57 protein-coding genes and 1 riboswitch (2 of these 58 running past the window's edge) are annotated in these 57,671 nt (G+C 39.2%); of the genes, 32 read left to right on the top strand and 25 right to left on the bottom strand.

Annotated elements, in window-relative coordinates:
- The 3 genes from EHW67_RS13235 to EHW67_RS13225 form a co-directional block, all read left to right on the top strand.
- Nucleotides 1-742: the 3' portion of a carboxypeptidase-like regulatory domain-containing protein gene (locus tag EHW67_RS13235; RefSeq protein WP_126162868.1), read on the top strand. It extends 38 nt beyond the left edge of the window; the window shows 742 of its 780 coding nt (coding positions 39-780); the start codon falls outside the window, past its left edge; the stop codon is at nucleotides 740-742.
- 137 nt (nucleotides 743-879) lie between these two features.
- Complete coding sequence (locus tag EHW67_RS13230; RefSeq protein WP_126162867.1) at nucleotides 880-2,571, top strand: alpha-amylase family glycosyl hydrolase; 1,692 nt, start codon at nucleotides 880-882, stop codon at nucleotides 2,569-2,571.
- A gap of 138 nt (nucleotides 2,572-2,709) precedes the next feature.
- Nucleotides 2,710-3,525 (top strand): metallophosphoesterase, encoded by an 816-nt coding sequence (locus tag EHW67_RS13225; protein ID WP_126162866.1) that lies wholly within the window; start codon nucleotides 2,710-2,712, stop codon nucleotides 3,523-3,525.
- Nucleotides 3,526-3,528: 3 nt separating this feature from the next.
- Here the strand turns inward: EHW67_RS13225 and EHW67_RS13220 are convergent, their stop codons facing one another.
- The 3 genes from EHW67_RS13220 to EHW67_RS13210 are packed head-to-tail and all read right to left on the bottom strand — an operon-like array spanning nucleotide 3,529 to nucleotide 5,145.
- Nucleotides 3,529-3,912, bottom strand: a complete 384-nt coding sequence (locus EHW67_RS13220) for a VOC family protein (protein ID WP_126162865.1) — start codon at nucleotides 3,910-3,912, stop codon at nucleotides 3,529-3,531.
- A gap of 6 nt (nucleotides 3,913-3,918) precedes the next feature.
- Nucleotides 3,919-4,446 carry an SRPBCC family protein gene (locus EHW67_RS13215; RefSeq protein ID WP_126162864.1) on the bottom strand — a complete coding sequence of 176 codons (528 nt, stop codon included), beginning with the start codon at nucleotides 4,444-4,446 and terminating at the stop codon, nucleotides 3,919-3,921.
- Between the two features lie 42 nt (nucleotides 4,447-4,488).
- Nucleotides 4,489-5,145: a TrmH family RNA methyltransferase gene (locus EHW67_RS13210; protein ID WP_126162863.1), complete on the bottom strand. Its 657-nt coding sequence runs from the start codon at nucleotides 5,143-5,145 to the stop codon at nucleotides 4,489-4,491.
- A 61-nt stretch (nucleotides 5,146-5,206) separates the two neighbouring features.
- Here EHW67_RS13210 and EHW67_RS13205 point away from each other — a divergent pair, with 61 nt between their 5' ends.
- The 3 genes from EHW67_RS13205 to purB all read left to right on the top strand — a co-directional run bounded on the left by EHW67_RS13205 (nucleotide 5,207) and on the right by purB (nucleotide 8,069).
- Nucleotides 5,207-5,899 (top strand): SIR2 family NAD-dependent protein deacylase, encoded by a 693-nt coding sequence (locus EHW67_RS13205; RefSeq protein ID WP_126162862.1) that lies wholly within the window; start codon nucleotides 5,207-5,209, stop codon nucleotides 5,897-5,899.
- Between the two features lie 158 nt (nucleotides 5,900-6,057).
- Entirely contained in the window at nucleotides 6,058-6,621 is a 564-nt protein-coding gene (locus EHW67_RS13200; RefSeq protein ID WP_126162861.1) for an adenylosuccinate lyase, read from the top strand.
- Between the two features lie 104 nt (nucleotides 6,622-6,725).
- Entirely contained in the window at nucleotides 6,726-8,069 is a 1,344-nt protein-coding gene (gene purB / locus EHW67_RS13195) for an adenylosuccinate lyase (RefSeq protein ID WP_126162860.1), read from the top strand.
- A gap of 133 nt (nucleotides 8,070-8,202) precedes the next feature.
- On the opposite strand, the gene EHW67_RS13190 is transcribed toward purB, so the two are convergent.
- Complete coding sequence (locus EHW67_RS13190) at nucleotides 8,203-9,018, bottom strand: mechanosensitive ion channel family protein (protein WP_126162859.1); 816 nt, start codon at nucleotides 9,016-9,018, stop codon at nucleotides 8,203-8,205.
- 310 nt (nucleotides 9,019-9,328) lie between these two features.
- Here EHW67_RS13190 and EHW67_RS13185 point away from each other — a divergent pair, with 310 nt between their 5' ends.
- Nucleotides 9,329-9,877 (top strand): hypothetical protein, encoded by a 549-nt coding sequence (locus tag EHW67_RS13185; protein WP_126162858.1) that lies wholly within the window; start codon nucleotides 9,329-9,331, stop codon nucleotides 9,875-9,877.
- Here the strand turns inward: EHW67_RS13185 and EHW67_RS13180 are convergent.
- Complete coding sequence (locus EHW67_RS13180; protein ID WP_126162857.1) at nucleotides 9,874-11,415, bottom strand: GH3 family domain-containing protein; 1,542 nt, start codon at nucleotides 11,413-11,415, stop codon at nucleotides 9,874-9,876. The two genes, EHW67_RS13185 and EHW67_RS13180, sit on opposite strands and share 4 nt — an antisense overlap.
- A 446-nt stretch (nucleotides 11,416-11,861) precedes the next feature.
- Here EHW67_RS13180 and EHW67_RS13175 point away from each other — a divergent pair, with 446 nt between their 5' ends.
- Nucleotides 11,862-12,761, top strand: a complete 900-nt coding sequence (locus EHW67_RS13175) for a mechanosensitive ion channel family protein (RefSeq protein WP_126162856.1) — start codon at nucleotides 11,862-11,864, stop codon at nucleotides 12,759-12,761.
- 97 nt (nucleotides 12,762-12,858) lie between these two features.
- On the opposite strand, the gene EHW67_RS13170 is transcribed toward EHW67_RS13175, so the two are convergent.
- The 4 genes from EHW67_RS13170 to EHW67_RS13155 all read right to left on the bottom strand — a co-directional run bounded on the left by EHW67_RS13170 (nucleotide 12,859) and on the right by EHW67_RS13155 (nucleotide 14,950).
- Nucleotides 12,859-13,401: a DUF4252 domain-containing protein gene (locus tag EHW67_RS13170; RefSeq protein ID WP_126162855.1), complete on the bottom strand. Its 543-nt coding sequence runs from the start codon at nucleotides 13,399-13,401 to the stop codon at nucleotides 12,859-12,861.
- Between the two features lie 71 nt (nucleotides 13,402-13,472).
- Nucleotides 13,473-14,021, bottom strand: a complete 549-nt coding sequence (locus tag EHW67_RS13165; protein ID WP_126162903.1) for a DUF4252 domain-containing protein — start codon at nucleotides 14,019-14,021, stop codon at nucleotides 13,473-13,475.
- Between the two features lie 10 nt (nucleotides 14,022-14,031).
- Nucleotides 14,032-14,454, bottom strand: coding sequence for a hypothetical protein (locus tag EHW67_RS13160; protein ID WP_126162854.1), 423 nt, complete (start codon nucleotides 14,452-14,454; stop codon nucleotides 14,032-14,034).
- Nucleotides 14,441-14,950, bottom strand: coding sequence for an RNA polymerase sigma factor (locus EHW67_RS13155; protein ID WP_126162853.1), 510 nt, complete (start codon nucleotides 14,948-14,950; stop codon nucleotides 14,441-14,443). Before EHW67_RS13155 ends, EHW67_RS13160 begins: the two co-directional genes overlap by 14 nt.
- A 235-nt stretch (nucleotides 14,951-15,185) precedes the next feature.
- On the opposite strand from EHW67_RS13155, the gene EHW67_RS13150 reads away from it, so the two are divergent.
- Nucleotides 15,186-16,691: a S41 family peptidase gene (locus EHW67_RS13150; protein WP_126162852.1), complete on the top strand. Its 1,506-nt coding sequence runs from the start codon at nucleotides 15,186-15,188 to the stop codon at nucleotides 16,689-16,691.
- Nucleotides 16,692-16,817: 126 nt separating this feature from the next.
- Nucleotides 16,818-18,293: a S41 family peptidase gene (locus tag EHW67_RS13145; RefSeq protein ID WP_126162851.1), complete on the top strand. Its 1,476-nt coding sequence runs from the start codon at nucleotides 16,818-16,820 to the stop codon at nucleotides 18,291-18,293.
- A 134-nt stretch (nucleotides 18,294-18,427) separates the two neighbouring features.
- Here the strand turns inward: EHW67_RS13145 and EHW67_RS13140 are convergent, their stop codons facing one another.
- Entirely contained in the window at nucleotides 18,428-19,483 is a 1,056-nt protein-coding gene (locus EHW67_RS13140; protein WP_126162850.1) for a YncE family protein, read from the bottom strand.
- A gap of 13 nt (nucleotides 19,484-19,496) precedes the next feature.
- Entirely contained in the window at nucleotides 19,497-21,341 is a 1,845-nt protein-coding gene (locus EHW67_RS13135) for a TonB-dependent receptor plug domain-containing protein (RefSeq protein WP_126162849.1), read from the bottom strand.
- A gap of 33 nt (nucleotides 21,342-21,374) precedes the next feature.
- A riboswitch (cobalamin riboswitch) is annotated at nucleotides 21,375-21,592 on the bottom strand.
- Nucleotides 21,593-21,850: 258 nt separating this feature from the next.
- On the opposite strand from EHW67_RS13135, the gene EHW67_RS13130 reads away from it, so the two are divergent.
- The 6 genes from EHW67_RS13130 to EHW67_RS13105 all read left to right on the top strand — a co-directional run bounded on the left by EHW67_RS13130 (nucleotide 21,851) and on the right by EHW67_RS13105 (nucleotide 27,293).
- Nucleotides 21,851-22,993 (top strand): ABC transporter substrate-binding protein, encoded by a 1,143-nt coding sequence (locus EHW67_RS13130; protein ID WP_126162848.1) that lies wholly within the window; start codon nucleotides 21,851-21,853, stop codon nucleotides 22,991-22,993.
- The gene (locus EHW67_RS13125; protein WP_238389926.1) at nucleotides 22,994-24,025 is read left to right on the top strand and encodes a FecCD family ABC transporter permease; all 1,032 of its coding nucleotides are present in this window, start codon (nucleotides 22,994-22,996) and stop codon (nucleotides 24,023-24,025) included.
- A gap of 116 nt (nucleotides 24,026-24,141) precedes the next feature.
- On the top strand, nucleotides 24,142-24,939 hold the full coding sequence (locus EHW67_RS13120; RefSeq protein WP_126162847.1) for an ABC transporter ATP-binding protein: 798 nt from the start codon (nucleotides 24,142-24,144) through the stop codon (nucleotides 24,937-24,939).
- Between the two features lie 62 nt (nucleotides 24,940-25,001).
- Entirely contained in the window at nucleotides 25,002-26,354 is a 1,353-nt protein-coding gene (gene rmuC, locus EHW67_RS13115) for a DNA recombination protein RmuC (protein ID WP_126162846.1), read from the top strand.
- 17 nt (nucleotides 26,355-26,371) lie between these two features.
- A complete protein-coding gene (locus EHW67_RS13110) occupies nucleotides 26,372-26,728 on the top strand; it encodes a 6-phosphogluconate dehydrogenase (protein WP_126162845.1) in 357 nt (118 codons plus the stop codon).
- 10 nt (nucleotides 26,729-26,738) lie between these two features.
- Entirely contained in the window at nucleotides 26,739-27,293 is a 555-nt protein-coding gene (locus EHW67_RS13105) for an acyl-CoA thioesterase (RefSeq protein ID WP_126162844.1), read from the top strand.
- Here EHW67_RS13105 and pgl read toward each other — a convergent pair.
- Both pgl and zwf read right to left on the bottom strand, forming a co-directional pair.
- Entirely contained in the window at nucleotides 27,283-27,996 is a 714-nt protein-coding gene (pgl, locus tag EHW67_RS13100; RefSeq protein ID WP_126162843.1) for a 6-phosphogluconolactonase, read from the bottom strand. The genes EHW67_RS13105 and pgl overlap by 11 nt on opposite strands.
- Nucleotides 27,997-28,165: 169 nt before the next feature.
- On the bottom strand, nucleotides 28,166-29,698 hold the full coding sequence (gene zwf / locus EHW67_RS13095) for a glucose-6-phosphate dehydrogenase (RefSeq protein ID WP_126162842.1): 1,533 nt from the start codon (nucleotides 29,696-29,698) through the stop codon (nucleotides 28,166-28,168).
- Between the two features lie 188 nt (nucleotides 29,699-29,886).
- Here zwf and gndA point away from each other — a divergent pair, with 188 nt between their 5' ends.
- The 3 genes from gndA (at nucleotide 29,887) to EHW67_RS13080 (ending at nucleotide 32,948) form a co-directional block, all read left to right on the top strand.
- Nucleotides 29,887-31,293 (top strand): NADP-dependent phosphogluconate dehydrogenase, encoded by a 1,407-nt coding sequence (gndA, locus tag EHW67_RS13090; RefSeq protein WP_126162841.1) that lies wholly within the window; start codon nucleotides 29,887-29,889, stop codon nucleotides 31,291-31,293.
- Nucleotides 31,294-31,372: 79 nt separating this feature from the next.
- Nucleotides 31,373-31,657 (top strand): hypothetical protein, encoded by a 285-nt coding sequence (locus tag EHW67_RS13085; protein ID WP_126162840.1) that lies wholly within the window; start codon nucleotides 31,373-31,375, stop codon nucleotides 31,655-31,657.
- Between the two features lie 103 nt (nucleotides 31,658-31,760).
- Nucleotides 31,761-32,948 (top strand): LETM1-related biofilm-associated protein, encoded by a 1,188-nt coding sequence (locus EHW67_RS13080; protein WP_126162839.1) that lies wholly within the window; start codon nucleotides 31,761-31,763, stop codon nucleotides 32,946-32,948.
- A 91-nt stretch (nucleotides 32,949-33,039) separates the two neighbouring features.
- Here the strand turns inward: EHW67_RS13080 and EHW67_RS13075 are convergent, their stop codons facing one another.
- From EHW67_RS13075 to EHW67_RS13035, 9 genes are all read right to left on the bottom strand, one after another.
- Nucleotides 33,040-33,795: a LytR/AlgR family response regulator transcription factor gene (locus tag EHW67_RS13075; RefSeq protein ID WP_126162838.1), complete on the bottom strand. Its 756-nt coding sequence runs from the start codon at nucleotides 33,793-33,795 to the stop codon at nucleotides 33,040-33,042.
- A gap of 52 nt (nucleotides 33,796-33,847) precedes the next feature.
- Nucleotides 33,848-34,171: a 2TM domain-containing protein gene (locus tag EHW67_RS13070; protein WP_126162837.1), complete on the bottom strand. Its 324-nt coding sequence runs from the start codon at nucleotides 34,169-34,171 to the stop codon at nucleotides 33,848-33,850.
- Nucleotides 34,171-34,509: a 2TM domain-containing protein gene (locus EHW67_RS13065; protein ID WP_126162836.1), complete on the bottom strand. Its 339-nt coding sequence runs from the start codon at nucleotides 34,507-34,509 to the stop codon at nucleotides 34,171-34,173. Before EHW67_RS13065 ends, EHW67_RS13070 begins: the two co-directional genes overlap by 1 nt.
- Nucleotides 34,500-34,802: a 2TM domain-containing protein gene (locus tag EHW67_RS13060; protein WP_126162835.1), complete on the bottom strand. Its 303-nt coding sequence runs from the start codon at nucleotides 34,800-34,802 to the stop codon at nucleotides 34,500-34,502. Before EHW67_RS13060 ends, EHW67_RS13065 begins: the two co-directional genes overlap by 10 nt.
- Before the next feature lie 92 nt (nucleotides 34,803-34,894).
- Nucleotides 34,895-36,232 carry a 2TM domain-containing protein gene (locus tag EHW67_RS13055; RefSeq protein ID WP_126162834.1) on the bottom strand — a complete coding sequence of 446 codons (1,338 nt, stop codon included), beginning with the start codon at nucleotides 36,230-36,232 and terminating at the stop codon, nucleotides 34,895-34,897.
- 28 nt (nucleotides 36,233-36,260) lie between these two features.
- Nucleotides 36,261-36,503 (bottom strand): hypothetical protein, encoded by a 243-nt coding sequence (locus EHW67_RS13050; RefSeq protein ID WP_126162833.1) that lies wholly within the window; start codon nucleotides 36,501-36,503, stop codon nucleotides 36,261-36,263.
- A 607-nt stretch (nucleotides 36,504-37,110) separates the two neighbouring features.
- Complete coding sequence (locus tag EHW67_RS13045; RefSeq protein ID WP_126162832.1) at nucleotides 37,111-38,235, bottom strand: Gfo/Idh/MocA family protein; 1,125 nt, start codon at nucleotides 38,233-38,235, stop codon at nucleotides 37,111-37,113.
- A 21-nt stretch (nucleotides 38,236-38,256) separates the two neighbouring features.
- On the bottom strand, nucleotides 38,257-39,114 hold the full coding sequence (locus EHW67_RS13040; protein WP_126162831.1) for a sugar phosphate isomerase/epimerase family protein: 858 nt from the start codon (nucleotides 39,112-39,114) through the stop codon (nucleotides 38,257-38,259).
- A gap of 48 nt (nucleotides 39,115-39,162) precedes the next feature.
- The gene (locus tag EHW67_RS13035; protein WP_126162830.1) at nucleotides 39,163-42,669 is read right to left on the bottom strand and encodes a PVC-type heme-binding CxxCH protein; all 3,507 of its coding nucleotides are present in this window, start codon (nucleotides 42,667-42,669) and stop codon (nucleotides 39,163-39,165) included.
- Nucleotides 42,670-42,865: 196 nt separating this feature from the next.
- Between EHW67_RS13035 and EHW67_RS13030 the strand changes: the two genes are divergently transcribed.
- The 6 genes from EHW67_RS13030 to rpiA all read left to right on the top strand — a co-directional run bounded on the left by EHW67_RS13030 (nucleotide 42,866) and on the right by rpiA (nucleotide 49,000).
- A complete protein-coding gene (locus EHW67_RS13030; protein WP_126162829.1) occupies nucleotides 42,866-43,732 on the top strand; it encodes an AraC family transcriptional regulator in 867 nt (288 codons plus the stop codon).
- 73 nt (nucleotides 43,733-43,805) lie between these two features.
- Nucleotides 43,806-45,362, top strand: coding sequence for an NAD(P)/FAD-dependent oxidoreductase (locus tag EHW67_RS13025; RefSeq protein ID WP_126162828.1), 1,557 nt, complete (start codon nucleotides 43,806-43,808; stop codon nucleotides 45,360-45,362).
- Between the two features lie 70 nt (nucleotides 45,363-45,432).
- Entirely contained in the window at nucleotides 45,433-46,713 is a 1,281-nt protein-coding gene (locus tag EHW67_RS13020; RefSeq protein ID WP_126162827.1) for a DEAD/DEAH box helicase, read from the top strand.
- A gap of 110 nt (nucleotides 46,714-46,823) precedes the next feature.
- Nucleotides 46,824-47,666 (top strand): endonuclease/exonuclease/phosphatase family protein, encoded by an 843-nt coding sequence (locus tag EHW67_RS13015; RefSeq protein ID WP_126162826.1) that lies wholly within the window; start codon nucleotides 46,824-46,826, stop codon nucleotides 47,664-47,666.
- Between the two features lie 9 nt (nucleotides 47,667-47,675).
- Nucleotides 47,676-48,287: an FMN-binding negative transcriptional regulator gene (locus EHW67_RS13010; protein ID WP_126162825.1), complete on the top strand. Its 612-nt coding sequence runs from the start codon at nucleotides 47,676-47,678 to the stop codon at nucleotides 48,285-48,287.
- 38 nt (nucleotides 48,288-48,325) lie between these two features.
- Nucleotides 48,326-49,000 carry a ribose-5-phosphate isomerase RpiA gene (gene rpiA, locus EHW67_RS13005; RefSeq protein WP_126162824.1) on the top strand — a complete coding sequence of 225 codons (675 nt, stop codon included), beginning with the start codon at nucleotides 48,326-48,328 and terminating at the stop codon, nucleotides 48,998-49,000.
- Between the two features lie 75 nt (nucleotides 49,001-49,075).
- On the opposite strand, the gene EHW67_RS13000 is transcribed toward rpiA, so the two are convergent.
- The 3 genes from EHW67_RS13000 to EHW67_RS12990 all read right to left on the bottom strand — a co-directional run bounded on the left by EHW67_RS13000 (nucleotide 49,076) and on the right by EHW67_RS12990 (nucleotide 52,812).
- Nucleotides 49,076-49,864 carry a hypothetical protein gene (locus EHW67_RS13000; RefSeq protein ID WP_126162823.1) on the bottom strand — a complete coding sequence of 263 codons (789 nt, stop codon included), beginning with the start codon at nucleotides 49,862-49,864 and terminating at the stop codon, nucleotides 49,076-49,078.
- Nucleotides 49,865-50,062: 198 nt separating this feature from the next.
- On the bottom strand, nucleotides 50,063-50,797 hold the full coding sequence (locus EHW67_RS12995; RefSeq protein ID WP_126162822.1) for a LytR/AlgR family response regulator transcription factor: 735 nt from the start codon (nucleotides 50,795-50,797) through the stop codon (nucleotides 50,063-50,065).
- Between the two features lie 2 nt (nucleotides 50,798-50,799).
- Nucleotides 50,800-52,812 (bottom strand): tetratricopeptide repeat-containing sensor histidine kinase, encoded by a 2,013-nt coding sequence (locus EHW67_RS12990; RefSeq protein ID WP_238389924.1) that lies wholly within the window; start codon nucleotides 52,810-52,812, stop codon nucleotides 50,800-50,802.
- Between the two features lie 109 nt (nucleotides 52,813-52,921).
- Between EHW67_RS12990 and EHW67_RS12985 the strand changes: the two genes are divergently transcribed.
- The 7 genes from EHW67_RS12985 to EHW67_RS12955 all read left to right on the top strand — a co-directional run.
- Nucleotides 52,922-53,479 (top strand): ester cyclase, encoded by a 558-nt coding sequence (locus EHW67_RS12985; RefSeq protein WP_126162821.1) that lies wholly within the window; start codon nucleotides 52,922-52,924, stop codon nucleotides 53,477-53,479.
- Nucleotides 53,480-53,539: 60 nt separating this feature from the next.
- Nucleotides 53,540-54,307, top strand: a complete 768-nt coding sequence (locus EHW67_RS12980; RefSeq protein ID WP_126162820.1) for a hypothetical protein — start codon at nucleotides 53,540-53,542, stop codon at nucleotides 54,305-54,307.
- Nucleotides 54,308-54,482: 175 nt separating this feature from the next.
- Nucleotides 54,483-54,917: a hypothetical protein gene (locus EHW67_RS12975; protein ID WP_126162819.1), complete on the top strand. Its 435-nt coding sequence runs from the start codon at nucleotides 54,483-54,485 to the stop codon at nucleotides 54,915-54,917.
- A 60-nt stretch (nucleotides 54,918-54,977) separates the two neighbouring features.
- Nucleotides 54,978-55,898, top strand: a complete 921-nt coding sequence (locus EHW67_RS12970) for an ester cyclase (RefSeq protein ID WP_126162818.1) — start codon at nucleotides 54,978-54,980, stop codon at nucleotides 55,896-55,898.
- A 25-nt stretch (nucleotides 55,899-55,923) separates the two neighbouring features.
- Complete coding sequence (locus tag EHW67_RS12965; RefSeq protein WP_126162817.1) at nucleotides 55,924-56,433, top strand: RidA family protein; 510 nt, start codon at nucleotides 55,924-55,926, stop codon at nucleotides 56,431-56,433.
- A 410-nt stretch (nucleotides 56,434-56,843) separates the two neighbouring features.
- Nucleotides 56,844-57,113 carry a hypothetical protein gene (locus EHW67_RS12960; protein ID WP_126162816.1) on the top strand — a complete coding sequence of 90 codons (270 nt, stop codon included), beginning with the start codon at nucleotides 56,844-56,846 and terminating at the stop codon, nucleotides 57,111-57,113.
- Nucleotides 57,114-57,251: 138 nt separating this feature from the next.
- Nucleotides 57,252-57,671: the 5' portion of an acyl-CoA thioesterase gene (locus tag EHW67_RS12955; protein ID WP_126162815.1), read on the top strand. The gene runs 120 nt beyond the window's last position; only the first 420 of its 540 coding nucleotides appear in the window; it begins with the start codon at nucleotides 57,252-57,254; the stop codon falls past the right edge of the window.

The raw sequence follows: 57,671 nt of genomic DNA, 5'->3' as shown, positions 1-57,671 counted from the left end.
TTCCTTGGGATATTCCCAAAATGAAAAAAATGAAACGGGATTACAACAGCTAAAAGCCGTGGTCGCCAATGCACAAACCGACCAACCATTGGAAAGCGTTCATGTGGTAAACCTGAATCAAGTTGTAGGAACCATTACCAATGAACAAGGTGAGTTTCAAATTTCTGCCAAGGTAAACGACACCCTTTTCTTTTCCTTTTTAGGATTTAAATCACAAAAAGTGAGGGTCACCAATGATATGTTTAAATTTAAGGATACAAAAATCTCCCTAACCGAATTGGCATATGCGTTGGAAGAGGTCATAGTAAGACCTTATGCTCTTACCGGATATTTAGAGATAGATGTTAAAAACCTACCCCTAAACAACGCCTTTCAGTATAGCATCTCTGGCCTATCGGTTGGTTACGAGGCTGGTAGCAAAAACCCCAGTGCCGTTACCAAGGTCCTGGGAGCAATCCTTAATCCTGCTGATTTATTGCGTAATTTATTTGGAAAAAAACCAAACCAAATGCGCAAACTCAGACAAATGAAAGAAGATGATCAAATTAGAGACCTGTTAGCCTCTAAATTTGACAGGGAAACCCTTACAGAACTCCTGCAAATGGAAAAGGTAGATATAGAGGACATCCTAAATAATTGCAATTACTCAAAATCCTTTATTACCACTGCCAACGACCTTCAAATTCTGGATGCCATCAGCAGCTGCTATGAAGAATTTAAAGTTTTGAACCGAAAAAAATAGGGCAAGCCCTGGCCTTCCATAATATCATTGACATTTTAGACTGCTTGTCCAATGTAGTTTTAAAACTTTTACCAATTAATTGAAATAAATTTTCAATTTCCCTTTGCATTTAATAGCTTTAAGAAAAACAGCTTAAAATGTCAAGGTACCTTCCTATAATGGTATTCATTATATTCTTTTTGTCCTGCAAAAGGAATAAAGAAACTGTAAAAGAAGTGACCAACTTGCCTATAGTTACTACACATCCCAAGGAATCCCCTCCCTTTGTCTGGGATGCCGCCAATATTTATTTCCTACTTACCGATCGTTTTTACAATGGGGATACCCTAAACGACAATACGCTAAACCGAAATAATAAAACTGCACCTCTAAGGGGGTTTATGGGAGGAGACCTTAAGGGAATCACCAAAAAAATAGAAGAAGGCTATTTTACGGATTTGGGGGTAAATGCTATTTGGTTAACCCCTGTTGTGGAGCAGATACACGGGAATGTAGATGAAGGAACAGGAAGTACCTATGGCTATCACGGGTATTGGACCAAGGATTGGACCAATCTAGACCCCAATTTTGGCTCTAACAAGGATTTGGAGGTTTTAGTGGATACAGCTCATGACAGAGGTATTAGAATAATAATGGACGTAGTGCTCAACCATACAGGTCCAGTCACAAATTTAGACCCGGTATGGCCAAGGGATTGGGTGCGGACAGGGCCAGTTTGCAAATACACCAATTATGAAACCACAACGGCCTGTACCTTAGTAGAAAACTTGCCCGATATCCTTACTAGAACCGAGGTCCCAGTAGAACTCCCCGATGCCCTATTGGCCAAATGGAAGTCTGAAAACCGACTCAGCAATGAACTGGACGAGTTACAGCTATTTTTTGATCGTACTAAATACCCCAGGACACCACAGTCTTATATCATTAAATGGCTGACCGATTATGTAAACGATTTTGGAATAGACGGGTTTAGGGTGGATACCGCTAAACACGTAGATGAACAGGTATGGTCCGCACTACAAGAACAAGCTTCCATTGCCTTTAATACCTGGAAAAAAAAGCACCCCAAGAAGGTCCTGGACAGCACTTCCTTTTTTATGTTCGGCGAAGTTTACGGCTATGGGATATCGGGCGGAAGAACATATGATTTTGGCGACAAAAAAGTGGATTATTTTAATTATGGCTTCCAAAGTCTTATCAATTTTGAGTTAAAGAATGATGCCAAGCGAAATTATGACTCTATCTTTAGTAAATACAGCAACATACTGCACACCTCTTTAGCCGGTAAAAGTGTAGTAAACTACCTTAGTTCACATGACGATAGCAACCCTTATGACCAAGACAGGAAGCAGCCGTATCGCAGAGCAAACGTACTTCTGCTAAGCCCGGGAATATCCCAAATTTATTATGGGGACGAGAGCAATAGAGGTTTAAATATTAATGAGGCCATAGGGGATGCCAAGCTACGCTCTTTTATGAACTGGAAAGAACAAGATAGCATTGCACAAATTAAAACCGTATTGGCCTACTGGCAAAAACTTGGAAGATTTAGGAACACCCATCCGGCCATAGGGGCGGGGAAACACCATAAACTGTCCCAGAACCCTTATGTTTTTGGCCGAAACTATAAAAATGGGGCGTATAAGGACAAAGTAGTGGTAGGCCTTGATCTTCCCGAAGGCAAAAAAATTCTTTCTGTAAAAGGGTTCTTTGGAGACGGCACACAACTTTATGACACCTTTTCCGAAACCTATACTACCGTAGAAAACGGCAGCATAGTCCTAGAAAACGATAACCCTATAGCACTGCTGGAATTGGCCAAAAAATAATGGATTAACAGGCTAACAGAAACGTATTTAGCCTTCCTTTTCATCTATTTAACTTTTTACTTGTATAGATTTTAAAAATGTTCCCTAATTTCGTACCCTTCCGCTTAAGCGCTAAATAACTATAGCAATAGACATTATATGAAATTGAAAAGAAGACAATTTATCCTAAAACTATTTTTAGGCTCCATTAGTTTTCTAGTTCTTGATGCCTTCTGGTTGGAAACCTATTTTGTAGAATGGACAGAGCATGATATTTCGGATTCGCCATCAAACAAAATAAAGGCGATTCACTTAACAGATCTTCATTTACGAAGTATAAAATCTGTCCATAAATCCATTGCAGATCGGATTAATAAGGAACGTCCGGATGTTATTTTTTTTACCGGGGATTCATTGGAACGAAACAAATACTTTCCGATACTACAAGATTTCTTAAATCTAATTGATCATAAACTACCCAAAATAGCTATTCTGGGGAATAAGGAATATTCTGGGCGTATAGATAAGGATCGTCTAAAGGACGTTTATAAAAGTTACAATGGCACTCTACTGGTAAACGAATCGCATATTTTTGAATCAAAGAATAGAAAAATCAATATTCTGGGAATTGATGATTATGTTTGTGGTTACCCTGATTTTAAAAAAGCTGCCAACAACTTAGACCCCTCTTTGGCCACTGTTATCCTTAATCATTGTCCAGCCTACAGAGAAGAAATAGACCGTTTGAGCCAACCCCTAAATTTAAGACCCTACTTAATTTTATCCGGACATACCCATGGCGGACAAATTACTTTTTTTGGAAAGCCTTTTTTTACGCCATTTGGCAGTGGAAATTATGTAAAAGGATGGTATAGAAACAAGACCTCTAATATGTATGTATCCAAAGGAGTAGGGACCACTGTTTTTCCAATACGCTTTGGCGCCAGGGCAGAGGCCAGTATTTTTTATATTTAAGTTCTAATTTTGGGAATGTAGGGCTATCCTATTGCCTTCTGTATCTTTTAATAAGGCCATAAAACCATGTCCCCCGCCAATTTCCTTTTTAGGCTGTAGAATAGCTCCTCCCGCTTCCTCTACCCTAGATAATTCATCGCTAAGATCTTTACAGGAAAAATATAATACAGCCCCTTTGGTATCACTTGGAATATACGTTGGGTGTTTCACCAAAGAGCCCATGGCGCCCGACTTACCAGGTGCACTGGGAAACCACCCCATGAGGAGACCGTCCAAATCATTAATGGAAATCTTGATCTCAAATACAGACTCATAGAACGTTTTTGCCCTATCCATATCGTTCACGGGAATCTCGAACCAACCAACCATATTGCTCTGCCTATCCATTCTTGACTAATTTTCCATTATGGTCTTTAAACTTTGTAAGCCCTCTTCAAAATCCTTTCCAACAGCCTTGTCCATATTCATAAAAAGCATCATAATAGACATAGGGAATTTATTCTTGCCTTTAAATCCCCAAATTACCTTGGTCTTGTTTGGGCCTGCTTCATAAACCTCCAAATAAGAATCGGAAGTTGACTTAAAGGGTTTTAAAAAGCGTAATTCCCCTTCTATTCTTTTTCCTTCTATTATTTGGGTAATCTCCTGCTCCCCTTCTCCTACCTCTTTATTGCCTTTCCAATAATTTATGGCGCCTACCTCGCCGTCGACACCTGTGAACTTGCTAATCATATCTGGATCCCTCTTGGCCCAAGGGGACCATTCTTGTTGCTTCTTTAAGTATTTTAAGTGCTCAAAAACCTCCGCTTTGGGTCTTGCGATCTCAATGGATCGGGAAACATTATAATCTTTAGGAGCTACAAGGGCCAGAATTGCAATTAAAACAATTAATCCCAGAATTATATAAAGTAATATTGTCATGATTGGTTTGTTTGTTGGTTTACCTACAATATACTAAAAAAATCATTTTGTTCCATAGTATCTGCCCAAAACGTCCTCCAGACTCCGGACCGATTTCTTGGTCCAATCCATCCTTATTTCCAATTTTTCTTTTTCAGAGAGCTTCCAATCCACATTCTCTTTTCTCATTTGACCACTAAGCGTATGCAAGATAATGGCTGCAGATACGGATATGTTCAAACTCTCAGTAAAACCCACCATAGGTATTTTTAAAAGTGCATCTGCCTGGTCCAACACCTCTTTGCTCAAACCTTCTTTTTCCGTGCCGAAAAACAGGGCGGTCTTGCCTTCAAATTTAAAATTGGAAAGAGAGGCATTTTCTCCATGTGGGGTTGTGGCCACTATATTATACCCCTTATTCCTTAATGTTTCAATACAGTCTGTTGTACTATTATACCTATTAAGGTCCACCCATTGCTGTGCCCCCATAGCTATGTGTTTATCCAATCGCTTTCCAAACTTACCTTCAATTAAATGAGCCTGCTGAATACCAAAAACATCACAACTCCTAATAACGGCACTGGTGTTGTGCATTTGGTAAACGTCCTCTATGGCTACGGTAATATAATTTGTTCTATCCTCCAAAATTTTAAGAAAGCGTGCCTTTCTTTGAGGGGTGATAAAACCTTCCAAGTATTCCAGCAATTCATAATCGATCATAGTTCCAAGATAGTAAAAAAGAAAAATTATATTTTTACAAAGATTACCATATTCGCACAAAATGAAAAAAATTGTGGTTTTGACCGGCGCTGGAGTAAGTGCCGAAAGTGGGATTAAGACCTTTAGGGATGCCGATGGGCTGTGGGAAGGTCATGATGTATTGGAAGTGGCCACACCGGAGGGATTTGCCAAAAATCCAGAGTTGGTACTCAACTTCTACAATGAGCGGAGAAGGCAACTGCAGTCCGTTTCCCCCAATGAGGCCCACAAAGCCCTGGTTGGACTGGAAGATTATTTTGACGTAAGCATCATAACCCAAAATGTAGATGACCTGCACGAACGCGCAGGAAGTTCCAACGTTATCCATTTACACGGTGAGCTTTTAAAGGCCAGAAGCATAAAAGACCCACATTCCGTATTGGATTGGAAAACCGATTTGCGGATAGGTGACACGGACAGGGAAGGTCATCAACTACGCCCCCATATAGTTTGGTTTGGCGAGGAAGTGCCCTTATTGGAAAAAGCGGCAACCATAACCCAAGCAGCCAATATTTTAATCATTATAGGCACCTCCATGCAGGTATATCCCGCCGCTAGTTTAATACATTATGTATCACAGAACACACCCATTTATTTTGTGGACCCCAAACCCAACATAAATCCCAATGCTCTTGACAGGCTCACAATTATGGAAACCAGTGCAGCTAAAGGCGTCCCAGACTTGGTAACCCAGCTTATTAAAAGTGAGACCTAATCTTACTTTGGCCTAGGCCAAAATTAAACTTATATTAAGTCCCAACGGCATAGGGGACTTGCTTATTTTTAATACTTTTATATCATTATCAATAATGACTTAAAAGTCGAAAATTTAGATTGGTAGGTCTTCCGTCCCATAATTAATCTTGGTATCCCGTGACAACAAAAGAACTTTACAAATCCCTGAATTACGTTGATCATTCCAGGTTAAAGAGAAAGCAAATGTCCTCCTTGGTAATGAACAACCCTCAATATATGGGCTCCCTAATGCAAATCGCATTTCTGGTAGACGATCCTATTTCCTGCAAGGCCTGTTGGATTATGGAGTTCACGGCCAAAGAACGCCTATACATTCTATTTCCACACATGGATACCTTTACAGAACATATTGGTTTGGTACGCTTGGATCCAGCCGTAAGGCCTATTGCCAAAATATGTGAGTATTTGATAAAATCCTATTTCTCCTCCCATGATAGTGAAACCTGCGAAGCGTTGAATGATAACCATTTGGAACGCATTGCAACCTCTTGCTTTGATTGGCTCATAGGCGAGCATAAGGTAGCGGCCAAAGCGTACTCTATGACCAGCCTATTACTCTTGGGAAGAAAATTTGAATGGATACACCCGGAATTACGTTTGGTTCTAGAACAGGGATACCAACATGGCAGTGCTGCCTATAAGGCTAGGGCAAGGATGACCTTGGCCAAATTAAAGGGCTAAGTATCACCGCTGCATATTTAAATCAACAATCTTTCAGTTAGCTTTTAAACTCATGAACTTATAGCTATCTTTGCCCTTTTCCAAAATCAATCAAATTTTATAAAATGTCATTAAACACCTTAAACGCCATCTCCCCCATAGATGGTAGATACCGCAATAAAGTTGATTCCTTGGCGCCATATTTTTCTGAGGAGGCACTAATAAAATATAGGGTACGGGTAGAAGTTGAATATTTCATAGCTCTTTGCGAAATCCCCTTACCTCAGCTGTCGGGTTTTGACACTTCAAAATTCGGTGACCTAAGAAAAATCTACACCGATTTTAATGAGGAGGATGCTCTGGCCATTAAGGATATAGAAAAGGTGACCAACCACGATGTAAAGGCTGTTGAGTATTTTATAAAAAAAGCCTTTGATAAATTAGGCCTGGAAGCCTATAAAGAATTTATCCATTTTGGTCTAACTTCCCAAGATATCAACAATACCGCTATCCCGTTATCTATCAAAGAAGCCATGAACGAGGTTTATGTACCTCTGTATTTAGAGGTTATAAACAAACTCAATGCTTTGGTAAAAGAGTGGGAAGCAGTACCTATGTTGGCCAGAACCCATGGACAACCGGCCTCCCCTACCCGATTGGGTAAGGAAGTAGAGGTATTTACCGTTCGTTTGGAAGAGCAGTTTAATCTCCTGAACGATATACCAAGTGCAGCCAAATTTGGTGGAGCTACAGGTAATTACAATGCACACAAGGTGGCATACCCCAATATAGATTGGAAGTCTTTTGGTAATAAATTTGTTCAGGGAAAATTGGGACTTCACCATTCTTTTCCCACTACGCAAATTGAGCACTATGACCATATGGCCGCATTATTTGATTGCCTGAAACGTATCAACACCATCATAATTGATTTGGATCGCGATTTCTGGACCTATGTTTCCATGGACTATTTTAAACAAAAAATAAAGGCAGGGGAAGTAGGATCGTCCGCTATGCCGCACAAAGTAAACCCTATCGATTTTGAAAACTCTGAGGGCAACTTGGGAATTGCCAATGCCATATTTGAACATTTATCTGCCAAACTCCCAGTTTCTAGACTACAACGCGATTTAACGGACAGTACCGTACTGCGAAACATAGGCGTTCCATTTGGCCATACTCTCATTGCTTTTCAATCTACCTTAAAAGGATTGAACAAATTACTGCTGAACAAAGAGAAATTTGATCAGGATTTGGATAATAACTGGGCAGTAGTAGCCGAAGCCATTCAGACCATTTTAAGGCGTGAAGCTTATCCCAATCCTTATGAAGCTTTAAAAGGGCTGACCCGTACCAATGAAAAAATCACTCAACAATCTATTGCCAATTTTATTGATACCTTGGAGACCAGCGATGCCATTAAAGCAGAATTAAAACACATTACACCAAGTAATTACACAGGGATCTAAAAGAACAGAACCACCACAATTTGTTGGTGAGGTAGAGTTTTACCCCTTTATACATAAAAAAGCAATCTAGAATGTAAAAACATACGCTAGATTGCTTTTTTTATACAAGGATCTTTCCCTATAGTAAGTCCTACTATCCTTCTTTGTGTATTTCTACTTGATGCGGATATGGAATTTCGATGCCCGCCTTATCAAGTGCCAATTTACAACCCTCCAAAGTACCAAAATACACGGACCAATAATCTTCCGGCAAACAGTAGGGGCGTACCGCAAAATTTACCGAACTATCGGCCAATTCAGATACATTGACGGATGGCGTAGGCTCACTTAGAACTTTGGGATTAGATGTTAAAACCCCCAAAAGAACTTCTTTTGCCTTTTTTATGTCTTCATTATACCCTATTCCTACTGTTACATCAACCCTCATTTTGCCTTCTGTGGTATAATTAATTATATTTCCATTGGCCATAGCCCCATTTGGTACAATAGCCAGTTTGTTTTGTGGCGTAATCAATTTTGTGGTAAAAATTTCTATTTCCTTCACCGCTCCCAGAACGCCTTGTGCCTCTATTAAATCGCCAATTCTATACGGTTTAAAAATCATGATCAAGACCCCACCAGCAAAATTTGACAAGGAACCCTGAAGAGCCAAACCAACAGCCAAACCAGCGGCCGCAATCACGGCGGCAAAGGTGGTGACATCTATCCCTAATTGATCTATAACTACCAATATTAGGAATATTTTTAATACCCAAGATACCAGACTTAGTAAAAACCGTTGTAGCGAAGCGTCATATTTACTGCTTGCCATCACTTTACCGGCTCCACCTATTATACGCCTAATTACCCAAGAACCGAAAATAAAAATAACTAAGGCCGCCAATACTTTGGGACCAAATTCCTTAGCAATTTCAATACCGTATTTAAACCATTCTTCTGCTTTTTCCATAATGTTATATAGTTGGTGTTTAGTACAGCTAATATAAGATTTGTTTTACAATAAATTTCATGTCCCAATTAACCCTCTTATTAACCATATTGCTATCTGCCACAATGGAACCATTCTCTATTTGGCAGGTTAAAAGAACTTTTTAGGACTCGATAATCAATTACCTATTATCACTGAGAATCATATCATTAAAGCGCATTATTTTTTTAAATGAACTACGGATTGTTGCTTTTTATTTTTACTATTAGACATGAACTACTTTAACACTAAAACCCTAATTTACACCTTAGCTTTTGCTACAGCATTATTTATGAACGCACAACAAAACATACCCAAAACCATAAGCTACGAAGCACAAAAAGCCCTTTCTTTTTATCCGGAACTATCTGAAAGTCAAATAGAATTTAGGTTTAAGAAAAACATTAAGAAATCTACCATGCAAGCGCGCCCTTCTTTTGGTAGTTTCTTTAAAAATAGGCGCAATAGAAGTTATGTAATATTGATAAGTGAGACTTTTAAAATTTCAGATAAAGAATTTACTACTAAGGATATTCCATCCAATATATTGATAGGGTGGATTGGTCATGAGTTGGGCCATGTTATGGACTACCAGAATAGGAGTAAAACCAATTTAATTTGGTTTGGATTAAAATACCTTATATCCGAGCGTTTCATTGTGGAAGCGGAACGTGCTGCAGACACTTATGCTGTTGCCCATGGAATGGAAAAATATATTCTTGCTACCAAAGAGTTTATATTGAACCATGCAGACATTGCCGTTTCATATAAAGACAGAATTAAAAAATACTATCTCTCCCCCGAAGAAATTATGGTAATGGTTGAAGAACGTGATCGCTAATGGGAAGAGGTGACTTTTGATGCCACAAAACTTTCCCATTCGGCAAATTTCTCCTCGTTCATAACCCTTTCCATTTTTACTTGCCCACCTTTCTTTTTGTTCTTTGCGTTCCAATCGTAAAAGGAGTCTGTAGGAACCACCTTTACCTTTACTCCCTTTAAGGATTTACTCCTTGCTACCTTATAGTTTTTATTGGCCTCCATCAAAAAATTATCCAAGTCCTTTGACAGTTGTTCATGATTGGAGTTTTTTAAATCCGAACCAAGATACCAGCAATGATAAAATTCGCCATCTTCACACCGTTTGGCACAAATGGTATATTCGGGAATTTTTGTAGCATAAGCATCTTCCAGGTACCTCATGGCGTCATCCATTTTGTTTACAGAGAGTTGGGAGCCCACCGTATTTAAGAAAAATTTTGTACGGCCCGTAATCTGTATTTCGGCTTTCTCTAAATTGGTAAACTTAATAGTATCACCAATTAAATAGCGCCAAGCTCCGCTTACCGTACTAATAATAAGTACATAATCGGTATCCAATTCCACATCCTTCAAAGGAATGGATGGGGCATTTGGAACCAATGAACCATCTTGCTGTATGTATTCCGGATTAAAGGGTACAAACTCAAAGTAAATCCCATTATCCGTTATCAATTGCATAGCCTTGGTTTCCGGCCTTGTCTGGCAGGCAATAAACCCTTCTGAAGCCAGGTATGTATCTATCACTGTGATAGGATGTCCCATTAAGGAATTAAAACTTTTTTCATAAGGTCCAAAAGCCACCCCTCCGGAGGTATATACTCTTAAATTGGGCCAAATTTCATGAATATGGTTCAACTGATGGTGATCTATAACTTTTTGAAGCATTAGTTCTATCCAAGAAGGGATGCCGCTCAAGGCTCCAATATCCCAATCTGCCGCTCGTTCCGCTATACGGGCAACCCTTTTGTCCCAGTCCTCAATTTTGGAAATCTCCTCCCCTGGCTTGTAGTAACTTCTAAACCAAATGGGAATATTACCCGCACTTATACCGCTTATTTCTCCTTCCAAATGCTCATTGCGCTCCTCCAAATTGGTTGAGCTCCCCAACATCATAATTTCTTTTTCAAAAAACTCTGGTGGCAGATCAAAATTGTGCAATGCAAAAACTTGTTTGATCCCAGCTGCCCTGATTGCCTCTAACATGTCATCTGTAACGGGGATACGTTTACTACTTTTACCTGTGGTACCAGAACTAAGAGCAAAATAGCTAGGATGTCCCGGCCAGGTAACATTGTCTTGGCCTTCATGCAATTTTCGCCACCAATCACTATGCATTTTATCATAATCAAAATATGGGATGCTTTGGGAAAAGGTCTTAGGTATATCCTTAGAATTCAAAATAGATTCCAATTCATAATATTCACCAAATTTGGTGTCCTTGGCAGTCTCCAAAAGATGTACAAGTACATCCTGTTGTTCCTGCCAATGATCCCTTTCTGTAGCGAAGGTTTCTTTTAGGTGAATAGCTCCTTTGATTATATTTCCGAGGATTGCCATAATACTGGTATTTACTTTTGTGTTAAGTTACAATTGTCCAATCATGTTTAGGGGCTTCCCCATAATATACAAAATGATGGACATTACCCTACTAATATCTGCCAATCCATTTGGCAAGCTTACTACAAATCAAAATATTATTGACACATCCCAACGCCCATCATCGTTAATAAACCAACACTCAACAATCCAAGTCGTACAACAAGATTTTTTGGGTTAAAAATTCTCTTAATAGAAAACACCTCTGACCACCCTTTTTTATATATTTTGACCACAATCTTACAACCTTGTCCAATCCCTTATATTCCGTCAAGGAAGATATAAGTAAACCATTGATTTTCGCACTGCGCTCATCAATAGACGGCCTTTGTCTTAAATGCAATCTGATTTTTTGGGATAGGACAGATTGACTGGAATAATAACAGAATAACCTAAATAAGTATATAATGGAAAATGAATTCTCAATAGAAGACGCAATTGGCAAACTTTGGAACAAACTAGATGGATGGCTGGATGCCATCATTCTAAAACTCCCTAACTTTATTATGGCCGTGATTGTAATGATATTGTTCTATATCCTAGCTAGGATAATTAGAAAAGTATTAAAGAATCTACTGGCCAAAAGCATCAATCAAAAATCAGTACAGGAGATTATAAGTAAGATGGCATTTGTAATTATAATGCTTCTAGGTTTTTTTGTGGCTCTAGGAGTATTGGAACTTAACAAAGTGCTCACTAGTATTCTTGCCGGTGCGGGTGTTTTAGGTTTGGCCATTGGACTTGCCCTTCAAGGTACATTGAACAATACCTTTGGCGGTCTCATCCTTTCCTTTATGCCCAAATTAAGAATCGATGATTTTATAGAATCAGATGGTTATACCGGTTTTGTATCCGAAATCAATCTCAGGAACATCGTACTACGTCAGCCCGATAATAATTACGTTATTATACCCAATTCCAATTTCATAGATGGCTCATTCACCAATTATTCCATTTCCGAAAGAAGTAGAATAGCAGTTTCCTGTGGTGTAGGGTATGAAAGTAACCTACAAGAGGTGGAAGATCTTGTTGTTAAGCTGATCTCCGAGAATTTCCCGCAGCAGGAAGGTGAAGGGGTTGAGTTCTTTTTCACTGAATTTGGTGACAGTTCCATTAATTTTATTGTGCGGTTCTGGATAGAAATGGCCAGCAACAAACATAAATTGACCGCAACACATAAAGCCGTAAAAATTATTAAAGAAAACTTCGACAATCAGAATATCAATATTCCATTCCCAATCCGCACCTTGGATTTTAATAAAAATAATCTGGAGGTTGTGGTAAACAATAATTCGGATAAAGGCTAAAATCCCGTGTTTTGTGGATGTATTGGAAAGGACTCTTTAAAAAAAGACCTGTGTAAAAGTATTTTACACAGGTCTTTAATGCTTCTAAATCTGGGCGCTACCCTTTTATAAATTCCTGAATTTGCCCCAGTCCTTCCCCCTGATAATCCGATTTTTGAAGGGCCTGTATAAATTGGACCAACTTGGCGGGATTCATATCTTTCCCCAGCACCCGAACCAGCATAAAACCTTTATCATCACTGTCCCCATAAATAACAACCTCATCAATGGCATCATCTTCTCCCATATAGTTTACCGTAGCATTACCATAGCTGGTCCTCATTTTCATTAGTTCGGTAAGTCCACTATGCTTCAATATTTCCCTTACGGTTGATTTCTCTTTTTGAAAGTCGACCTTATTATTGCCAGTAATCCTAAAGGCCAATATATTGAGTTTCCTAAGTGATTTGAGAGCTTCCCGTTGGTCGCTGCTCAACTCCACCTTGTCCATATTCAACAGACTCACAGGAAGGTCTACAGACAAAAAATTTGGATTCTCGGCATTATCCACGTAATACTGTTGTAGGCTTGGTTTATTATTACAGCCCAAAACGGCCAAGGCCAGTATAAGATATATTGATTTATGGACTTTTATTTTCATTTCCCAAGTTTTAATGTTGTTAGCGTACATTGGCAATGGAGCATTAAATAACCCCATTATCATAAATGGTCTTATTTTTGGTTTTTGCCCGCTTTATTTAGCTCTTGAGGCAAGTTCATCTTTTGGGTAAGGGACCCAATCTTATTTAAATCTATATCCCCGGTCAATGATAATAGGACCGTTTCTATCTTTCTGTCATTAATGGACACATCGGCATTCTTAATACCCGTAACAAACATTAGCAGTTCGCTTACATGGTCCTCATCCTTTCCGCTCTTGACGTAAAATTTCACATTGGCATCCTTGTCCTTTACACGCATTAACTCCTCCAGGGAAGATGATTTTAGATACTTCTCCATTGTCTTCATCATATCGGCTGAAACCGCTTTATCTTCTGTAATAAAAACCTTTAGATTTTTTAGATTTTGGGCTATATCCATGAAGTCCTGTGCCTCCTTGTCATCTACCTCTACATTTATCTTGCTCAATAGTTTAAACATACTTTCGTTCACCACTACGGCACTTACATTGTCCAAATCCTCATATTTATCAAACATGGATTGGGAAAACCCGGCTAAGGGCAAAATGGACACTAATACTATGATAATTCCTTTCTTCATCATTTTAAATTTAATTGTTGTTGTAAATTTTTTGTTTTGTTTCTTCAAACTCCCTTAAATAAGCCACCTTCTCTGTTCCGCGTTCAAGGTTTAATGCCAAGAGACTCAACGCTTTTTTGGTTTCCTGATAGGCATATTCCGCTTTCTTACGTTCTTGGTAGCTTCTTCCAAAATATATGCCAAATACCAAGACCACCACCGCTGCAACAGAAATCCCCTTCCAATAACTTCTGTTTCCAGGCCTTAGTGGAAGACGCTTGGTAAAACGTTCCTCTTTGGCATTGGAAAAGTATTTAAACATAGGAGCGTACCGCTGCAGATGCGCAGGGATATCCTCATTTAAAAAATAATCCCTTATAATTTTCTCCTCTGCCACCGTTGCGCTTGCATCAAAATACTTTTCCAGTAATTTTTCTATCCTATCCAATTCCATAATTCTCCTTTTCCATTAATTTTTCCCTAACTGTTTTTCTTGCCCTGGATAAGGCCACCCTCACCGCAGTTGGACTCATTTCCAACAATTTGGATATTTCGTCATATTCATATTGCTCCACATCCCGCAATTGCAAAATTATTTTTTGTTGTTCCGGCAACTCTTGCATAATCTTTTCTATCCATCCTAAACTATCCCTAACTTCTACTTGCCGCTGCAAGGAAACACTGTCATCACTGTAATTGCTATGCACCAATTTTAGATTTCCCGCCTGTTTGGACTTTAGTCGGTCCAAGCAAAAATTCTTCGTCATCATCATGGCATAAGCCTCAACATTGTTATAGCCAACCATCGCCTTCTTCTTTTCCCACAACTTCAAAATAATTTCCTGGGTGGCATCCTCCGCCTCTTCCCTAGAAACCAATAGACGCATGGCCATCCTAAAAAGTTTATCCTTAAATGGCAAAACCACATTTAAAAACTCTGTTTGTTGCATTTTGGTCTAGTTGTTTTGCAACCCTCGTTGAAAGGCTTACAATGGGAAGACGATATACATCGAAAATTGTTACAATATGTTTTAATTTCTTTACAATGTAAGTAATTTAGTACTGCGGAAACCAAATCTAAACTAATTCCGTATATAAGTAAAATTGTTCCTAATACTATTCATTTTTTTAGTGGAATGATATTTGTGTATCACATTTGGTGATAAAATGCGTTATAAAAAAACAATGAAGAAGTATTTGCTAAGTTTACTGGGATTAAGTTTATTTTTTATTAGTTGTAGCAAGACCGATGATAGTCTTGCCACCCAAGAAATTGAAGAAGTAGTTGGCTCCCCCGAGCCAGAAATAGATGTTACAGTCCAAAATTTTATGTGGCAGACCATGAACACCTATTATTTTTGGCAAAGTGATGTTCCTGACTTACTGGATTCACGTTTCAGTACAGAAACAGAATACAGGACCTTTTTGGAATCTGAAGAAGACCCAAGCAAGTTCTTTGATGAAAAATTGCTTTTTTCAGAGGATCGTTTCAGTTTTTATTCAGAAGACTATAAAGAACTTACCCAAAGTTTTGCTGGCATATCCAAAAGCAATGGAGTTGAATTTGGATTGGGGTTGTTTTCAGGCAGCAATGATGTTTATGGTTATGTGCGCTATATTGTTCCCAATTCCGACGCTTCTACAAAAGATATTAAGAGAGGCGACATATTTACCGGTGTCAATGGCACTACCCTCAACATTGATAATTATATAGACCTATTATTTGGCGACAGCGACACCTATACCTTAAACATGGCCGAAATTGCCAATAATACTGTTAGTGATACTGATAGGGAGGTAACATTGACCAAAGAGGCCAATCTAATTGAAAATCCGATACATCTAACCACAGTATTGGAAGTTAGTGGTAAAAAAATTGGCTACATAATGTACAATGGCTTTACCAACGAATTTGACGAGGAACTCAATGAGGCCTTTGGCGAATTCAAGTCGGCCGGAGTTACAGATTTGGTGTTGGACCTACGTTATAACCCTGGTGGCTCCGTAAATTCGGCCCTTTTACTATCCAGTATGATTTATGGGACCCACACGGATCAGGTATTCCTCAAAGCCCGTTACAATGAGAAATTGCAGTCAGAATTTAACGATGCGGAACTTATTAGCTATTTTGCCGATAAAACGGACAATAATACTCCATTGAATACTTTAGGCCTTAATAAAGTCTATATACTTGCCACTTCAAGTAGTGCCTCGGCAAGTGAATTGGTCATAAATGGTCTTGACCCCTATTTGGATGTGGTTCATATAGGAGAAACTACAACCGGTAAAAACGAATTTTCCGTTACCTTCGTAGACGATTTTGATAACGGTAACGTATATAGCCCCAATAGAGAGGATAAAATTAATCCAGATAACCAATGGGCCATACAGCCTTTAATTGGGAGAAATGAAAATGCCAATGGATTTTCAGACTACACTTCCGGATTGGTACCGGATATCTTTTTGGAAGAGGATTTATCCAATTTAGGAGTTTTGGGAAATAGCAACGAACCCCTATTGGCCAAGGCCATTGCAGAAATAACTGGGACAACAGCGAAAATGGATTTTAATGTAGACCTACCTGTAAAATTAATAAGTAGCTCTAAAATGTTTACCAAAACCAAGGACAATATGTTTATGGATATCAAAAATCCATTGCCCATAAAGACAAAAACTGTGCTGCAACCCTAAAAGGGCCTTAATTTCTTAGCGTAGCTAAGACTACTAATAAGGGTTGCATGCTTTAACTATTGAAATTTAAATTGCCATTCACTTTGTATGGCGGTACTACCATAATAACCATTGAATAAAAAATAGATGAAAAAAATTTTTGGTATTCTTTTATGCACTCTAATACTCTCCTGTTCGGATAAGGACGATAATGCTTTTCTCTACCCAAAAGAGACCACGGTTCAGAATTTTATGTGGCAGGGTCTAAACCAATGGTACTTTTGGCAGGCAGACGCTCCCAATCTGGGCGATGATAGATTTACAACCAATGATGAGTATGTGGAATATTTGGAAACATATCCTGATCCTGAGGAATTCTTTTACCAAACCTGTTACAATCATAGCAATATAGTTGGGTCTGGCAGCGCCGTAGATAGGTTTAGCTTTGTTGAAGAGGATTACAAAACCTTGGTCAACGCCCTGGAAGGGGTCTCCAAAAGTAATGGAATGGAATTTGGGTTAGTACGTTTTGAGGGAAGTTCTGACATATTTGGATATGTCAGATATATTATCCCTAATTCCAATGCCGCCACCAAGGATATTGCCAGAGGTGATATATTTACTAGAGTCAACGGAATAAAACTTACGAACGATACCTATGTAAACCTATTATTTGGGGCCGATTCTGACACCTACACCTTGGGTATGGCCGATATATCGGGAACCGTTGTAACAGACAATGACAAGGAGGTAACCTTGACCAAGGAAGAGGGTTTACAGGAAAACCCTATTCTTGTGGCCAAGACCATAGAAAGGAGTGGAATAAAAATTGGCTACCTCATGTATAATGGTTTTACCAGTGGCTACAACGAACAACTGAACGATGTTTTTGGTCAATTTAAATCTGCCGGGGTAACAGAATTAGTACTAGACCTACGCTATAATCCCGGAGGCTCCGTGAACAGTTCCAGGTTATTGGCCAGCATGGTATATGGCACTAATACCGATGAACTATTTATAAGACAAAGATGGAATGATAAAATACAATCACTGCTAAAGAAAGACCAACTGGAAGACTATTTTGGAGATAAGACCGATCAAGGCAGCAGTATCAACAGTTTAAACCTCAGCAAGGTTTATGTTTTGGCAACAGCTAATTCTGCTTCGGCAAGTGAATTGGTGATGAACGGATTGGCGCCCTATATAGATGTTATTCACATTGGTGAAACCACAAGGGGCAAAAATGAATTTTCGGTCACCATGGTAGATGATATTGATAACGACTATATTTACAGATCGGATAGAGAAAACAAAATAGACCCCAATAATTCTTGGGCCATGCAACCCCTAATGGGTAGAAATGAAAATTCGGCAGGGTTTTCTGATTACACATCTGGCCTAGACCCGGATATAACCCTACAAGAAGATGTCTCCAACCTAGGCTCCTTGGGAGATCCTAACGAACCCTTGTTAGCCAGGGCAATCCAAGAGATAACCGGGGAAAGTGCTAAAAGGGATTTTAGCGTAAAAGCGCCCGTACAGGAAGTGTCCAACTCCAAAATGTTCACAGTAATAAAAGATAATATGTATTTGGACAAACCCCTTAGTATTTCTTTTCAATAAGGCTTTACTTTTGTAATGTAGTTAAGCTTAAAAATATTAAGTCCCCATTCTCCTGTTCTAAAAGGAGAATGGGGACTCTTCATTATATTGGTCTCAGGCCAATATTTAGCCCTTATAAGCTTACTGTTTTTCTATTAATTAAAATAGACACCTCCTGGAATAATTCCAACATCCAAGGTCTCAACGGCCAGTTTTGTGCTTAAATCATAGACCGTAAGGGTCCCATTACTTGCATAGTCGCCCGCATCAGTACCATATAAACGTCCTTCACTTACCGCCATGGTATAAAAGCCAACCTCACTTAATACTACCTCTTTACTTAGGGAAGTGGCAGATACATTTTGATGATAAACAGAACCTCCCATATAGTAATACAGAGTACTACCCTCCATTTGTAACAGCCCTGGATGCTCTGTGGTATTAAACTCATAATTACTGTCCACCTCGTTTGTTGTGGTGTTTATTTTAGAAAGGACTCCTGCTGTCTCGTCATTGGTATAGGACGGTTTACCGGAAGCCAAAACCCACAAGTTTCCAGAAGCATCCAACTGCATGGAATTGGGCACATCCCCTACCGTAATAGATTTGACTACTTCATTAGAATCGGTATTGATGACGGAAACCTTGTTATTTTGTCCCCAAGCTCCCTGATGTGCAACATATACGGTATTGTTATGGGCCAGAATAGCCTCAGGACCCAAAGCAACTGAAATAGAACCTTCAACCGTATAATTTTGTAAATTGATAATAGCAACAAAATCATCGGTTTCATCTGCCGTATCACCCCAATTGGTAACATATCCCTTACCGTTTACTGCAACAAAATACCTAGGATTGTTCAACCCTTCTTCTATACTGGCAATTTTTTCAAATGTATATCTGTTTACCACATTTATCTTATTGGAGACATTGGCAATGACAAAAGCCTCATCTTCCGCAAATCCGATAGATTGCACAACATTTCCTAAATCCTCCCCATTTGTATTTTTATATATGGCAGGGTCTACCACAGACAAATCAGCAGATATAAAGGTAACCGTTCCCGATCCGTTGCTAAAAGGACCTTCATTGGATACCAATATTCCATTTTCGTAGGCACCCAAAGGGGCCTCTCCACCATCATCATCATTGGTACAGGACAGGGAAAGACCAAGAATCATCAAGGATAAAAATGCATTTTTAATTTTCATTTGTTAATCGATTTTAAAATTTAGTTATTATATGTAGTTGAAAATTTCTATTGGGCATGGGCCTATATGCCACATTTTGATAGTTTTTATTAAATATATTATTGACCTTTAGCCCTGTAGTAACTTTAAGTTTGGAGGTACTGGGCCAATGGTAGTCTAGCCCTATATGCGACACCAGATATCCAGGTAAATCTTCGCTCTCATCCGTGGTGGTATACACCAATCCATTATACAGAATTTGGCCAAAAAATGCTATTCTCCTGTACTGGTAGGCTATATTGGATCTAAATTTATGTAGTGGTACGTATAACAATTGATTGTTGGTAGCATTATCCAAGGACTTGGTAAAGGCGTACTCATTTTCCCATAGTAACTTATGCTGGTCCCAATTGGTACTATAATCCAACCCTAACTCCAAGCCATACTGGGATACCTCCTGTACATTCATAGCCATCCAAATACCTTGGTCATTGGGTCGCCATTGAATGGAATTATTAGATTTTATAGCATACATATTTGCAGAAAAAGAATAATTTTCCCCTTCATAGGTCTGCCCTAGTTCTACTTGCCATGAGGTTTCTGGCAACACCTCCAAATTTCCGCTTGCCCCCGCCCCTATCCAATAGAGGTCGTTAAAGGTTGGGACCCTATGGTTTTTGGAAGCGTTCAATTGCAAGGTATAGTTACTATTCAACTTATAATTACTATTTAATGCCACAAGAAAGGGGCTCTTAAAATCGCTCACCACCTCCTGTCTTAGATTTACACCATAGCTTAATGTTTCCGTTAGATCATGTGAAATTAAAATAGTACCCGAAACACTGTTCCTACTGGCCTTTTCTATTGAAGACCCCTTGGCCCTTATTGAAGCCACATCAACAATGCCATTAAGGCTAAGTTTGTTTAATTGATATTTGTAATCGTACTTGGCCAAAAAAGTATTGGCCTCCCCAAAGCTAAATTCATTTCTTTCCTTATTGGGAAAATAACGGTAACGTTCATATAAATGGCCAGCCTTTATCCTAACCACTTTTTGCTCATTAAAGCTGCTGAGTTCCAATAGCGATCTACTATTTACATCCTTATAATTCTCATCGGCAGGAGCGGTCAAGGTACCCGAGAAATCCCTGTCGCCAATAAAGGTGTTATGGAATATTTTCAGCATCTTATTCCGGTTGATAAAATAACCCGCATTGCCATTTATGTTTATCACCTCATATGCTCCATTTTCATTCCTCTTATCCGTACCCAAATATTTATAATCGTTATCGGACGCTCTACGATTAACCCCAAAATTGAAAGATAATTTATCACTGCCATAAGTGGTATTATAGGTAAGTTGGCTAGAATTAAAACTTCCATAACCCACGGAGAACTTATTCTTCCAATCCTCATTAAACCCAAAACTATCATTCAACAAAATGCTGCCCCCTACTGCACCACTACCATATTGTACACTTCCTCCTCCACTTCTAACCACTACATTGTCATAATTTTCGGGTATGATGGTATTAAAATCGGTCTGACCGGTAAGTTGTGAATTTATAGTAATGCCGTTCCAAACCACGGCGGTCTGCTGTGCATTGGTTCCCCTAAAAGAGGCCGAGGACACCATACCATATCCGTTTTCCTTAAAATAGATAGTGGAGTTGGCCCGCAATAAATCGGTAAGGGAACTGACTGTTTTCTGTTGGACGGAATCACTGATGACCCTCACTTTTACCCCTTTAGAAAAATGTAGAAATTTTGTGTCGCTTAACACAACCTCATCCAGGACAATAACACTATCCTTTTGGGCATAGACTGTCATCATGCCACAAAGCGTCAATAAAAGTAAAATGATCTCTTTTTTTTCCATATTCCAGAAGACCCTTTGCCCGAAAGTCTGTACTATTTAGTGATGAATTTGGCAGGTCTCCTGACTTACGTATTACCATTTACCTTCCCACCCAATCTAAAAGGGCAGTGGTTTTTGAAGAAATGGCAACCATCCATTAAAAAATGGACCAAGTTTACAGTTGCGGGAACAGTTTCGGATTTTCACCGAATTCCCTTTTAATCCTATCCCCCCACTTTTGGAGAATAGCAACCAAAATTCGCAGCGAAACTACTACTTTTTTTTGGAAGTATCAGCTTCCCTTTTTTTGTTTGACTTTAACATCAATCATATAAAACCCACCAAGACATCTAAGACCTGGAGAGTTACAACCATATTAACTAGGGGTTAGCTTTGTTTGGCATACCTTATAATCTAATCAAAAATTGATAATGTTGGACTAAAAAAATGGGACCCTTGTTATATTTACAAAAATTTTGATTCCATAAATTAATACTACTTTTGGCTATACAAAACAATACCTAGATCTCTTGAACAAAGCAGTTGTCTTTCTATTATTGATATCCGTTTGGTCCTGTAAACAACCTAAAAAGGAAGGGGTTGGCAGTGTTTCTGAACCCCAAACCGTAAAACTTGACCATGCCAGTGGTTTCCATATTAAACAGTTCTCCCATTTCACTGTTATGGAGATAAGTTCTCCTTGGCCAAATTCTGAAACCAATTTCACCTATGCACTGGTGCCCAAGGAAAATTTGGCAACTATTTCCTTAAATAAAGATGAATACGATGCCATTATAGGGGTACCCGTGGATAGAATGGTAGTTACCTCTACCACCCATATACCCGCATTGGAAGCCTTGGGCGTAACCGAAAAGTTAGTGGGGTTTCCTGATACACAATACGTATCTTCCCCAGCAACCAGAAAACGGATCGATGCAGGTCTAATTAGTGACCTTGGAAAAAATGAGTCTCTCAATTCAGAAATGGTAATCGCTATAAATCCTGAAGTTGTCATTGGTTTTAGCATAAATAATGAAAATAAAACCTACGAAACCATTCAGCGATCCAACATCCCAGTAGCCTATAACGGGGATTGGACAGAAGAGACCCCATTAGGTAAGGCGGAATGGATTAAGTTTTTTGCACCTTTCTTTAAAAAAGAAGCAAAAGCCGATAGTATTTTTCGCTCTATTGCCAACAACTATCAAGACGCCAAGGCTCTGGCTGCAAAAGCTCAAAAAACACCTAGCGTTATAAGTGGTGCCCTGTATAAGGATATCTGGTACCTTCCCGGTGGAAAAAGTTGGGCTGCCCAATTTATAACGGATGCCAACGCTGATTATTTGTGGAAAGATTCCACGGCCAGCGGCAGTCTTTCATTAAGCTTGGAGAGCGTACTGGAAAAAGGCTATAACGCCGACTTCTGGGTTTCCCCTTCCCAATATGGCAGTTATAGCGAGCTAAAAGAAGCCAATAGACATTATGCCCAATTTGCACCATTTAAAAACAAAAATATCTATACCTATGCCAATAGTAAAGGGCCAACAGGCGGACTCCTATATTTTGAACTAGCCCCCAGCAGGCCCGATTTGGTTCTTAAAGACCTTATCCACATTTTTCATCCAGAACTACTACCCAACCATAGTCCCACCTTTTTTAAACCCTTAAACTAAGTGCGAAGTTCCAATACATATAGCGTATATTTTTTGCTCCTACTTTTTGTATTGGTAGCCTTCTTTATGGTAAATATTAGCCTAGGTTCGGTTGCCATACCACTAAAAGGGACCATGAATGCTATCCTTGGCAAGTCGACCGAAATAGAAACTTGGGCCTATATTATTTGGAACTATCGGATACCCAAAGCCTGTACCGCCATTTTGGTGGGCAGTGGATTGGCTTTGAGCGGTTTGCTCATGCAGACCTTGTTCAGAAACCCCTTGGCAGGACCATTCGTATTGGGCATTAGTGCCGGAGCCAGTTTAGGAGCGGCCGTATTGATATTGGGTTCCTCCCTACTTTCCGGTATTTTTGCCTTCGCCATGGTAAATGACTTTTCTTTGGCCGTGGCATCCAGTACAGGAAGCTTTTTGGTACTCCTTGCAGTTATGTTGGTAGCAGCAAGGGTGAAGGATACCATGGCACTGCTGATAATAGGCCTCATGTTTGGTAGCATAACCACCGCTTTGGTAAGTGTGCTTTCCTATTTTTCCCCGGCCGAAAAATTACAGCAGTATATTTATTGGTCATTTGGCAGCATAGGAAACCTGTCCTGGCTACAGCTTTTATTACTGTTTAGCATTGTAACCCTAGGAACCTTGATCTGCATCTTCTCCATTAAGTCGCTTAATGCATTGCTATTGGGCGAAAACTATGCAAAAAGCCTTGGAGTAAACATAAGTCGTTCCAGGTTTTTTATTATTCTAGCTACGGGAATATTGGCCGGTGGTATTACCGCTTTTGCAGGTCCTATCGCCTTTATTGGTTTGGCCGTGCCCCATTTGACGAGACAAATTTTTAATACTACAGACCACAGAATATTGGTTCCGGCGGTATTGATCTACGGAGCAATATTAATGTTGGTATGCGATACCATAGCCCAAATGCCACATTCGGCCAATGTTCTTCCCATCAATGCCATCACCTCCATTATTGGAGCCCCTGTAGTTATATGGCTACTGATAAGAAAAAGAAAGATGATCTTTTAAGCTATTCCTTTATTTTGGTCATACCCCTGATAATGCTGGATTTGACCTTTATACTATGAGCACCCAGTAAAAGCAAACAAAAACCAATACCTTAGCAACTATTAAAACGAAATAAAATAAAGAACACCCAGTCACATATCGCCCTGGATACGAAAAACCTCTGTGTAGGGTATACCGTTAAGAAGCAACAAAACTGTATTGCCAAGGATATTAATTTCACCCTTTTTAAAGGGGAACTGGCTTCCATTGTTGGGGTAAACGGCATTGGAAAGTCTACCTTATTGAGAACTTTGGGCAATATACAGCCCGGCCTATCCGGTACAATACAGCTACATAACAGAGCACTGGAACAGCATTCTATTATGGAGTTGGCCTCCGAAATTAGTGTGGTTCTTACCGAACCCATCGCCTCCAAAAACCTGACGGTATGGGAATTGATAGGACTCGGCAGACAGCCCTATACCAATTGGATTGGAACACTTACCCAGAAGGACAAGGAGAAAATTAAAGACGCCATAGATATGGTCCAGATAACCAACCTTACCTACAAAAAGTGCTACGAACTTAGTGACGGTCAACTACAACGCGTTATGATTGCCAGAGCCTTGGCACAGGATACCCAACTTATTATGTTGGACGAGCCTACCTCCCATCTAGACCTATACCATAAGGTACAGATATTAAAATTATTAAAAACCATTACCCAACAGACCAACAAGACTATATTGTTTACCACCCATGAAATAGAAATTGCAATACAGCTGTGCGACAAAATATTGTTACTGGAAAAAAACCAGAATACCTTTGGGTCTCCGCATGAACTGATCCAAAAGAAAAGTTTTGAAAATCTTTTTCCAGCAGACACCATAACTTTTGATTCCCAGACAGCTACCTTCAGGGTTAATAAGAAATAAAAAAGCCACAACAGATTCTTTTAACACAATCCATTATCTTTACCCTAAAGAACCTATATTAGATGAATGAATTGCTTATACATGTAACCCTTTCATTAATTGGCTTGGCAATTGGTTATTTTTTGGGAAAGTATATCCAAAACCTACAAACTACATCTTCTCAGGGCGCTCTATTGGAGCGGGAGCAACAATTAAAAACGAACATGGATTCCTTGAAATTAAAACTCCATGATTCTGAAGAGCATTGTACCCAATTGCAATCTGACAAGGAACAGCTGGGCTATAAAATTGTTCGCTACCAGGCCCAACTGGAGAATTTGCAGCTAAAGAATCAAGAACAGAAAAATGAAGTAGAAAAACTCCAAGAAAAATTCTCCAAGGAATTTGAAAATCTGGCCAATAAAATATTGGAAGAAAAGAGCAGTAAATTCACAGAACAAAACAAGGAAAATATAAAAAATATCTTAACCCCATTACAGGAAAAAATTCTACTTTTTGAAAAAAAGGTGGAAGACAGTCAGAAAGAAAGTGTGGGCATGCATTCGGCATTAAAAGAACAATTGGCCCATCTTCAGACCCAGAATCTTAAAATAACACAAGAGGCCGAAAATCTAACCAAAGCACTCAAAGGAGATAGCAAAATGCAAGGAAACTGGGGCGAATTGGTATTGGAACGCGTTTTAGAGAAGTCCGGTTTGGAAAAGGACCGGGAATATACCGTACAACAAAGCTTTACCCGTGAAGACGGTAGTCGTGTGCTTCCAGATGTTATTATACATTTGCCCGATGGTAAAAAAATGATCGTAGATTCTAAGGTTTCCCTAACAAGTTATGAGCGTTATGTAAATGCCGAAGAGGAATATAAAGATACGTTTTTAAAAGACCATTTAAACTCATTAAAACGACATGTAGACCAACTCTCTTCTAAGAAATACGAGGATCTTTACGAAATGGAGAGTCCGGATTTTGTTCTAATGTTTGTCCCAATTGAACCAGCATTTGCCATTGCCATCAACAGCGACAATTCCCTATACAACAAAGCTTTTGATCAAAACATAATCATAGTTACCCCTTCTACCCTTTTAGCTACCTTACGTACCATAGACACTATGTGGAACAATGAAAAGCAACAGCGAAATGCCATTGAAATAGCAAGACAGGCTGGCGCTCTATATGATAAATTTGAAGGTCTTGTTACGGATTTGACCAGGGTTGGCAAAAAAATGAACGAGGCACAAACCGAATACAAAGGAGCCATGAACAAATTGGTAACTGGCAGAGGTAATATTATTGTCTCAATAGAAAAATTGAAAAAAATGGGCGCAAAAGCCAAAAAATCCATTCCTGAGCCCCTATTAAAAAGAGGACAGGACAATGACGAAGACAACTATGGGGAACCCGTATCCATAAACTAATACTTTATTATCCAATCATGAAAAAAATTCTTAGTTATACCCTATTGGGACTCACTATCTTCTTGGCTGCCTATTTTGCCTTTGTATATTACGTACCCTATAGTGAAGGCATCCGCTCTGGAGAACTTATTAAGATAAGCCGTAAAGGAATGCTTATTAAAACATGGGAGGGAGAAATAAGCCAAGGTATATCAGGGGCACAAATATTCTCTTTTTCGGTACTTAAAGACGATGTAATTGCCAAATTAAAAGAATACCAAGGGGCATATGTAAAAGTAACCTATATAGAACGCTACCGCACCTTCTTTTGGTTAGGGGACACCAAGTATTTCATCACTGGGGTAGAAAAAGAATCTTCCCCACACCTAAACTAACAATCAAACCATGGAAAAATTTAAATCAGCCAATCAATCTAAAATATCCATCACCGAATTAATGTTACCATCCCATTCCAATTTTGGGGGCAAGGTACATGGTGGCCATATATTAAATTTAATGGACCAAATAGCGTTTGCCTGTGCCTCCAAACACTCCAGAAGCTATTGTGTTACGGCTTCTGTTAACAAAGTGGATTTCTTGAACCCCATAGAAGTGGGTGAACTCATCACCTTAAAGGCATCGGTAAATTACACTGGGCGTACCTCAATGGTCATTGGGGTACGGGTAGAATCTGAAAACGTTACCACCGGAAAAAAGAAACATTGTAACTCCTCTTACTTCACCATGGTGGCCAAGGATGCTGACGGACGCAGTACCCCGGTTCCTGGACTTATTATTGAAGACGAACAGGGTGTACGCAGGTTTGCCAGAAGTATACAAAGAAAAAAACAAGCCTTATCCAGAACCTCTAGATTTGAATCGTCCCAGTTTCAAATGAAGGACCACTTACAGGAACTGAATAAGGAAAATGTTAAAGTGAATATAGGGTCTATTGGCTAAGCTCGGATGCTGCTTCCTCATCCATGAACCAGATTAGATCATTGGATGTTGGCGCTACCAAAGAGGCTGGGTATTTTTCATATCCCTCTTCCTTGTTAAGTATTAGCCTTACTTTTTCTGATTTGGCGGCTCCTGTTACCAAGAAAGCTACCGTTTTCGCATGGTTTATCACCTTTCCGGTAATCGTAATTCTACGTTGCCCGGAATCGGGGTGAATGGCCACTTCACAGTTGTTCTCGGAATGCCATAGGTTTATTTCATGTGGAAAAATAGAGGCCGTATGCCCGTCATCACCCATGCCCAATATCACCAAATCAAATTGTGGTAAACCTTCAACTATGGGAAGTTCCTGCTCCAATACTTTGCCGTAGCGTTCTGCCTCCAATTCTGGTATGTCCTCTCCTAACACCCTATGGATATTATCCTTTGGAATATCAATTTTTGACAACAAATGCTCCAAGGTCATTTTATAATTGCTTTCTGCATCTGAAGGAGGTACACAACGTTCATCGCCCCAATACAAATGAACGGTAGACCAATCCAAGTCTTTACAATGAACCGCCATATAGTCAAAAACCACCTTGGGCGTACTTCCACCGGACAAGGCAATATGGGTTGTTTTATTCTTTGTGATCAATTCCTCCAAATAAGCCGAAAAGCCATGGGCCACTTCTGTTTTGGTCGAAAATTTTTGCAATTCCATTTATTATACGTTTTGTTTATATCAAATATGCTACTTAAATATTATCCCTTTTTAGCCTTTATACTCCAAATCTACATGACACCCCCTCAATTGTAAAAATAGATTGGGTTAGTATTAATAACACTATAGCTTATAAGGCCTAAGAACAGCTCCTTAAGGTCACTAAGGCTTAGGAAATAACACAGAATCCTGGGTCATCAGCTAGGTTCTCACCTGGATTCCTCCATGTTAGGTCCCCTTCCAGCAGGTTATCAGAATTGGTTGGGCCCCACACACCTGAGGAATAACCATAAATATTCACATCTGTTCCATTCTCCCAATAGTCCAAAATAGGGTCTACAAATTCCCATGCTGCCTCCACTTCATCGGCTCGGGCATAAAGGGTTGGATCGCCTTGCATGGCATCCAATAGCAATCGCTCATAGGCATCCATAACATTATTATCTGCCAAATTGGAATAGTAAAAGTCCAAATTTGTACGTTCCACTTTGAATCCTTGGCCAGGCACCTTTACCCCAAATTTAATAAGAATCCCTTCATCTGGCTGTATACGGATAATCAACTGGTTATCCTTGTTGCCCATATCGGCATTTTTAAACACCTGGTGGTGTGGGGATTTAAAGTGAATAACAACCTCGGTTACCTTAGTAGGCATCCTTTTGGCGGTACGCACATAGAAGGGTACATCTTTCCATCTCCAGTTATCCACAAAAAATTTAATGGCCGCATAGGTTTCTGTTTTAGAATTAGGGTTTACACCTTCTTCTTCCCTATACCCCTTCACTTTTTTACCATCGATCTCTGCAGACAAATACTGTCCCCTAACGGTATTCTTGTACAAAGTCTCCTCATCGCGCATAATTCGGAGCGACTTTAAAGCTTTCACTTTTTCATTTCTAATTTCCAAGGCACTGGCATCTATGGGTGGTTCCATTACAATTAGTGACACTATTTGTAACAAATGGTTTTGGAACATATCACGCAAGGCACCGGATTTATCGTAATATCCACCTCTTTTTTCCACCCCAACCGTTTCGGCATTGGTGATTTCTATATGGTGGATATAGTTTCTATTCCAAAGAGGCTCAAAAATACTGTTGGAAAAACGGGTCACCAATAAATTCTGAACCGTCTCCTTGCCCAAATAATGGTCAATTCTATATATCTGTGATTCCTTGAAATGCTTCTGAAGACCAATATTTAGTTCTTTGGCCGTTTCCAAGCTATACCCAAAAGGCTTCTCTACAATTATCCTTTTCCAGCCTTCGGACTCATTGTTAAGTCCCTGTTCCGATAAGTTCTTGGCAATTACCTCATATAGACTAGGTGGAGTGGAGAGATAGAAAATATAGTTCTCTCCTATTCGGTACTTAGTGTTTAAATCGGATATTCTAGTGGCCAACTTACTGTATTCCAAGGTGTAGTCCTCGCCCAGGTCTTCATAAAAAAACTTATCAGAAAAGGCTTCTATAAACGAAGCCGACTCATCCTTAACCTTATTGGCCAGGTAGGAACTTTCCAAAACTACTTTTCTTCTAAATTCACCATCGGTCAAGTTACTTCTACTAACCCCCAAAACCACAAAATTGTCAGGTAATTGATTTGCTTTGTACAAATTATATAGGGCCGGGACCAATTTCCTCGCAGTTAAATCTCCTGAGGCCCCGAAAATAACAAGCATTTGATTTGCTGTTTTGTTCATATTAAATTTATTGGAAGTTTTGTTCAATTTGTTGGGATTTTAAAACAATAGCTTCAAAAACCCTTAAATTGATTATTTTTGGTTTTTTATTTTCCCGTGCGAAGATAAAACTAATTTACCTTATTCATTTATAAACTCAGACACTTAACAAAAGCTTATTGCTTTTGTTAGGAATTTAAAGCAAAAACATGGAAAACACATACGATTTTGGATTGATCGGCCTAGGTGTAATGGGACGTAATTTTATTTTAAACGTGGCCGACAACAATTTTTCGGCCATGGGGTACGATTTGGACCAAGAAAAAGTGAACGCCCTGATAGAAGAAGGCAAGGATACAAAAAGAGTAAATGCCACCTCCGATATCCAACAATTTGTAAATTCCTTATCACAGCCTAGAAAAATCATGCTTTTGGTTCCTGCTGGAAAAATCGTGGATTCGGTAATAGAAAGTCTATTGCCCCATTTGGACAAAAATGATCTTATTATAGACGGCGGTAATTCGTTCTTTACCGATACGGACCGCAGGGAAGCCTATCTACAGGAAAAAGGAATACACTTTTTTGGATCTGGTGTTTCCGGTGGCGCAAAGGGAGCAAGACGTGGCCCAAGCATCATGCCAGGAGGAAACAAGGACGCATACAAGGAAGTACAGCCCATATTTGAAGCCGTTTCGGCTAAATTCAAGGGAGAGCCATGCGTAGCCTACTTGGGACCTAAGTCTGCAGGAAACTACGTAAAAATGGTCCATAACGGCATTGAGTACGGTCTTATGCAACTTACATCTGAAATATATGACCTACTCAAAAAGGCAGGAAAATACAGCAATGACGAATTACACGCCATATTTGACAGTTGGAACAAAGGCCGACTTCAATCCTTTCTTGTAGAGATATCGGCTGAGATTTTTAAGCAGGATGATGATAAGGGCGATGGTAGATTGGTAGACAAAATTTTGGACAAGGCCAAACAGAAGGGTACGGGAAAATGGACCTCTCAAAATGCTATGGATCTTGGCATTCCTATTCCAAGTATCGATATTGCGGTTAGCATGAGGGAAATTTCAGCATTAAAGGAAGAACGTGTTAAGGCCGACAAACTATACAATCGTCCTGAACCAGCTCATATAGAGAAAGAGGAATTGGCAAAATGGGCCGAGGAGGCACTATATTTTTCCTTTATTGCCACCTACGCACAAGGATTGGCTCAATTGGCAGACGCCTCCAAAGAATACGGCTACGAATTGGATCTGTCCGTAATTGCAAAAATTTGGAGGGCTGGATGTATAATCCGTGCAGGTTTATTGGAGGATATCTCTAAAGCTTTTAGCAACGATAAGAACCTTCCCAACCTCCTATTGTCTGCTGAATTTGTACCAAAAGTACAAGCCACTGTAGGGGCGGCAAGAAGCTTGGTCTCATATAGTGCCAAGAATGGCATTCCCCTACCAGGGCTTTCCAATTCACTGACCTATTTTGATGCTTATACCTCAGGTAGACTACCTTTGAACCTAATCCAAGCCCAACGGGACCATTTTGGGTCGCACACCTATGAAAGGACCGATATGGAAGGTATATTCCATACGGAATGGGAGTAGTTTCCAGATCAATAATTTTTTAAATCAGCTTATTTGGGCTATATTTAGGGAAACCTAAAAATAGCCCAAATAGTTTAAGATGAGCGGATCTATTCAGGATATGAACAATAGAGTGAATCAAAATCGCTCCTTACAACCTTCCAATCGCAGCCGATTTAAGGATCATCTTCGCCAGAACATTTATACAGACACCCAGGCCCCTACCACAAAACTCAGCTTTAAAAAAGTATCTGAAATTGAGCTCAACAAGATTAATAGGAAGATTAGATTAAAGGCCCTAAAAGATAAAAATAGAAATACAATATATTTCATTGCCATTGTATTGGTGTTGCTCATAACCGGCTTATTTCTTTTTAAGCCCTAGGCATAAGTATTATAACCCCAAAAGGGCATTTTACCTAAAAAACAATCCGGATAAATATATAATCCATTTTTTACTTTAAATTTATCCCGTAAAATGGAGACCTATGAATCCTTCTGCCTCTGGCTGGATAGATAAGTTTGGGCATCTGGTAAAGGACAACAATAACATTTTTGAATCCTTTGACCAACTGTACACCCTGTTGAAAGGTACGGGATTTGTATATGGAATAAACTTAAAAATACCTCCGTTCATTATTAAGGATGTTCCTTTGTCCGAGGACGAAAAGGCAAAGATCAACTTAATAACTGCCTTGTATTTCACGTATAAACTAAAGCACAGCGAATCCAGTTTTGAGGAGTTTCTAGATCTTATCCTTTCCTTTTATGAAGATCTAGGTCTCAATAAAATTTCTTTTTTCGATAAATTCCTAAGTAGTAAAAAGACCTCATCCAAACTTGAAAGTCTTTTAGACTCCCGGATCTACCTAGAGGACAATGTTATAAGCAAGACCTTTAATAGCATTATTACCAATTCCCTATTGTTCGTAGATGTTCTTAGTTTTAAGGCCTATCTTGAAGGGGAACCGGCTATTAAAGAGAAGGCAGAAAACTTAGAGCGCATTACCATTAACATCACCTACCACACCCTCAATTCAAAAGAGAAGAACAAGAAGGACGAAAAACTCGCTCAACTTTTTGCCTCATCACTCACCTATATTGAAAGTGGGATCCAAAACTTTGATGGCTCCTATAGAAACGAATTATTAGATCGGTACACAGTCTATGAAAATAAGTATTTTTTAGATGTGGCATGTCTTACGGTCTGGGAAGACCAATCTTTGGATTACACCGAATCCGAGTTTATTTTTGGCATTGGAAAGGACCTAGGATTTAAACCTGGCACCATAACCAAATCCCTTCAACAGGTAACGGATTTTTTTGCACAAAACGCAGAAAAAATACCTCATCTTAAGGACCAAAACATGGCATTGCAGTTCTACGACAGCATGTCTAAAATAGTGAATAAATTAATTCTACGTAACAGTAAACGATTACAAAAAGAACTATCCGAAAGTAAGGAATTGGTTAGTTTATTATCTAAATCCACCGTTAAGGATTTAAGCCAAGAAGAGAAGAAAAAAGTTCAAAATCACCTACTGGATATATTTAAAAGCATCCCTTCCCTGGCTATATTTATTCTTCCTGGAGGAGCCATTTTACTCCCGATTTTCATTAAATTAATTCCAAAGTTACTACCTTCATCATTTGATGACAACAGAGTGGACAAATAGCCAAAACCTAGGCAAAACCACTACTATAAGAAAAACCTATAATAGATATTTTTTAAACATAAATATAACTAAATCAGACTTTTAAGTATAACTACTCCAACCATAACTTGAAGTCTTTCACTCTTTCCCTACTTACTATAACTTCTTGCCCATTAAATTTACTCAGCTTAATTTTTAATCGGGAATTGGTGTAGGAAACAATATCCTTTATGTGGTTTATGTTTATGTAAAACTTTCTGCTAACGCGGAAAAAAGATTTGGGATGCAATTCTGATTCCAAATTCTCCAAGGTCTGATCCATCAAGTAATTTCTACCATCAACCGTGGCTGCATAGGTCCCCTTGTTCTCACTATAAAAACACTCTATTTCATCTGCGTTTATAATTTTTAGATGCTGCCCTACTCTAACTGTAAACCTACTTTTATATTCCCTTTCCAACGGATTTACAAGCAGTCTTTTTATATCTTCAAAATCGAGTGCTATTTTTTGTTTTTTAGGACGAAAAGAATGGTATTTGTTCACGGCTATTTCCAACTCCTCATCATCGATAGGCTTCAGCAAATAATCAATACTATTCAGTTTAAATGCCTGCAATGCATATTCATCATAGGCCGTTGTAAAAATTATGGAACTTTGAATATCTACCGACTCAAAAATTTCAAAAGAGAGTCCGTCCGAAAGCTGTATATCCAAAAATATTAAATCGGGATGCGGGTTATTGCAAAACCATTCAATAGACTCCTCTACAGAGTATAGCATAGTGGACACCTCAACTTCCAACTGAGCCAATAAACGCCCCAATCTTCTTGCGGCCGGTTTTTCATCTTCAATTATAATTGCATTCATGTATACTGCTATTAAATCCCAATTATCGGTTAATTAATTTGTAGGTTGTCTATTATTCTTTCATGTATTTTTTAATTTGCCTTTCTTCCCATTCCCTAAAGAACCTCGGTTTCAATTTCAGGAAGTATAGGCCCGTAACTGCCAATACTATTCCCCAAAGGATAGGAATAAATATCAGGTTCCATTCCACCCAATTTAAAAAGCCCTGATCTACCACTCCCTTTGATTTTAAAAAATTCAAGATAGCACCCTTAAAAGCAAAAAGTAAAATATTCATCAATAAATATATTACAAGATGGGCATAAAAATTCTTAATGTTGTCTACACGCTTTTTGGCGCGGACATAATTCTCATAATCCTTTGGCTCGGTATCCATTATTTGTATTTTTCAATTTCCTTCTTTTCACTTTCCATATATTTTCTAATTTGCCTTTGCTCCCAATCCTTGTTAAATATTGGATTTATAGAAAACACCTTTAATGCGTGAAATACCACTCCGATTCCCCAAAAAATCCAAACTGCAAAAGTGCCGAAATCCCATATGGCCTCACCTAGACTTTCACCATTATTGGTATTTCTTACAATTTTTAATAGGGTTATCAAAGTATTCACGGCTATATAAATGCTCAGATGCACATAGAACCCTTTTAATTCCTGCACCCTCTTTTTTGCCTGCTTCAATTTTTCGTCCCGTTTATTTGGTTCTAGCTCCATTTGTTGTGTATTTCATCATCCTGCATAAACTCCTTTATCTTTCTCTCTTCCCAGTTCCTGCCAAAGAAAGCATTTACCCCAAAGACCTTTACAGCATGAAAGACCAAACCTATTCCCCAACCAAATGCCGCCCAAAGAAACCATGCATATTGCCATTGGTTCACCCAATAATTAAGGGCTGCCAGAAAACCTATAAAAACAACATAGGATGCCAGGCTCAAATAGAATTTTTTAATAGCCTCCACCCTCGCCTTGGCCCTGTAATACTTATTTTCCTTGTCTAAATTTTCCATAATTCTACTTTTTATTTCAAATTTCGATAGATCTCCATTCCTCTTCAAAAAGATTAATATGAATTGTTGAATTTAAGGGATGGACCGTATCTCTAAAAATTTTCATCGTCCATATATTCTTGGATTTTTCTTTCCTCCCAGCTTCTTCCCAGTATAGGATTATAGCCAAAAACCTCCATTCCATGGACTGCAACACCAAATCCCCAGCCTACGGCCGGAAAAATCGCCCAAGGAAAATTTGAAGTGCTGTAATTTAACCATCCCAAAACCGGGATTACCAAACAATAGGCCAGCAGGTTTCCATAAAAACCCTTAATAGCCTCTACCTTTTCTTTCGCTTTCCGGTATCTTTTATCCTGCATAAATGATTCATGGGTTTCTATGCCATGCTGCTTTTGGGTTAGTACAGGGAGCCTGACCGTAAACTGGGAAGAAGATTTCTCTATCTGCACCTCCCTTGTTGAAAGAATAGAGTAGCGTTGTTGTATGTTCCTAAGCCCTACCCCACTACTTTTTCTTACGACTTGTTTTTCCTGTAGGTTATTTGTTACGCATAGCATCCCATTTTCTTCGTAAACCCTAATTTTCAATGGCCTGTTCTGGGTTACTATATTGTGCTTTACTGCATTTTCCAAAAGGAGTTGCAAGGACAATGGAATAATCCTGGCCTCTGGGTTGCCAGTTTTTTCTGGAATATCAAAAACAATACTACCCTCAAATCGCATAATAAGCAATCTTACATAAGTCTTGGCGAATGCCAATTCTTCATCTACAGACACCAAGTCCTTGTTTTTTTGTTCCAGTACATAACGGTAGACTTTGGAAAGGGAGGTAGTAAATTTTTGTGCTTTCTCTGGAGCTTCTTCTATTAAACTGGTTAGCACGTTTAAACTGTTGAACAAAAAGTGTGGATCCAACTGATTTTTTAAGGCATCAAATTTAGCGGAGGCGGTTCCCGCAATGATCTTCTGCTCCTTTACCTTGCTCTCTTGACGGAATTTAAAATACCAAGCCACATAAAAAATAAGCGAAATAAAAATAGCCAACAACAAGGAAACCTTATAATATTCCAATCTTTCCCCAAGCAAAAACTCGGAAATGGATATTTCTTTAATCCCAACGCTTACAATAGATCGGGAGACGAATATGCCTGCTACAGATAAAACAATATTCCCTATTATCCCCAATAGCAATCGTTTTATTTGATAAAATTGGTGCTTGTATTTCACCAATAGGAATTCTATCCAATATGCATTCACCATATACAGTATTACAGTGAAGATCATATTTACATAAAACTCTTCCCATGCCCGTGCATAGCTAAATCCCTGGTCAAATTTTCCCATAAAAAAGAAAATCGCCATAAACACAAAATAAATCATGCCCCCTATAATCAGGGCCTTCCCTAGATGTTTAAAAAAACGTGTCATTCAAATCCATTTACCCACAATACTCACCTTAATTTGCCCTAAAGTTAATAAAAAGATCCACCGGCCATCTAGGCCCTATAGGCAAGCAATAGCTTAGGGCTGGAGCTTGCCTACGGTCTTCTGACCACTTCCCAAATGGATCATGACAGGAAGATGACATTAAAGCAACAGTTTCATTTACCTGTTCTGCTTTCTGGTTTACTACATGGTCATGATTGGCAGTTACCTCATTTACAACCATAGCAATAATGATCAATACAATTTTCTGCATAGCGATGTTAGTTTTTGGTATTGTTATAACAAAATTGTAGTAAGGACAACTACTTTCAAAAAAAGAAAATCCCAATTGTAGAAACTAGGGCTTGAATTGTAATGTATAAAATGATCATTAAACTGTTTAATCGTTCCTTTTGGCATAGTTCAAAAACACCACAAAAGGGTTAGAACATAAAGCGATGGGAATATGGAAATAAAAAAGAGGCCGCACCCCTACGACCTCTTTTAAAAGTTAAGAACAGATTTCAAATTGAAATATATCTTCTTGTCTTACTTATGAGTGGTAAATATCAATTTTAAATATTGTGTTTATGTGCTGTATCGCAATAAATAATGACAGTGATAAAAATATTGTTTAGGTACAGTGACTATTGTAGCAAACTTTAGGGCATAAAAAAAGAGGCCGCACCCCTACGTCCTCTTTTAAAAAGTTAAAAAATAAGTCTATGCGTTAAAAACTTATTTTTCAAGTCTTACTTATGAATTATAAAATTAACATAATTATCGATAAGTTGTATGCTTTTTTGTAAAAAATATTAACTCTTACGGTAAATCCTTCTTAAAATCATGGCTACCTTTGAGTATATACAATTAATTTTCAACTACTTATCTTCAAACGTAAATTCTGGAAGCCTAATTATTTCTCCTCCTTTTATGGCCGATTCATGTGCAAGAATTCCTACACAGGTAATATTGGCCGATTGTTTGGCATTTGGGTAAGGCGATTTATGGTTCACCAATGCATTTACAAATTCGTGTACAAGATGTGGGTGCGATCCGCCATGGCCCGCTCCTTGTGTAAAGGAAAGGTGTTGGTGACCTTCGGCATCATACACCCCCTTGGTGGTAAAATCCTGTATTTCCTTTGGCAATAACTTGGCAAAATCCGGACTTTCTATTTCTTCCGGAATTTCCGGCTCCGGTTTTTTGGCCGTGTGTACTACCAACGGCTTACCTTCTATTAGCGGCCATTCTACCGATTTCTTTGAGCCATAGACCTCAAAGCTTTCCCTATACTGTCTGGCCACATCAAAAAGGGAACGATAAACTTGTGCACTTAAATCTGAATTACGGAATTTTATATGGGTGGTTTCCACGGCAAATGGGGAGTTGTAATGAGATATAAGCTCCTCCCTAATGGTTCCCGACCCAAAACAGGAAACATATTCGGCCTCCCCCCGCGTAAGGGCCAACACTGGCCCCACACAATGGGTAGCGTAATGCATGGGAGGTAGACCCGGCCAATAATTTGGCCAACCGTCCATATCCTGCTGGTGGCTGGCTTTTAAAAACTGTACCTTGCCCAGTTCCCCATTTTCATACAATTCTTTCATATACAGGAATTCCCTGGCATATACCACGGTTTCCATCATCATATAGGTTAGTCCTGTTTCTTGGGTTAGACGTACTATTTCTTCGCATTCCTCCACAGTGGTGGCCATGGGTACGGTACAGGCCACGTGCTTTCCCGCTTTTAAGGCTTTAATAGACTGTATTCCATGATCGGGTATGGGGGTATTAATATGTACAGCATCAATTTCTGGATCCTCCAGCAATTCATCATAAGAGGTGTACCTCTTATCAATATTAAAGGTGTCTGCCAGCTCATTCAGCTTCTGTTTGTTCCGTTGTGAGATAGCCACTAAGTTGGCATGGGGATGCTTTTGGTAAATAGGTATAAACTCTGCACCAAACCCCAATCCTACAATGGCAATATTTACTTTCATTCCACTCATTTTATCTTGAATTTAATTAAATGTTTCCTTTAAAAAATGGATTCCCTTGGAAGCAAATTCATCCTGACTCTCTGCAAAATTTTTCCATATACAAACGGCTCCCGCCAATTCCTTGATTTCTGGTGTAAAACTCTCTATCACTATGGAACCCTGATATTCAATATCATTTAACCCCTCTACAAATTGGTTCCAAGGTGTTAGTCCGGTTCCAGGAATTCCCCGATGGTTTTCCGAGACCTGTACATGAATTAATTTATCGCCTACCCTTTGTATGGCCTCCCTAATGTTCTTTTCCTCAATGGCCATGTGAAACCCATCCAACAGCACCTTCGCCCTACTATGATTTACATCTTCTATAAAGCGCATAACGTCCTCTGCGGTGTTGATCATATCGGACTCAAATCGGTTTAGGGGCTCTAGTGCGATGGACAGTCCATGCTCTTGAGCCATGACACATACCTGGTGTATATTGGCTACTGCCAGGTCCCATTCTCTTTGTCGCTGATCAACAGACAACATTCGTGCTTTGCCGACAGCCGAATACATGGGACCTGCCAAAAACGTGCACCCCCACTTATTACACAAATCAAAACATTTTTTTATGTAGTCAAAGCAGTCTTGGTGTACGGAAATATCTTGGTGCGTTAGGTCTTTTGATGGTCCAAAGGCCCCACATACCACGGCCTGCAATTCATTATCTTCCAAAGCTTTTTTTACCTGGTCACTATTAATTAGGTCCGGGTCCTCCACAGGAATTTCAACTACATCAAAACCCATTTGTTTTATTTTGGGGAGCAAGTGGTAGGATTTTGTATTAAAGGGTGATTCCCAGAGCCAAGTACTTACCCCGAATAGTATGTTGTTTTTCATTTTTTGCCGGTCTTTATAGTGTATACATTACTAAACTGTGTCTTCTATTTATTTTACCTTAACTACCTTCATTACGCCCTGCATAATTCGCCAGTGCCCAGGAAACGTACATATAAAAGGATAATCACCTGGTTTAGTTGGGGCCTTAAATTTTAGAACAACTTTTTCTTCAGGGTTTATTATAGCCGTTGCAAATAAAACTTCGGGCATTTCCGGAACATAGTTTTTTTCTGCACCATTGGGATCCATCGCCAATTTATCGGCAGCCAAACCTACTTTCTCCTTTGCGCCCAATTTAGTGACTACCAGATTGTGCTGCATAAAATCTGTATTTTCAAAAACCAGCTCAACCGCCTGTCCGGCTTCTACAACAAATTCGGTCAAATCAAACTTCATTTCGTTTTTAATGGTTTTAATGTTGACGACCACAGCCCCTGAGTTGTTATCCTCTTCATTATTTTTCCCTGCTTTCACCTCATTGATATAGGTTTCAACCAGTATCTCCCCTAATGGTTTATGAGCAAAGAGATCTTTAGCCTCCCTGGAAAAGTCCAGCTCCACATCATATTTCCATTCTCCTGCCAGCGTTGTGTTAAACTGACCTGAATTGAAGACCATTTGCTCTTCTTTACCCCAGATTCCGCCTCCGCCTCCGGTATCTTCTACCCGTACTGCAATAGAATTTTTACCGGCCTTTAGAATTCCCGCAGGGATGCTGTACACCCTATTGGCCTTATAATCATTCTCTGTTTCCCCTATTAACCTGCCGTTTAAATAGACCTTATCCGAATCATCTATGGGACCCAAGGAAAGGGTGCCCTTTCTTCCTACTCGATTGGCAGGAATAGTTAGCTCTTTTCGGAACCAAATAATGCCATCCATCTGCAAACCTGCATCTTCTATCAACTGCGGAAGCAACATGGTCTGCCATTGGGTATCATCAAAATCCATTGCCTGTCTGGGGCTATCTTTAACCGATCCTTTTCCAAAATTGGGATTGGATGCCAAGTAGGCAGCTACAAATCCTTTATGATGTTTGCTTCCTGCAGCGTATAGGGCCTTTGCCAACCATTCGTCTGCAAGCAATTGTTTCTTATTGCTCAGCTCATATAACCGCTTCCCTATTTCCATACTGGGTTCCCTTTCCGCAAAATACAGTAAGGCCGCCAATTGCACCTCTGCTGCCTCATCCTCCAATATATCGGTTTTGAGCAATAAGGAATCAATGGTATTATTTTTTGGCAATACCCCTATCGCTGCCTTCCGTACAGCTGCCGAGGGATGGCTCAATGCCGATTTTACAATCTCCATGACCTGGGTGTCGGAAGAAATTGCCCCAAGCCCTTCCAAGGTCCACAGCCCGTGCAATGCTCCGGGATTAAGTCCCAACTCATCTACCTTCCTATTTTCAATCAATTCAATAAGTTGGGGAACAACCTCTTGGCTACCATTTTCAACCAATAAGCGTTGCGCTGTCATTCTCCAGAACATATTATTGTGGGTTAAAGCCTCTAACAGCTCTTGGGGTTTGTTCCGGTCCAAACTAATTAATTTAGCCTCCTCCCTATATTTGGGCGATATTCGCCATATCCGACCGTGAGACCTATCTCGCAGCGGATTTTTGTAGGCATTACCAGGTCCGTTAACAGCATCGTAGCCCCCTCTGTCCACATTTGGGGTTGGATTGTGTTGTATAATAAAATTGTACCAATCCAGTACCCACACAGCGCCATCCGGTCCTACCTTAGCCTCAACTGGGGAAAACCACTCATCAGAGCTGGCCATTAAATTGCCCCCATCCTTTTCCAAATAACCAGCTCCGTTCTTTTCTATATTGGCAATATGTACTACTCCTCCGGTAGGCTCGCACACAAAGGCATATTTATTCCAGTACTCCTTGGGAAAGGTTCTGGCTGTATAAAAATGGTGTCCTGCAGCAGCGGTAAATCCTCCAAAAACATCTACCTGCCTTACATTTTGGGTTATGGGCAACATACCATAATGTCCGTCTATTTTTTCACTTCCCTTAAAGGATATCCCAGCCACCTCAGCTAAGTTCCTATTGGGAATCCCCATAAATACGCTATGGGTATTATTGGCCGTGGAAGCAAAAACAGCATTATCCTCGGTAATGCCCAAGCCCCAGGTATTGTTGCTCGTATTGGTCAAAAATTCAAATTGCTCCATTTTCTTGTTAAAGCGATATATACCTTGACCAAATTTTAAATCTTCTCCAGCGATGTTTCCTTCAAAACCAGAATAGCCCACAACACCATAAATATTATTGTCAATTCCTATTTGAAGGTTGGAAGGTCCCGCATGGGTATCAAAAACACCCCAACCTTCCATGGCGATTTCCTTAACATCTGCTTTATCATCCCCATTGGTATCCTTTAGGAACAAAAAATAAGGAGCCTGAGAGACTAAGATCCCCCCATTGACAAAGGCAAAGCTTGTAGGTATATTTAATTTATCCGCAAAAATGGTAAACTTATCCGCCTTACCATCCCCATCAGTGTCCTCGCAAATTTTTATGCGATCATCACCCATGCCTTTGTCATCCCTTACTGTATTGGGGTAATCTACAGTCTCTATAACCCATAGCCTGCCCTTCTCATCCCAATTCATGGCTATTGGGTTAATAATATCCGGTTCAGAAGCAAAAAGCTCCAACTTAAATCCCGCTGGGACTTGGATCAATTTTTCCGATTCTTCCGGTGACAAGGGAAGTTGATATTTTGGTGCCGGATCCCTTTTCTCATAATTAGGGATATTGGACATTTCCTTATATTTTAACGTTGGTATATCTTTAATAAATTCTTCCCAGTTCCTCTTTGTCTGCTCGTCTATTGCCCAAAGGATCCCCTCTTTAATAAGATTTTGAAATCCAGGTTTGCTCCAGGTCCTTTCATCATGTCCGTAGGCAGTGTAAAACACCTTGCCCTTACCATATTTTTTAACCCATGTCCATGGTTCCCGATGATCGTCTACCACCCTTTCCATTAGAACGGTAATATCATCGGCCATTTTATCATGTACATACGTCTCGTCCCAAGTGGTGAACTCCTTCACCTTTTTCATAATGGGATGGGTGTTGTTCATTATTTCTGCCGTGAAGGTATCCGTACCATGGGCCATAAACTGCCCCCCAACCATATCTACATACTCTTCTGACTCATTGAAACAAAAACTGGCACAATGTATAGGGATAAACGCATGACCCTCCGCAACAAATTCCATTAGCGCTTTTTCCTGCTCTGGAAATCTATTTTCATAATTTGCATATAAAATAACCCCATCATAGCTCTCTAAAGTCTCTTTATTAAGATCTTCTACCTCCTCTGTATACGTGATATTTATGCCACTTTTGGTTAGTGATGAAGCTAGAATAGGCATATAGGCCCTAGAATTATGGTGTTCATTGGCATGACCAAGAAATAACATCTCAATTCTTCTAGGTTGATTGTCTTTTTTTTTCGACTCGGATAACTTACAACCCAATAGCGTTACCATAAGGATAAAGAGACAAAAAAAGAGAGCATTTGTAGTTTTCATAACCGACTGAAGTTTTTGGTTGAACAATGTTATTGAATATAAAAGCACAAAGCGAACTCTTTGTTGTCCACTTTTGACTGTTTTATATCATTCAATTCGTATTTTTACTATATTTAAAGACATTTTACTACAAATAACAGCTTTAACTCTCTCTTATTTGTCCATTATTTATCATTAATTCCAGATCCTTTTTGACGTGAAATCGGCATTACAAAAATCACCTATCCCTAAGTCGCAGGCCTTTGTAGCCAAATTGCTCAGACAACCCAATTTTGATCCCAGTTGGCATTTTCATCCGGAATTCCAGTTGTTTATGGTTTTAAAGGGGAGCGGCACCCGATTTATAGGAGACCATGTTAAACATTTTAAGGAGGGGAATATTACCTTTACCGGGCCTAATTTACCGCATATGTGGCGTAGTGACAATGAGGGGTTGGACGTAGAAGATAACTCATGGTCCGAGGGGATTGTGGTATACTTCCATGAAGATTTTATTGGCCAGGGTTTACTGCACAAGACTGAAATGATCAAATTGCGACAGCTGTTCCAGAGAAGTTTGAGAGGAATTGATGTGCTGGGGGACACAGCCAATAAGGTGGGCAATATGATGAAAAAGCTCTTATATCTTGAAGGAATGGACAGTGTTGTGGAGCTATTCAACATACTCAACTGCTTGGCAAACACTTCCGAATCCGAATTGTTGGCCAGTCCGGGATACACCAACTCCTTGAAACAAGGGGACACCGAGAGAATGAACGATGTACATGCCTATGTTATGAAGAATTTCAAGGAAAAAATACAGCTATCAACAGTAGCCTCTTTGGCCAATATGACCCCAACCTCCTTTAGTCGTTATTTTAAAATGCACGCCAACAAAACTTTTTCGGAGTTTTTAACTGAGATCAGGATCGGGTATGCCTGCAAACTACTTATTGAAGAAAAAATGAATATAGGTCAGGCTTGTTATGCCAGTGGTTTTCAAACCCTTTCCAATTTTAACAAGCAATTCAAGACTATTACCAAAAGGACCCCTATGTCCTATAAAAAAAAGTATGGTATATAACCACTTTCCCGTCATAGATAACAGGATTATTTCTAGGGAGGGCCATTTACATTTATTAGCGTAATTTTGCCCCATGGTAAGAAACATTCAGCTCAGGACTACTTTATTGGAGGAGTCCGTAGATAATATCCTCCATAAGAAAGCGGCCAAATATTTAGGCATCCCCATTGAGGATGTTACGGAGGTCTTGATACTTCGAAAATCTATCGACGCCAGAAAATCTACCATATATTTTAATTATAAAGTTTCTGTCTATATCAAGGAAGCGCCGCCAAAGAACAATGCCTATGACTTTGGATATAAAGACGTATCCAATGCCCAAGAGATACACATAATAGGTTTTGGTCCTGCAGGCATGTATGCTGCCCTTCGATGTATTGAATTAGGGTATAAGCCCATTGTTTTGGAAAGGGGGAAAAATGTACAGGAACGCAGGCGCGATTTAAAGGCTATTAACAGGGACCATATAGTTGACGAAGATTCCAATTACTGTTTTGGAGAAGGAGGGGCAGGCACTTACTCAGACGGTAAATTGTACACCAGAAGTCTAAAACGCGGGGATGTAAGAAGAATATTTGAAAATTTGGTCTATCACGGGGCTACCGAACAAATTCTTATAGATGCCCACCCACATATTGGCACCAATAAATTGCCCAAATTGGTCCAAAATATTAGGGAAACTATTTTAAAATATGGAGGGGAGATTCATTTTAAATCCAGGGTAACCAATTTTTTGATTACCAAGAACACCCTAAGGGCCATTGTGCTGCAAAATGGTATGGAGATGCCCGTTAACAGGGTTATTCTGGCCACTGGACATTCTGCAAGGGACATTTATTACTTGCTAAACAAAAAGAAAATTGGTCTTAAAGCCAAGTCATTTGCCATGGGGGTACGGGTAGAACATCCGCAACATATTATTGATAACATTCAATACCATTGCCGTAATGAACGCAACCCTCTTCTCCCTGCGGCCTCCTATAGTCTGGTAGAGCAGGTGAAGAACCGTGGGGTATACTCATTTTGCATGTGCCCAGGCGGCTTCATAGTCCCTGCTGCCACATCTCCTGGAGAGGTGGTTGTCAATGGCATGTCGCCTTCCAAGCGAAATAATCAATTTGCCAATTCGGGCATCGTGGTAGAGATAATTGTGGATGTGGACATAAAAAAGTATGAGCATTTTGGCCCACTTAGGGGATTGGAATATCAAAAGGACTTGGAGCGATTGGCTTTTACCTCAGGTGGCCGCTCTCAGGTAGCTCCTGCACAGCGCCTTACAGATTTTGTAGAAGGCAAACTCTCCAATGACCTTAACCCCAGCTCTTATCAACCGGGACTTAAGTCGGCTCCTTTGCATTCACTATTGCCCAAGCTGATAGGGAGTAGGCTGCGTTCTGGCTTTACTGCTTTCGGTGAAAAGATGAGAGGATACTATACCTCCGAGGCCAATGTGGTAGGGGTAGAATCACGAACCTCGGCGCCAGTGAACATCCCTAGAAATAAAAACTTGGAACATCCTGAAATTCAAGGTCTTTTCCCCTGCGGGGAGGGAGGAGGCTATGCCGGTGGTATTATATCGGCCGCCATGGACGGGGAGCGCTGTGCAGAGGCCGCGACCTCAGGATTATAGGGGGTATTCTTGGATTTATAGCGTTTATCCAAACTAATGCCCTACCTTTGTGCCTTATTTTATACAATACATGACATTCAAAGACTTAGGTATTATAGAACCTATCCTAAAAGCCCTAAAGGCAGAAGGCTATACAAATCCAACACCAATTCAAGAACAATCCATTCCCATTTTGCTTCGCGGAACGGACTTATTGGGCTGTGCCCAAACCGGAACCGGTAAAACTGCAGCTTTTTCCATCCCCATCATCCAGCAATTGGTATTGGACCGGGAAGCTGATAAGGGACAACGAAAAATTAGAACTTTGGTAGTTACGCCTACGAGGGAGTTGGCTATACAGATAGGAGAAAATTTCACCTCCTATTCCCGATTCACAGGAATTAAAAACACCGTTATTTTTGGAGGCATTAAACAAGGAAGACAAACCGACGCCCTTAAAAAAGGGGTCGATGTGCTTATTGCCACCCCAGGTCGTTTATTAGACCTCATGAACCAAGGGTTTATCTCTCTTAATGATGTTAAATATGCCGTATTGGATGAGGCCGACCAGATGTTGGACATGGGCTTTATTCATGATATCAAGAAAATAATTGCCAAATTGCCTAGTAACAGGCAATCCCTATTTTTTTCGGCTACCATGCCTCCTGCCATTGCGGAACTCTCCAAAAAAATCCTGGGCGATTTTGAGCGGGTTACCATTAAGCCCCAACAAGCTACTGCAGAAAAGGTAGAACAGGGCATTTATTTTGTTAGCAAAAAAAACAAGTCCCAATTACTGATCCACTTACTGGAAAAAGATCCAACCGATTCCGTCCTTGTTTTTTCCCGAACCAAGCACGGGGCCAATAAAATTGTGAAGCAATTGGCCAAGGCCGATATCAAGGCCGATGCCATTCACGGAAACAAATCCCAAAATGCCAGACAAAAAGCCTTGGGAGAGTTTAAGGATGGTGACTTAAAAGTGCTTATTGCTACTGATATCGCCGCTAGGGGCATAGATGTTGAAGAACTTTCATTGGTGATAAATTATGACCTTCCCAATGTACCAGAAACCTATGTACACCGTATAGGTAGAACAGGTAGGGCCAGTGCCAGTGGTGTTGCCCTATCCTTTTGCGATGTGGAAGAAAGGCCCTATTTAAAAGATATTCAAAAACTGATAAACCAACAGGTCCCAGTTATTAAGGACCACCCTTTTGAAGATGATGCATCGGAAGCCGTGCCATTGGAAGAAAAGAGACAACCGCAGAACAGGCAGAAACAAAGAACAGGACAATCTAAATATAGGGGAGGCAGAAACAGCTACCGAAACAGGAATAGGAGCAGGAATAATAGATCGCAAAAAGAATAGCAGGATATTTTCCCGCTTTACAAAGGTCTGATAATGATATTATCTGCCAAAAATGTATAGGTTCTAAAAAAAATCAGGATATTTATTCTTTAATAATGAATAACCATCCAATGAAAAGTTTTTACACCGCCATTCTAATAGGATTAGGCCTTCTTGCCACAACGGAAACCAGCTGGTCCCAAACAGCCAATGTTGTTAGTTTTAACATAAAATATGACAATACTGCTGATACCATTAATAATTGGAACGACCGTAAACCCCATGTAGCCAAATTAATCCAGCATTATGATTCGGACATTGTTGGTATCCAAGAAGGTTTGCACCGTCAGGTAGACTATTTAAACAAAGCCCTTACAGACCATGCTTATGTGGGAGTTGGCCGGGACGATGGCAAGGAAAAAGGAGAGTATTCGGCAATTTTCTACAATACCAAAAAATTTAAGGTACTAAAAACCAATACCTTTTGGTTATCTGAAACACCGGAAAAAGTATCGGTAGGTTGGGATGCCTCCTTGGAACGGATCTGTACCTATGCCCTTTTTGAAAATAGAGCGTCCAAAAAGAAAATTTGGGTCTTTAACACCCATTTTGACCATAAGGGAAAGCAGGCGAGAGTCAATTCTGCACAACTCATATATAAAAGGATCCGTGAAATAAACACCTCCAATTTACCGGTAATATTGATGGGCGATTTAAACTTAGCTCCGGAAACCGCACCTATTCAATATCTAAAAAAGAATTTAACGGATGCCAAGGAAATAACCATAAAACCGTTTTATGGCCCTGTTGGTACCTTCAATGGATTTAATCAGGAACGAATAATGAAAAATAGAATAGACTACTTCTTTGTAAAAGATATTGAGGTCTTGTCCTACAGCCATGTTGATGATAGAATGCCGAACAATAAACATATTTCTGATCACTTACCAGTGCTGATGACCATTTCTTATTAATTTAATTCTATGTACACCCCGGACCATTACAAAAATGAGAACCTTGAGGAAGTAAAGAAATTTATCGCTAAAAATGCCTTCGGTATATTGGTGAACCAAACCAATGGCAGGCCATGGGCTACGCATATCCCTTTGGAACTGGATGTAGACCCCCAAGGCAAGGACATTTTGGTTGGCCATATCGCAAAAGCCAATCCACAGTGGCAATACTTTAAGGAGGATGAAGAAGTCCTGGCTATATTTAACGGCCCCCATAGCTATATATCATCCTCTTGGTACAAGGATGAGGAGGTACCTACTTGGAACTATATTGCCGTTCATGTCTATGGGAAAATAAAAATATTGGATAAGGCTGCTGTCATGGAGTCGCTTCGCAAATTGGTGGATAAATATGAAAAATCTTCCGAACAGCCCGTGTCCATAGAAAAGCTATCCGAAGCTACTATGAAACAAATAGTTGGTGTTGTAGGCTTTCAAATAGATATAACTGAAATACAGGCTACCTATAAGCTTTCACAAACCAGACCTGAAGACCACTCCCAAATTATAGATCAATTGGAAAAAACCAACAACCATGGTTCCAAAGATGTTGCCCATTGCATGAAGCACTTAAAAAAATAAGTTCATCAAGATCATTATCCTATAAATAAAAAGACCCAATGAGCCAAAAATTAGAAAAACAATTAGCTGCCAAGGAGGCTATAAAATACGTTAAAAATGGTATGACTATTGGATTGGGAACGGGATCCACAGCATATTATATGCTTAAAGAATTGGAGCAACTTGTACTAAACGGCCTTGAGATCATTGGAGTACCCTCCTCCGAAAATACAAAAAAACTGGCTATCGAAATGGGAATTCCTCTAACTACGCTGGATAAGATAGATCGTATGGATATCTATATTGACGGTACTGACGAATTTGACCCCTATATGCAACTTATTAAAGGTGGTGGTGGAGCCTTATTAAGGGAAAAAGTATTGGCCCATAATTCCAATTTGGTTATCATCATTGCCGACTCAACAAAAGAAGTAAGACGTCTGGGAGAATTTAAACTTCCCATTGAAACCATTCCTTTTGCCACTGCAAACATAGGGCGATTGCTAAATAAAATGAACCTGCACCCTATAGTAAGACTAAAAGATGGAAAAAACTACATCACCGATGAGGGCAACTACATTCTAGACCTCAATATTCTAAATGTTTCCAATCTCTCGGTTTTGGAGGGTGAATTAAAACAAATCCCAGGCATTGTAGAAACCGGACTCTTTTTGGATATGGCCCATAAGATTATTGTAGGTAAGGGAGACAAGACTGTAACCCTAAGTAGATAATTAAAGAATTGCCAATAATCTAACATTAAAATGTATCGGAAACCGGAGCTTGGACCATTGCCACTGTCCGTGTATTTAGCGGGCCTTGCGAATCAAATTGGCCGTATAGACATATTTCATGTCCCTCATTTTTAAACCTTCTTGCATAGCCATTGATGTTTCGGGAGTTGCCCCCTCCGTCCAATTAATGTTTTGGCTAAGGGCTTGTTTATAATCCTTGAACATACTTACAGTCATATGTGAAGCATAGGTGTCACTACCTATTGGACAAATGAACCGTATTAACCCCCAATTAGCTTTGTTCCCTGAGTCTACTGCCTTCTGGTGGATTGGTTGAAATATTTCCATCTCCGCTTTTTCATAGGATTCATAGTTCAATAGGTCGGCCTTCATCATATCTATCTGTGCAACGGTACCCAAAGGCATACCAAAGTCCCCTTTGGTCGCAGCTATTTCTTCTGCGTATATCCTTACCGCCAAATCCCTTGTCACCGAAGAGTGGTTTAATTTTTTATTGAGATCTGCCTCAGACATATTGGGGTATGCCGATTTGGCCCTATCCATTAACTGTGCCCAACTACTTCCATCCATCATCTTTACCGGATCATTATATAAGGTAACGGTCAGGAATTGAAATCCTTGCTGCTCTCCCCCTGGACTAAGCGCCCATAGATCCCAGCCTATAATGTCCCCACTATTGATTCGTTGTTGTTGAATTTTTTCCCAAAACTCCTCTGTTTCGGCATAGGCCGCTTCCTGTTCATTGTCTACTTGCATGAATTCGAATATGAGATACAATTTATCCTGCGCCAGCACCACATTGCCCATCATTACAAGTAGGACAAAAATTATACATTTTTTCATGATGTCTTTATTAAATTAATAGCTATGTAAAGGAATTGCGATGTAGCTCCTAAAAGATGAATATATCCGAAACAATACACAGCTTTATCCACTGGCATTTTAAACAATAAGTACTATTAAAAAAAAGGAGAAAGGACGAATGAAAGTGTTGGATGTCCGTAAGACGTTAAAAAGTTACCAAAGAAAAAAGTAAACCTATTAAATAGTGTGTAAGTGTTTCAAAACGTACTCTTTAAAGGTTTTACTCATGGGGATGACTTTTCTGTTGATTTCCAGATGACTATCGGCTACCACATCCAATTTTGAAATATTTACCATATAAGAGCGGTGAACCCTAATAAATTTAGGATTTGTAAGTTCTGTTTCCACATGTTTTAGGGTAGTACTAATTAAATAATTGGCGTTGGGCGTTATGATATTGCTATAATTTCTATCCGCCTCTATATACAGAATCTCTTCCAGCATCAACTTTACCATTTTTCCATTGTGCCTAACAAATATTCGATCTTCCAATACCTCAAAGCTCTCTGAATTACCAGTGCTCTCCGTTGGACCTTCCTTTAGTTGTTCGGCCACTAGGGCAACGGTACGCTGCAAATCCAGCTTGTTAAAGGGTTTGGAAATAAAGGCATGGGGATGGGTGGCCTTAGCTTTGGCAAAGGTGCTTTCGTCACTATTGGCGGTAAGATAGATAATAGGAATGTTATGGGTTTTCCGTATTTCAGTAGCAGCTTCAATACCACTTATGGTTCCTTTTAGGTTCACGTCCAATATAAGTATATCGGGCATATTGGTGGTAGCGTGTAATATGGCTTCTTCTCCCCTAGTTACTATCCCAATTACCTCATAACCCAAGTTGGCAAGTTGCAAAGAAATGTTGGCGGCTATGATCATATCATCTTCTACAATTAGGATACGGGTTTGGTTTTTCATAACTAAGCGGCTTTATTAAGTTGGAATTCAAAAGATACTGCTGTTCCTTTATTCTGGTTTAAAATCATTTTACCATCAAGTTGCTTGGTCAACAGTTGTACCAACTGACTTCCGAATCCAGAACCATGGGATTTTTTCCCATTTTGGATACCTATTCCATTATCGGTCACCTTTAGTTCTAAATGGGAAGTGTTCCTAGTTAACCCTATAGTGATGACGCCTGCAGTATTGTTGGGAAAGGCATATTTTAAAGAATTGGTTATCAACTCATTAACAATCAACCCAATAGGTGTTGCTATATCCACATTAAGCTGAATCTCATTCATATCATATACCACATCTATTCGCTGTTCAGCACCATAGGAATGAAGCACATAATTCATCAAGTTTTTAAAGTAGCCCAGCATTTCTATAGTGGCCAAATTACTCCCGTGGTATAAGTTCTGATGAATCATACTCATACTCTGAATCCTGTTTTGGATTTGGAGCATATTGTCCTTTATTTTATCATCTTCTATGTGTGTTGCCTGTAGGGAAAGTAAACTGGAAACCACCTCCAAATTATTCTTTACCCTATGGTGTATCTCTTTAATTAGGAACTCTTTTTCTTCATTTTGATGTTGCAATTGAACATTTTTTCTTTTATTATTTTTAATGGCCACAATGCCCATTAGCAGTAAAAACAACAGCAAACCAGCAATAATTGAGGTAAGTATCTGGTTGCTCTGTTGTTTTTTTATCTTTCCTTTTTGAAAAAGAATAGTATCTTCTTTCTGTGCAAGGTCAAATTCTGTCTGCAACAAGGCTATTCTCCGATCCGATTCGGCGGTAAAAATCTCTTTTTTTAATCCGTCATATTCAGAAAAAGCCTTGTAGGCCTCCATATAGTTATGATTACCTGCAAATGCTTTGCCCAAGGTTTCGTATGCCTCACTTAAATAATACTCATCTCCAAAATCATCGGTTGCTATGGCTATTGATTTTTGAAGGCTTGTTATGGCCATCTTATATTTTCCCTGCAAATGCTGAAGCTTTCCCATGGATAACCATGAACGCATCAACATAAAGCTGTTATCCAACAATTCAGCATATTTTATGGCATTCAAACTCGCATTTTCAGCTTCTTCGTACCTATTTAAATATGCGTAAAGGTCAGCCAAGGAAATATAAATATCACTTAAGTTATTATAAAAGCCATAGCGTTCCCCTATAGCTAAAGCATGTTCATAATATTTAAGGGCCTCATCAAACCGTTTCAATTGTAAGTAGTTGTTGCCCACTACGTACAAGGTAAAATCATAATCCAGATCAGTTATTCCGCGTTTTTCAAATTCAACAAGAGATTTGATTCCGTATTCGAGCCCTTTGTTATACTTGGCCTGCTTCCAAAAAATATTACTTAGGTCACTATACGCCAAGCCTATAGCCTTTTTATCGTTTAGTTCCTGTCCCAATTTTAGTGATTCCAAGGCATAATCGGCCGCCTTGTCCAATTCTCCCCTACGTTCATATACGTACCCCAATTGGGTGTTCAAAAACGCTAGGTCGCTAGGGAGAACCTTACTTTTGGCTTCTTGTAGTACTGCTTCCGCCCAATCCAACTTTTCCATTCTCAATAAAATGGCTCCTTGGGTAATCTGGAATCGGCCATGCCAAAGTTGGTTGTCTTTTTTTGTACAACGTTCCAAACCCTCCAATGTAAAATTCAATGCCTTGGTCAAATTACGCGTATGCCAATAATAAGCAAGATCATTTAATAAAGAAAACTGAAGGGTATCATTAGGGGCACTGTTATAGGCCTCCTCTAGAGTATCCAAATAAGAGCTCCCAAAATTATCCGTATCCACAAAAACTTTTAAGTAAGGTGTATCTGAATTGTAATCTATCAACTGACCATATAAGTACGCACCATAAAAGAAAGTGATAAAAAATACTATGTTGACCGGTTTACCCATTTTTTGTCTTGGTATACTTAAAAAACTGGGGGCCTTTAAAGATACAAATATTATTTCCATTTACCGCTGGCTAAATAAAACTGCATACTGGGACAATAAATAGTATAACTCATCCACTGTTAATTGAATATTCCTTTCAAAACCAATTACTTAGTAAAGCCTTGATATTATGGAACAATTGAAAGTTATGAAAATGCCTCATATACCTTTATTGCTTATAGTGCTATGCTGGGTTTCATGCAACAACAATCCAAGATCTATAGGTAATTCCTCCTCGCCAAAAAATAAAACTCCCGCTATGATCAATGGGAACCCCAATTTAAAGGCTTCTATTGATGCCTATTTAAGTATCAAAAATCCTGACACACTAAATATGCTTGTTACCGATAATTATGTGAGAAATATGAACGGAATCCCAGTGGTCACCAATAAATCCGAACTAAAAGCTAGGTTAAATCTATATTTTACAGGATTTCCCGATTATCATATAGCCGTAAGCCATAGTATTATTTGTGATAGCCAAGGTTATATAAACTGGGTTTTTAGCGGCACCCATACAGGGCTGTTCGGGGATGTTGCGGCCACTGGCAAAAAAATTAAAATCAATGGATTTTCCCATCTATATTTTAATAAACAAGGCCAACTCTACCAGGAGGATATTTTTTATAATGAACTGGAATTTTTACAGCAATTGGGGTACTCCCTAACAACCCCCAATCTTAAATGACAACTCATTAAAGCTAACTTAAAAAACAAGAATAATTTAAACCAATAAATAATAAAGACTATGAGAACTCTGCGAAAACACCTGTTGATAACATTAACTTCCATATTGGGCTTGAGCATTTCTGTTGCCCAAAGTGAAAAAAATCAAGCCTTTTACGTGCATGAAGATCAAGTAAAGCCTTCTATGGTACAAGCATACGAAGAGGTTGCCAAAGATTTTACCAATGCTTGCAAAGAACATAACCTAGAGGGGGTCAGCTGGCAGGTAGCCTCAACGAACACCGGACGTTATTTTAACATTTCACCCATAGAAAATATGGCTGAACTGGATAAGAATGTCATGGCTCCTTTGGCAGAAAAAATGGGAGAGGAAGCTTTTAGGGATTTGTTTAAACGATATAACGACTGTTATGATAAACATGGAGACTATATCATTTATTTAAATAAGGAACTTACTTATATGCCCGAAGGAATAAGTACAACCACCGAAGGTCAGAATTATAGGAAATGGCATTTTTTACATGTTACGCCAAACAATATCCAAAATCTTAAAGGGAAGCTCAAAGAACTTAAGGCCATGTATGCCGAAAAGGGATCCAAGGAATATTACCGAATATATCATAACGGATTTGGCTCCATGGGAGATTATTATTTGGCCGTAGTTTCAGCCGTTGATGCCGAAGACTATGCCAAAAAGTCCAAAGAAAATGAAATCTTATTGGGCGAAGCAGGGGAAAAATTATTTGGAGAGATCTTTAGTTATGTGCTAAAATACGAAACTGCTTCTGGAAGCATGCATCCGGACCTAGCCTATAGCCCATCAAATTAAATTTATTAACAGGTAGGCTAGGTTTCAGAAATCTTAAAAAAGTGAATCCAGTTTTAAAATTTTCTATTTGAATTAGCAACCCTATTTGGGAAATAGACCAAACCATAACTGTTTTCACCCCTGCCTGTTTTTTTAAATATTATAAAAGAAAGTAGCAACACTTAAATCAAACATTATGAAAACAATGAAATCAATCATCGGGTCACTATTAGTCATGGCCCTGTTTATTCCGCTAGCAGGTTATGCACAAGAAGGCAATTATTTTACAGTTACCACTTGGAAACTTAATATTCCCGAAAATGGAACAAGAGCTGAACTGAATGACCTTTTAAAGGAATTCTCTGAAAAAATCACATTTAAGAACGATAAGATTATTAGTGAAAGGGTACTACATCATATATCTGGATCAGATTTACGGGATTTAGTTGTTATTAGTGAGCATGCCTCTTGGAATGATATTGACGCAGCTGCAAACATGCAAAATGAACTGATGAAAACTGCATGGCCAGATGAAGAGGAGCGCAAGGCCTTTTTTCAGTCTTGGAACAAATATGTGGTTACCCATTCTGATGAAATATATCAAGAAAACCCAGAATTGACCAAAAAATAAATCAAATCCAGACCAGATCGGCTCAATACGGCCCGTCTGGCCCTAAAATCCTAAAATATCATGAAAAAATTGATTTTTATTGGACTTACAATAGCCTTAATAACGGGTTGCCAGGAAAAAACACCGCAACGGTACAGCCAACAGTCTCCACAAATTACTACCGTGAAACAACTTATAGGAAACTACAACAACCAAACCTACGACACCAGTTTCTATACAGATACCTCTAAAACATATTACAATACCAAGGACAACCCATTATCTCCCGAAGAAACCATTGCCTATCACAAGGAAATGGATAAAAATTATTCTGAAAGAGGTTTTCTAGACCAAGACCAAGAATATGAAATGGTAGTTACAGATAAAGGGGAGACTTGGGTAAATTGTTGGCTAGATTGGAGGGGTACACTGTCTGCCAATGATCAAGTGATAGACATTCCCATACACCTCACCTACCAATTTATTGATGGAAAGATTGTCAGGGAGGTTGGGATGTGGGACCCAACTGAAGTTGTTTTGGCGCTTCAGGAGATGGAGATGAAAAACAGTATGTCTGCCGATGAAAAACAAATTCAAGCAACAATTGACAATATCATAAAAGCTTGGAATACCAATGACAAAGACTTAATGTATGCCAATTTGGCGAACAATATTGTTAGGACGGATAATGGGACCATCATGGCAAATAAGCCATCGGACTATGGTGATTTTATAGACATCTACCATGGCGCCTTTCCTGATTTTAAGGTGAACTTGGACAAGACCGTCATTAAGGGCAATAAGGCTTACATGAATTGGTCATGTACCGGCACCAACACCAAAGATTTCATGGGTAATGCGCCCACCAATAAAAAAATTGAGACACACGGTTTTAGTGTTTGGACCTTTAATAAGGAAGGAAAAGGGGCTAAAGAAGATGCCTTTTATGATAATATGGCAGTCTTTACCCAACTGGGATATTCCATGCCTGCCCCTAATTAATTATAACCAAAACCTTAATACCAACATGAAGATAAAAAGCAAATTAACAATGGGAATCTTGATACTTATTCTTGCAATAAGCCTAGGTTGTAAAGAGAAAACAATCAATGAAGATACAGAGCAATCAGAAATTGCCATTGAAAAGGAAGCTCCTGAATATTTTCTACTACGTCCGGAGGTTGAAAAAGCCTATGGCTATTCACATGCCGTTAGGATTGGTAATATTATTAGGGTTTCTGGGGCTGTAAGTATGGATGACGAAGGGAATCCCACGGCCATAGACGACATGGAACAGCAAATGAAAAATTGCTATTCTGATCTAGAAAAAGTTTTACAACATTATGGATGCACCTTTAATGATGTGGTAGTAGAAAATGTGTTCACTACCAATATGTCCGGGTTTTTGGAAGTTGCGGCCTACAGAAATGAGATCTATAAAAATCAGTTCCCAACAGGATCATGGCTAGGCGTCAAAGAATTAGCTCTTCCTGAATTTATGATCGAAATAGAATTGGAAGTACATAAAGTGGAATAATACAAAGATACATTGATGATCAAATTAATCATGTAATTAGGTCACGGAACACAGTTAACGACCTTTGAAGGAAAAAGAGTCGCCCCATTTACGCAAGTCTTCCTATATGAAGGGAATTGCTCAATTGGGCTAATTTAAAAATGCTCCCAAAAATGGGAAGACTGCCTATTGCCGTTTGGCTGAATTTAGGTTTTCAAATTCAAAAAGGATAAAAGCTACAATGACGTCATTGGAAGGACAAGCCACTGCAGCCTACCTAACTAATATTTGCCAAAGGCGGTGTAACAATAAAGGTAGGCGAGATTGAATATTATTTAGTTTGAATTATTTAGTATTCCAAGAATTAAAAAGTTCTCCTTAAAAGTATGGAGAACAAAATCTGTCAAGAATAATCTTAAATAATAATTAAAATGAAACAATCCATTGTTACCCGTCACAAAGTAGGAAATATTGACACTTGGTTAAAAGGACATCAGGACCGTGTTAAATTGTTTTCCCCTGTAGTATCCAGTTTTAAGACCTTCCAGGACACCAATGACCCCAATTCAGTGGTATTGGTTTTTAAAGATGCCGATCTGGATAAGTTAGGAGCCATTATCAACGACCCCAAGAACAAAGAAATTAAAGAGCGCCATACCGTTTTGGAACCAATAACAATATCCCTGGAAGTATCCCTTTAAAAGAATGATATTGCCGGAATTTCCAAGGTTGAAAAATGTCAAATATTAAATTCCATTCAATTGACATTTCAGGTATTAGCATATATAATACTTAAAATGTAAGTATTAAAATTATTAGAAATAACAGAAATATTATTTATGGTTTACTACTGGTTGCACTTGCTCTACATTTTTGTTTGCTCAAAATTATTGTGGAAGGATGTAGATCTGATATCGGACCAAAGTAGAAATCGAAGGGTTAGCTTATTGGATTGTGATACTTTCAGGTATATGTCCAATGCAAAATATGCATATTATATGGACTTTATTCGATTTGAAAAAATGTTCCGTTCAAAACTATTTGCCAATACGGTTAAAAAAGGAATATATCCCGTTTTAGGTTCCCAAAAAATAATCTACAAAAGGCCAATAAAAATGTGGACTACCTTCAAAATCACCCTTGTTATGGAAGGTTGGGACAACAAATGGGTATACCACAGTCAGGTTTTTGAACAGCATAATGAAGTCTGTGCTATTGGCTATACCAAAGCTGCTTTTTGGAAGAATAAAAAGGCCCAG

Source organism: Arenibacter aquaticus, from assembly GCF_003957295.1.
In the GTDB taxonomy this organism is placed as follows: Bacteria; Bacteroidota; Bacteroidia; order Flavobacteriales; family Flavobacteriaceae; genus Arenibacter; species Arenibacter aquaticus.
The sequence above is the reverse complement of the archived record's forward strand: the minus strand, read 5'-3'. Positions and strand labels throughout refer to the sequence as shown.

Excerpts from the sequence above, each read along its gene's own strand:
- EHW67_RS13230 (WP_126162867.1), top strand. The coding sequence starts at position 880 with ATGTCAAGGTACCTTCCTATAATGGTATTCATTATATTCTTTTTGTCC.
- EHW67_RS13225 (WP_126162866.1), top strand. The coding sequence starts at position 2,710 with ATGAAATTGAAAAGAAGACAATTTATCCTAAAACTATTTTTAGGCTCC.
- EHW67_RS13220 (WP_126162865.1), bottom strand. The coding sequence starts at position 3,912 with ATGGATAGGCAGAGCAATATGGTTGGTTGGTTCGAGATTCCCGTGAAC.
- EHW67_RS13215 (WP_126162864.1), bottom strand. The coding sequence starts at position 4,446 with ATGACAATATTACTTTATATAATTCTGGGATTAATTGTTTTAATTGCA.
- EHW67_RS13210 (WP_126162863.1), bottom strand. The coding sequence starts at position 5,145 with ATGATCGATTATGAATTGCTGGAATACTTGGAAGGTTTTATCACCCCT.
- EHW67_RS13205 (WP_126162862.1), top strand. The coding sequence starts at position 5,207 with ATGAAAAAAATTGTGGTTTTGACCGGCGCTGGAGTAAGTGCCGAAAGT.
- purB (WP_126162860.1), top strand. The coding sequence starts at position 6,726 with ATGTCATTAAACACCTTAAACGCCATCTCCCCCATAGATGGTAGATAC.
- EHW67_RS13190 (WP_126162859.1), bottom strand. The coding sequence starts at position 9,018 with ATGGAAAAAGCAGAAGAATGGTTTAAATACGGTATTGAAATTGCTAAG.
- EHW67_RS13185 (WP_126162858.1), top strand. The coding sequence starts at position 9,329 with ATGAACGCACAACAAAACATACCCAAAACCATAAGCTACGAAGCACAA.
- EHW67_RS13180 (WP_126162857.1), bottom strand. The coding sequence starts at position 11,415 with ATGGCAATCCTCGGAAATATAATCAAAGGAGCTATTCACCTAAAAGAA.
- EHW67_RS13175 (WP_126162856.1), top strand. The coding sequence starts at position 11,862 with ATGGAAAATGAATTCTCAATAGAAGACGCAATTGGCAAACTTTGGAAC.
- EHW67_RS13170 (WP_126162855.1), bottom strand. The coding sequence starts at position 13,401 with ATGAAAATAAAAGTCCATAAATCAATATATCTTATACTGGCCTTGGCC.
- EHW67_RS13165 (WP_126162903.1), bottom strand. The coding sequence starts at position 14,021 with ATGAAGAAAGGAATTATCATAGTATTAGTGTCCATTTTGCCCTTAGCC.
- EHW67_RS13160 (WP_126162854.1), bottom strand. The coding sequence starts at position 14,454 with ATGGAATTGGATAGGATAGAAAAATTACTGGAAAAGTATTTTGATGCA.
- EHW67_RS13155 (WP_126162853.1), bottom strand. The coding sequence starts at position 14,950 with ATGCAACAAACAGAGTTTTTAAATGTGGTTTTGCCATTTAAGGATAAA.
- EHW67_RS13150 (WP_126162852.1), top strand. The coding sequence starts at position 15,186 with ATGAAGAAGTATTTGCTAAGTTTACTGGGATTAAGTTTATTTTTTATT.
- EHW67_RS13145 (WP_126162851.1), top strand. The coding sequence starts at position 16,818 with ATGAAAAAAATTTTTGGTATTCTTTTATGCACTCTAATACTCTCCTGT.
- EHW67_RS13140 (WP_126162850.1), bottom strand. The coding sequence starts at position 19,483 with ATGAAAATTAAAAATGCATTTTTATCCTTGATGATTCTTGGTCTTTCC.
- EHW67_RS13135 (WP_126162849.1), bottom strand. The coding sequence starts at position 21,341 with ATGGAAAAAAAAGAGATCATTTTACTTTTATTGACGCTTTGTGGCATG.
- rmuC (WP_126162846.1), top strand. The coding sequence starts at position 25,002 with ATGAATGAATTGCTTATACATGTAACCCTTTCATTAATTGGCTTGGCA.
- EHW67_RS13110 (WP_126162845.1), top strand. The coding sequence starts at position 26,372 with ATGAAAAAAATTCTTAGTTATACCCTATTGGGACTCACTATCTTCTTG.
- EHW67_RS13105 (WP_126162844.1), top strand. The coding sequence starts at position 26,739 with ATGGAAAAATTTAAATCAGCCAATCAATCTAAAATATCCATCACCGAA.
- pgl (WP_126162843.1), bottom strand. The coding sequence starts at position 27,996 with ATGGAATTGCAAAAATTTTCGACCAAAACAGAAGTGGCCCATGGCTTT.
- zwf (WP_126162842.1), bottom strand. The coding sequence starts at position 29,698 with ATGAACAAAACAGCAAATCAAATGCTTGTTATTTTCGGGGCCTCAGGA.
- gndA (WP_126162841.1), top strand. The coding sequence starts at position 29,887 with ATGGAAAACACATACGATTTTGGATTGATCGGCCTAGGTGTAATGGGA.
- EHW67_RS13085 (WP_126162840.1), top strand. The coding sequence starts at position 31,373 with ATGAGCGGATCTATTCAGGATATGAACAATAGAGTGAATCAAAATCGC.
- EHW67_RS13080 (WP_126162839.1), top strand. The coding sequence starts at position 31,761 with ATGAATCCTTCTGCCTCTGGCTGGATAGATAAGTTTGGGCATCTGGTA.
- EHW67_RS13075 (WP_126162838.1), bottom strand. The coding sequence starts at position 33,795 with ATGAATGCAATTATAATTGAAGATGAAAAACCGGCCGCAAGAAGATTG.
- EHW67_RS13070 (WP_126162837.1), bottom strand. The coding sequence starts at position 34,171 with ATGGATACCGAGCCAAAGGATTATGAGAATTATGTCCGCGCCAAAAAG.
- EHW67_RS13065 (WP_126162836.1), bottom strand. The coding sequence starts at position 34,509 with ATGGAGCTAGAACCAAATAAACGGGACGAAAAATTGAAGCAGGCAAAA.
- EHW67_RS13060 (WP_126162835.1), bottom strand. The coding sequence starts at position 34,802 with ATGGAAAATTTAGACAAGGAAAATAAGTATTACAGGGCCAAGGCGAGG.
- EHW67_RS13055 (WP_126162834.1), bottom strand. The coding sequence starts at position 36,232 with ATGACACGTTTTTTTAAACATCTAGGGAAGGCCCTGATTATAGGGGGC.
- EHW67_RS13050 (WP_126162833.1), bottom strand. The coding sequence starts at position 36,503 with ATGCAGAAAATTGTATTGATCATTATTGCTATGGTTGTAAATGAGGTA.
- EHW67_RS13045 (WP_126162832.1), bottom strand. The coding sequence starts at position 38,235 with ATGAAAGTAAATATTGCCATTGTAGGATTGGGGTTTGGTGCAGAGTTT.
- EHW67_RS13040 (WP_126162831.1), bottom strand. The coding sequence starts at position 39,114 with ATGAAAAACAACATACTATTCGGGGTAAGTACTTGGCTCTGGGAATCA.
- EHW67_RS13035 (WP_126162830.1), bottom strand. The coding sequence starts at position 42,669 with ATGAAAACTACAAATGCTCTCTTTTTTTGTCTCTTTATCCTTATGGTA.
- EHW67_RS13025 (WP_126162828.1), top strand. The coding sequence starts at position 43,806 with ATGGTAAGAAACATTCAGCTCAGGACTACTTTATTGGAGGAGTCCGTA.
- EHW67_RS13020 (WP_126162827.1), top strand. The coding sequence starts at position 45,433 with ATGACATTCAAAGACTTAGGTATTATAGAACCTATCCTAAAAGCCCTA.
- EHW67_RS13015 (WP_126162826.1), top strand. The coding sequence starts at position 46,824 with ATGAAAAGTTTTTACACCGCCATTCTAATAGGATTAGGCCTTCTTGCC.
- EHW67_RS13010 (WP_126162825.1), top strand. The coding sequence starts at position 47,676 with ATGTACACCCCGGACCATTACAAAAATGAGAACCTTGAGGAAGTAAAG.
- rpiA (WP_126162824.1), top strand. The coding sequence starts at position 48,326 with ATGAGCCAAAAATTAGAAAAACAATTAGCTGCCAAGGAGGCTATAAAA.
- EHW67_RS13000 (WP_126162823.1), bottom strand. The coding sequence starts at position 49,864 with ATGAAAAAATGTATAATTTTTGTCCTACTTGTAATGATGGGCAATGTG.
- EHW67_RS12995 (WP_126162822.1), bottom strand. The coding sequence starts at position 50,797 with ATGAAAAACCAAACCCGTATCCTAATTGTAGAAGATGATATGATCATA.
- EHW67_RS12990 (WP_238389924.1), bottom strand. The coding sequence starts at position 52,812 with ATGGAAATAATATTTGTATCTTTAAAGGCCCCCAGTTTTTTAAGTATA.
- EHW67_RS12985 (WP_126162821.1), top strand. The coding sequence starts at position 52,922 with ATGGAACAATTGAAAGTTATGAAAATGCCTCATATACCTTTATTGCTT.
- EHW67_RS12980 (WP_126162820.1), top strand. The coding sequence starts at position 53,540 with ATGAGAACTCTGCGAAAACACCTGTTGATAACATTAACTTCCATATTG.
- EHW67_RS12975 (WP_126162819.1), top strand. The coding sequence starts at position 54,483 with ATGAAAACAATGAAATCAATCATCGGGTCACTATTAGTCATGGCCCTG.
- EHW67_RS12970 (WP_126162818.1), top strand. The coding sequence starts at position 54,978 with ATGAAAAAATTGATTTTTATTGGACTTACAATAGCCTTAATAACGGGT.
- EHW67_RS12965 (WP_126162817.1), top strand. The coding sequence starts at position 55,924 with ATGAAGATAAAAAGCAAATTAACAATGGGAATCTTGATACTTATTCTT.
- EHW67_RS12960 (WP_126162816.1), top strand. The coding sequence starts at position 56,844 with ATGAAACAATCCATTGTTACCCGTCACAAAGTAGGAAATATTGACACT.